This window comes from Cobetia crustatorum (assembly GCF_000591415.1).
Lineage (GTDB): Bacteria > Pseudomonadota > Gammaproteobacteria > Pseudomonadales > Halomonadaceae > Cobetia > Cobetia crustatorum.
In genome coordinates this window covers 1-53,994 of record NZ_JEMF01000028.1, presented here as the reverse complement: position 1 = coordinate 53,994, position 53,994 = coordinate 1, and the positions used below count along the sequence as shown (strand labels likewise).

Genomic DNA, 53,994 nt, shown 5'->3' with positions numbered 1-53,994 from the left:
AGATTCACTGTGCCACTACACCTGAGCTGAATCAGGTGCTGGACGTGGGTGATTTTGCAACGCCCGTGACCCGTATCGATCCGCAGCGCACCCGTGATGGTGTTCGTCTTGTGGTTGATGCCAGTGGCTACTACACCCAGATCGCGACGCAGGCGGGTAATGAACTGGTCCTTGAGGTCAAGCCACTGACGCGTGAAGAGCAGGCCGAGCGGATCAAGGACAAGTTCCCGTATACCGGCAAGAAGATCTCGCTCAACTTCCAGAACATTGAAGTGCGCTCTGTGCTGCAGATCATTGCTGACTTCACTGGGCTCAACCTCGTCGCCAGTGACAACGTGACGGGCAACGTGACCTTGAACCTCAAGGAAGTGCCGTGGGATCAGGCGCTGGACCTGGTGCTCAAGTCCAATGGCTTGGCCAGTCGTCGTATGGGTAATGTGCTGATGGTGGCGCCAGCAGAAGAACTGGCTGCGCTTGAGCGCAAAGAGCTTGAGGCGAATCAGCAGGTCAAGGAATTGGCGCCGATGACGACCGAATATGTTCAGGTACGTTATGCCAAGGCAGCTGATCTGGCGGCGCTGTTGCGCGGGGAGGGCGGCATTGGCCTGCTCTCGGAACGTGGTCGCGTGATGGTTGATGAGCGGACCAATACCATGCTGATCCAGGATACCCGCGACACGCTCGAAGAAATCCGCGGCACGCTTGAGTACCTGGATATCCCGGTACGTCAGGTACAGATCGAGGCGCGTATCGTGATTGCACGTAGCAGCGTTTCAAGCGAGATTGGGGTCAACTGGGGAATATCTGCCAACAATACTGGGAAGTTGGATCTTGGTGGTGCATCGTCCGGGACTTCTGATGGTGGCGGTTTAAGTGTTGACCTGGGGGATGACAGCAATCCGGGCAGTACTTTCAGCTTTGGATACTTATCCGGCGATATCCTGCTGGATCTTGAATTGTCGGCGCTGGAAAGTGAAGGTAAGAGCCAGACCATCTCTCAGCCCAAGATCATTACTGCCAATCAGAAGAAGGCAGTGATCAAGCAGGGCCAGGAAATTCCCTATGAGGAAGCGACGTCCAGCGGTGCGACCAATATCGAATTCAAGGAAGCAGTATTGGCACTCGAGGTGACTCCGCAGATCACGCCGGATAACCGCATCATCATGGATCTGTTGATCAACAATGATGATGTCTCGGATGATAGTTTCAATGGTGAACCGGCAATCGATACCAACGAGATTGAGACTCAGGTACTGGTCAATGATGGCGAAACGGTCGTGCTGGGGGGTATTCTGACCTCTGAGCAGATCCGTAGCGTGTTCAAGACTCCCTTCCTGGGCGACCTCCCAGTGATTGGAAACCTCTTCCGCTATACCGAAGAGTCCAATGAGAAGGTAGAATTGCTGGTATTCATTACTCCTAAGATCATCGAGGACGGCCTGACGGTGCGCTGATGCTTGTGATTCCCAATGTATTCCTTGTCGGCCCTATGGGGGCCGGCAAGAGCACTATCGGCCGCCTGCTGGCGGCCGACTTGCATCGTGAATTTTGCGATAGCGACCATGTGATTGAAGACCGCTGCGGTGCCAATATTCCGTGGATTTTTGATGTCGAGGGCGAGTCGGGCTTTCGCGAGCGTGAGCAGTCAGTGATTGACGAGCTGACGGCACTGAATGGCGTGGTCATGGCGACGGGGGGCGGTGCCATCATGGCGGAGGCTAACCGTCGGGTGTTACGCGAACGCGGAACCGTCGTGTATCTCTACGCGCCCGTCGAGCAGCAGCTCAAGCGTGCGGGGCGTGATCGCAATCGACCATTGCTGCAGCAAGATGACCCCGGCCGTGTGCTCAAAAGGCTGTTCGAGGTGCGAGATCCGCTCTATCGCGATACCGCCGATATTATCGTGCGTACTGATCGACGTAGCCCTCGGGCCGTCACCAATGAGATTCGGCGGCGTATCAAAGCGCTGGCCGACCCGCTGCACGTGCCGGGTTGACGCCGGCCGCAAGGAGAATTTTGATGTCCCAAGCTCCTGCTCATCGACTTGATGTCGCGCTCGGAGAGCGTAGTTACCCGATTCATATTGGCCCTGGTCTCACGGCGCGTGGCGACCTGATTCGCGAGCATCTTGCGGGGCGTCAGGTGATGATCGTCACCAATACTGTCGTTGCGCCGCTGTATCTGGAGGCGCTCAAGGCATCGCTGGGCGAGGGGCTTGATGTCCGAGAGGTGATTCTCGAGGATGGTGAACAGACCAAGCACATGGCCAGCATCGGGCTTATCTGGGATGCACTGCTGGAAGCTGGTTTCAATCGCCGCTGTACCCTGATTGCGTTGGGCGGTGGTGTGATTGGTGACATGACTGGCTTTGCGGCGGCCTGCTATCAGCGCGGGGCCGCCTTTATCCAAGTGCCGACGACGTTGTTATCACAGGTGGACTCCTCGGTGGGTGGTAAAACGGGTGTCAATCATCCGCGTGGCAAGAACATGCTGGGTGCCTTCTGGCAGCCGCGTCTGGTCCTGATTGATACCTCAAGCCTTAAGACGCTTCCTGTGCGTGAACTGTCGGCTGGCATGGCTGAGGTCATCAAGTACGGTCTGCTGTGGGATGAGAGCTTCCTGTGCTGGCTTGAAGACAACATGGACGCCTTGATGGGTCTCAATGAGACGCTATTGGGTGAAGCCATTCGCCGTAGCTGTGCCATCAAGGCTGAGGTGGTTGCCGAGGATGAAACCGAGCAAGGCGTAAGAGCCTTGCTTAACCTCGGTCACACCTTCGGGCATGCCATCGAGACTGATCAGGGCTATGGCGTCTGGTTGCATGGTGAGGCAGTAGGCACCGGCATGTTGATGGCGGCTGAGCTATCGGCGCACATGGGCTGGCTTTCCAGTACTGATGTCGAGCGTGTGACACGCATCATCGATCGGGCTGGCTTGCCAGTTGCCGTGCCAGAAAATATGGGGGGCGAGGATTTTCTGCGCCACATGCAGTTGGACAAGAAGAATGTCGACGGCCGCTTGCGCCTGATTTTGCTTGAGCATGTCGGTCGTGCGGTAATTACCGAGAAAGTGCCTGCGAGCATGCTCAACGAGATGCTGGAGCACTGGCCGCGAAGTGCTGCCACGCCTGCTTGAACATGCATGCTCTTGCTGCATCATGAGGAAGGCCGTCACCTAAGGGTGGCGGCCTTTTTGCTATCTAGGGGGGGGGCTGATAGAGGGAGGAGGGATCGCACAATATTCCTGTATTGGTATGCCGTATGCGTAATCGGTATGGGGTGAGGCGATAAAAAACGCTGTTTTTTATTATTCCGAGACTAAAGTTGCAAGGCGAAAGTCGTGCGGCATGACTACTAGCTAAGCACTTGAGCTTGCAGGGTTTTTTTGACGAGTACGCTTATAACTTGCGGTTTTGTCAGGTTTTTTCCGAGATGGACGACTTGTGGAGAATTGCGCAGGCGGGAAGCTGAGGGATATGCTCGAGGGAAATCTGGCGTCGCAGAGCGACACTGATGGCGCCAATATCGGCAGGTATAAAAATAAAGATAACCGATAAATATAACCTGGAAAATGCTTTCTGAAAAGCATCTGGACATACGATTTCTCCGTGAGGCACGCCCATGAACAAAGGTCTCCACCAACCGGGAGAGTTCCGCGATAACTGCGGCTTCGGTCTGATTGCCCATATGGAAGGGCAGCCCAGCCATGAACTCCTGCAGACCGCAATAGAATCCCTGACCTGCATGACACACCGTGGTGGCATTGCTGCGGATGGCAAGACCGGCGATGGCTGTGGTTTGTTGCTCAAGATGCCGGATGGTTTCATGCGCCAGATCGCCCAAGAGAGCCTTGGGCTTGAGCTGGGTGAGCGCTATGCCGTAGGTACGCTGTTCCTGCCGGATGATGATGCTCGTGAGCAGGCTGCTCGCCAGGCATTCGAAGCAGCACTGAGTGCGCGTAATCTTGAAGTGTTGGGTTGGCGTGACATGCCGGTGGATGACAGCGTCTGCGGCCCGATGGCGCGTGAATGTTTGCCGCGTATCCGCCAGGTCTTCGTGGGAGCTTCTGATGAGCGTTCCGATCAGGCGTTCAATGTTGATCTGTTCATGGCGCGTCGCCGTGCCGAGCAGGCCTTGAAGGGTGAAGAAGATTTCTACGTCTGTTCACTGTCTGGCAAGGTCATCTCGTTCAAGGGCTTGGTGATGCCGGTCGATCTGCCGCGCTTCTACAAGGATCTCGGTGACCCGCGCCTTGAGACGGCGATCTGTGTCTTCCACCAGCGCTTTTCGACCAATACTGCGCCCCGTTGGCCGTTGGCTCAGCCGTTCCGCTTCCTGGCGCATAACGGCGAGATCAATACCATCGAGGCGAACCGCGGTTGGGCCAATGCGCGCAAGGAGAACTTTGTCTCCCCGCAGCTACCCGAAATCGCTGAGCTGGATGAAATCGTCAACACGGTCGGTTCCGACTCCTCCAGCATGGACAACATGCTGGAAGTGCTGCTGACGGGTGGCATGGATATCTATCGTGCCATTCGCATGATGGTGCCGCCGGCGTGGCAGAACGTCGAGCAGATGGATTCCGATCTGCGTGCCTTTTATGAATACAACTCCATGCATATGGAAGCTTGGGACGGCCCGGCAGGTATCGTGCTGACTGATGGCCGTCACGCGGTGTGCATGCTGGACCGCAATGGCTTGCGGCCTGCGCGCTGGGTTATCACGCGCAATGGTTTCATCACTCTGGCCTCCGAGATCGGCACCTACGATTACAAGCCGGAAGATGTCGTGGCCAAGGGCCGTGTCGGGCCAGGGCAGGTGCTTGGGATTGATACCGAAACTGGCGAAGTACTGCATACCGATCAGGTCAGTGAGCGGCTGAAGGTCGCGCATCCTTACAAGCGCTGGCTGCGTGAGAACGCGAACTATCTCGAATCTGCACTGACCGAACTGGCGCGCTTTCAGCCCATGGAAGCCGATACCCTCGACGTCTATCAGAAGATGTTCCAGGTCAGTTTCGAGGAGCGCGATCAGTTGCTGCGCCCGCTGGCTGAAAGTGGTCAGGAAGCTGTCGGCTCAATGGGCGATGACACACCAATGGCTGTGCTGTCGCGCCAGAATCGTGTGCTGACCGATTTCTTCCGCCAGAAATTCGCACAGGTCACCAATCCACCGATTGATCCGCTACGCGAAGCGATAGTGATGTCGTTGGAAACCTGTTGTGGTGCCGAGCTCAATATCTTCGAGGCAACTCCAGAGCACGCACATCGCCTGATTCTGACCACGCCGGTGCTGTCACCGCGCAAGTTCAATGCGCTGGTCACTCAAGAAGACGCGGCCTTCGCGTCGCAGACGATCAAGCTGCACTACGACCCGCTCAAGGATTCTCTCAAGCAGGCGTTGATGGGTATCTGCCGGCAGGCAGAAGATGCTGCGCGTGCCGGCAAGGTCATTCTCGTGCTCAGCGATTGCGGACTGAAGCAAGGTCAGCTGCCAGTTCATGCAGCGCTGGCGACAGGGGCCATCCATCACCACCTTGGCGCCTTGGCGTTGCGCCCGCGTGTCAATCTAGTGATCGAAACAGGCTACGCCCGTGATGCTCATCAGATGGCAGTGCTATTCGGTGTGGGTGCTACCGCCGTCTATCCGTATCTTGCCTATCAGGTGATGGCAGATATGCATCGCACCGGCGAGCTGTCAGGCAACCCGGCGGATGCCCGCGAGAACTATCGCAAGGGTATGCAGAAGGGGCTGTACAAGATCCTGTCCAAGATGGGTATTTCGCACATTGGCTCTTATCGCGGCTCACAGCTGTTCGAGGCAGTTGGCCTCAATAGTGAAGTCATGGACATGTGCTTCGTCGGGATGGCCTCGCGTATTCAAGGTGCCGGCTTTGCCGAGCTGCAGTTCCAGCAGGAGCTATTGGCCCGTGAAGCCTGGTTGCCGCGCAAGCGCATCAAGCAAGGCGGGTTGATCAAGTATGTCCACGGCGGTGAGTACCACGCCTACAACCCTGACGTCGTCATGAAGCTGCAGGAAGCCGTGCAGCAAGGCGACTATGGCAAGTGGAAAGAATTCGCGCGACTGGTCAATGAGCGCCCTGTAACGACCATTCGTGACTTGTTACGCCTCAAGCCGGTCGCTGAGCCGCTACCGCTGAGTGATGTTGAGCCCGTCGAGTCACTATTGCTGCGCTTTGATAGCGCAGGCATGTCGCTGGGGGCATTGTCGCCAGAAGCCCATGAGGCGCTGGCACAGGCAATGAACGAAGCGGGTGGCCGCTCCAACTCCGGTGAGGGCGGTGAAGATCCGGCGCGCTACGGCACGATTCGTTCGTCCAAGATCAAGCAGATCGCCTCTGGTCGCTTTGGCGTGACGCCTGCATATCTGGTCAATGCCGAAGTGCTGCAGATCAAGGTTGCGCAGGGTGCCAAGCCTGGCGAGGGCGGTCAGCTGCCGGGCGGCAAGGTCAATGATCTGATTGCACGCTTGCGCTATGCGGTGCCGGGGGTGACGTTGATCTCGCCACCGCCGCACCACGATATCTATCTATCGAGGATTTAGCGCAGCTGATCTTTGATCTCAAGCAGGTCAATCCGACGGCGCAGGTGTCGGTCAAGCTGGTCTCCGAACCGGGTATCGGCACCATCGCGACAGGTGTGGCCAAGGCCTACGCGGATCTGATCACCGTCTCCGGCTACGACGGTGGCACCGCAGCCAGCCCGATCACCTCGATCAAGCATGCCGGTTCTCCGTGGGAGCTGGGCCTGCCCGAGGTGCATCAGGCGCTGCGCATCAATCAGCTGCGTCACAAGATTCGTCTGCAGACGGATGGCGGCCTCAAGACCGGGCTCGATGTCGTCAAGGCGGCAATTCTGGGTGCCGAGAGTTTCGGTTTCGGTACCGCGCCGATGGTTGCGCTGGGCTGCAAATACCTGCGTATCTGTCACCTGAACAACTGTGCGACCGGCGTCGCGACTCAGCACCAGGCGCTGCGTGATGAGCACTTCCGTGGCACCGTCGAGATGGTCAAGCACTACTTCCGCTTTATCGCCGAGGAAGTGCGCGAACTGATGGCGTTGCTGGGCGTACGCCAGATCACTGACCTGATCGGCCGTACCGATCTGCTCGAAGTGCTGGAAGGTGAGACCAACGCACAGCGTCGCCTTGACCTGACTCCGCTCTTGGGTAACGACTCGGTGCCGAGCGATGCGCCGCAGTTCTGTCAGGTCAGCCGCAATGAGCCGCATGATCCAGGTGCCAAGAACCTCGAAATGCTGGCGGCGATGGAATCGGCGATTGAGAGCCGTAGCGGAGGCGATTTCAGTTTCCGCGTCACAAACTGTGATCGTTCGGTCGGAGCGCGCATCTCTGGTGAAATCGCCAAGCGTTACGGTGAGGCGGGTCTGGCTGAGTCACCGTTGAAGGTGAGCCTGACTGGCGTGGCAGGGCAGAGCTTTGGTGTCTGGAATGCCCACGGCCTCGATATGTATCTGGAAGGCGATGCCAACGACTATGTCGGCAAGGGCATGAACGGCGGAAAGCTGACCATCGTTCCGCCGCGTGGTTCGCGCTTTGAAAGCCACAAGACTGCAATTATCGGTAATACCTGTCTGTATGGCGCTACCGGCGGCAAGCTATACGCCGCGGGCACCGCGGGTGAGCGCTTCGGTGTGCGTAACTCTGGCGCGCATGCGGTTATCGAAGGGGCGGGTGATCACTGCTGTGAGTACATGACGGGTGGGTTGGTCTGTGTGCTGGGCGAAACGGGTATTAACTTCGGTGCCGGCATGACGGGCGGCTTTGCCTACGTGCTGGATGAAGGTCGCGACTTCGTCGACAAGTACAACCACGAGCTGGTGGAAATCCACCGCATCAATACCGAAGCCATGGAGGCCTATCGTCGCCACCTGCGCGAAGTCATCGAGGAGTACGTGGCTGAAACCGGCTCCGAGCGCGGGCGTAACATCCTGCGCGACTTCCCTGACTTCGTGCGTCACTTCTGGCTGGTCAAGCCCAAGGCAGCAAGCCTCAATGGCCTGCTCGACCAGTCTCGGCGTCAGCGGAGTGATCGCGCCCCTCGCCTGTGCTCCTTGCAGGTGAGGGCCTGCACCGCGACGGTGCCCGGATTATGAAAGAGGATTCATCATGGCCAATCAGCTTGCCAACGACTTTCAGTTCATCGATGTGGGTCGTCAGGACCCGCAGAAGAAAGATGCCCGCGTGCGTGCACGCGAGTTCAATGAGATCTATACCGAATTCAAGCCGGTAGAGGCTGCCAGTCAGGCGCATCGCTGCCTCGAGTGTGGCAACCCTTACTGCGAGTGGAAATGCCCGGTTCATAACTACATTCCCAACTGGCTGAAATTGGTCTCTGAGGGCAACATCCTCGAGCTGCTGAGTTGTCACACCAGACCAACTCATTGCCGGAAGTCTGTGGTCGTGTCTGCCCGCAGGACCGTCTGTGCGAAGGCGACTGCACTCTGAATGACGGCTTCGGTGCTGTCACTATCGGCTCGGTCGAGAAGTACATCACCGACACCGCCTTTGCGATGGGTTGGCGTCCCGACATGTCCAAGGTCAGTTGGACTGACAAGCGTGTCGCCATCATTGGTGCGGGCCCAGCTGGACTCGGGGCGGCAGACATTCTGGTCCGCAATGGCGTGCGTCCAGTGATCTATGATCGTCACCCTGAAATTGGTGGTTTGCTGACCTTCGGTATTCCGGAGTTCAAGCTTGAGAAGGGCGTAATGACTCAGCGTCGCGCAATCTTCGAAGAAATGGGCATGGAATTCCGCCTCAATACCGAGATTGGACGTGATATCAGCTTTGATGCCCTGCTCGAAGAGTACGATGCCGTCTTCCTTGGCATGGGGACTTACAGTGCCATGAGTGGGGGATTTCCGGGCGAAGATTTGCCGGGTGTCCACAAGGCACTCGACTACCTGATTGCCAACGTCAATCACTGCCTGGGCTTCGAGAAAGACCCAGCGGATTATGTGTCGATGGCGGGCAAGAAAGTCGTGGTGCTCGGCGGTGGCGATACCGCCATGGACTGCAACCGTACCGCCATTCGGCAGGATGCTGCGTCGGTCACCTGTGCTTATCGTCGCGATGAAGCGAACATGCCTGGCTCGCGTCGTGAAGTGACCAATGCTCGTGAGGAAGGCGTCGACTTTCTGTTCAATCGCCAGCCAGTGGCAGTGGTCGGCGAGGGTAAGGTCGAAGGCGTCAAGGTCGTGCGTACCCGCATGGGTGAGCCGGACGCCAACGGGCGTCAACGCCCGGAGGTCGTGCCGGGCTCCGAGGAGATCCTGCCGGCTGATGCCGTCATCGTGGCCTTCGGTTTTCAGGCCAGCCCCGCGCCATGGTTCGCCGATTTCGACATCGGTGTCGATGAGCGCGGTCGTATCGCGACCAGTGCTGATCGTCTTGCGTTCCAGACCACCAATGCCAAGGTGTTCGCCGGTGGCGATATGGTGCGTGGCTCTGATCTTGTCGTCACTGCCATCGATGAAGGACGTCGTGCTGCGGAAGGGATTCTCGATTTCCTCGAAGTCTGAGTCGACCAGAGGCTGAAAGCGTTCAGGCCCGCCATGGCGGGCTGATGCGTCTTGATGGGGAGAGGGCGATGTCACGATGTGGCGGTCACAATGGGCAATCAAATTGAGCCGGCGGCACCTTTCCGCTAGACTGGCGACCCATCCTGATCCGTTCCCCCGGGTCTCTCCTACAGCTCACGTTTTCGGCAGGTTTCCATGACACGATTTATCTTCGTGACGGGCGGCGTTGTGTCCTCGCTTGGCAAGGGCATCGCATCCGCTTCGCTGGCGGCTATCCTCGAGGCCCGCGGCCTCAAAGTCACCATTCTCAAGCTGGATCCGTACATCAACGTCGATCCGGGCACCATGAGTCCGTTCCAGCACGGCGAAGTCTTTGTCACCGAAGATGGCGCGGAAACAGATCTGGATCTCGGTCACTATGAGCGTTTTATCCGCTCGCGGATGACCCAGAGTAACAACTTCACTGCGGGCCGTGTCTACGAGCACGTGCTGCGCAAGGAACGTCGTGGCGACTATCTCGGTGGAACCGTGCAGGTCATTCCGCACATCACCGATGAGATCAAGCGGCGTGTCATCGCCGGTGGCGAAGGCTACGACGTGGCGCTGGTCGAGATCGGTGGCACCGTCGGTGATATCGAATCCCTGCCGTTCCTGGAAGCCATTCGCCAGATGCGTGCTCAGTTGGGTGCTGAACGTGCCATCTTCATGCACCTGACGTTGGTGCCGTACATCAAGACGGCCGGTGAAACCAAGACCAAGCCGACCCAGCACAGCGTCAAGGAGCTGCGTTCCATCGGTATCCAGCCGGATATCCTGATCTGCCGCAGCGAAGTCGAGATCGAAGAGAGTGAGCGTCGCAAGATCTCGCTGTTCACCAACGTCGAAGAGCGCGCAGTGGTTTCGTTGCAGGATGCCGACACCATTTATCGTATTCCATTGATGCTGCACGAAGCGCGTCTCGACGAGATCGTGTGTGACAAGCTGCGTCTGGAAGCCGGTGAAGCCGACATGTCCGAGTGGGTCGCGGTGCTCGACGCCAAACTCAATCCGCTCAAAACCATCAATATCGCGATGGTCGGCAAGTACATGGAGCTACTCGACGCTTACAAGTCATTGAATGAGGCGCTGATTCATGCCGGCATTCAGGGGCGGGTGAAGGTCAACGTCGACTTCATCGATTCCGAGGAGATCGAGCGCAACGGTACCGATCGTCTGGTTGGTAAAGATGCCGTTCTGGTGCCGGGCGGCTTCGGTGAGCGTGGTGTGGAAGGCAAGATAGCCACTGCGCGTTTCGCACGTGAAAACAAGGTGCCGTATCTGGGTATCTGTCTGGGTATGCAGGTCGCGGTCATCGAATTTGCGCGTAACGTGGCAGGTTGGGCAGACGCCAACTCGACCGAATTCACGCACGATACCCAGCATCCGGTAGTGGGTCTGATTACTGAATGGCTGACACCGGAAGGCAAGATCGAGACTCGCGATGCGGCGTCCGATATGGGCGGCACCATGCGTCTGGGTGGTCAGGCCTGTCGTCTGCTCAATGGCTCTAAAGCACATCAGGCTTATGGCAGTGATGAGATCATCGAACGTCATCGTCATCGCTATGAAGTCAACGATCAGTTCGTGCCTGCACTGGAAGAAAAGGGGCTGATCTTCTCTGGTCGTAGCGTCGATAACTCGCTGGTCGAGATGGTCGAATTGCCGGATCACCCGTGGTTTGTGGCCTGTCAGTTCCACCCGGAGTTCACCTCCACGCCACGTGATGGTCACCCGTTGTTTACTGGTTTCGTGAACGCGGCTCTGAACCACAAGGCCGCGCGTACTCGCGGCGAGTAATCGATTCATCAGGATGCGCGGGCCACTGCCTGCGCGCCCTGGGGTAACTTCAGGAAGGAAGGTCGATGAGCAGTGAGTTGATGCACAACGAACAGCGCGTGATCGAATTTGCTGGCCTCAAGGTCGCCAATGATCGTCCGATGACGCTTTTTGGCGGCATGAATGTACTGGAGTCCCGCGAGTTGGCGCTTGAGGTGGCAGAGCAGTATGTCGAGGTGACGACTCGCCTTGGCATGCCGTATGTCTTCAAGGCGAGCTTCGACAAGGCCAATCGTAGCTCCATGCATTCCTATCGCGGTCCGGGGATGGAGAAGGGGCTCGAGATTCTGGCTGAGATCAAGTCGCGCTTTGGCGTGCCGATCATCACCGATGTGCATGAACCGGAGCAGGCAGCGGCCGTGGCAGAAGTCGCCGATGTCATTCAGCTGCCGGCCTTCCTGGCGCGCCAGACAGATCTGGTCGTCGCGATGGCACGCACCGGTGCAGTGATCAATATCAAGAAGCCGCAGTTTCTCGCACCGCATGAAATGCGCCATATCGTCGCCAAGTGCGGTGAAGCGGGCAATGATAAAATCCTGCTGTGTGAGCGTGGCTCCAGTTTCGGCTACAACAATCTGGTGGTCGACATGCTCGGCATGGCCGAGATGAAGGACACTGGGTTGCCGGTGCTGTTCGATGTCACCCACTCGTTGCAGCGCCCAGGTGGGCGCGCTGATTCTGCTGGCGGCCGTCGCGAACAGGTCTTTGATCTGGCACGCTCTGGTGTTGCACTGGGTCTGGCAGGCCTGTTCCTCGAGGCGCACCCTGATCCGGACAATGCCAAGTGTGACGGGCCCTGTGCTCTGCCGCTCGATCAGCTCGAGCCCTTCCTGCGCCAGCTGCAATCGTTGGATGCGCTGGTCAAGGGCTTTGCGCCGCTGGCTATTCGCTAAGGATGACTACGGGCCGTTCACACTGTGTGAACGGCCTTTTTGCACAATGGGCAAGATGCCCGTCGTGGTGTTTCAATCCCCCCGTGTAGAGGACGACACAAGATGGCCAATATCGTCGAAATCCGCGCCCTTGAGGTGCTCGATTCCCGTGGTAACCCGACCGTGCAGGCCGAGGTTGTGCTTGAAGGCGGCCAGCGTGCCAGCGCCTGCGCGCCCTCTGGTGCCTCCACTGGTTCGCGTGAAGCGCTGGAATTGCGTGATGGCGACAAAAGCCGTTATCTGGGCAAGGGCGTTCTGAAGGCAGTCGAGGCTGTCAATGGCGCGATTCGTGAGCGTCTGATCGGCATGGACGCACTGGACCAGCGTGCGCTGGACGATGCCATGCTGGCGCTGGATGGTACCGAGAACAAGGAGTCGCTGGGTGCCAATGCCATCCTCGCGGTCTCTCTGGCGGCTGCCAAGGCAGCGGCGCAGGCCAAGGGAATCGAGCTTTACGCCCACATCGCTGAGCTTTACGGCCAGCCGGGCAAATACTCCATGCCGGTACCGATGATGAATATCATCAATGGCGGTGAGCATGCCGACAACAATGTCGACATCCAGGAATTCATGGTTCAGCCGGTTGGCGCGCCGAACTTCCGTGAAGCACTGCGCACCGGTGCCGAGATATTCCACGCGCTTAAGAAAGTGCTGCAAACCCGTGGCCTGAGCACGGCGGTGGGTGATGAAGGTGGCTTTGCACCCAACCTGGCATCCAACGCTGAGGCGCTGGCGGTTATCAAGCAGGCCGTCAGCGATGCCGGCTATGCACTGGGCACTGACGTGACCTTGGCGTTGGACTGTGCGTCTTCCGAGTTCTACAAGGACGGTCAGTACAATCTGTCTGGCGAAGGCAAGTCCTTCGACGCGCAGGGCTTTGTCGACTATCTGGCAGGCTTGGCAGCAGAGTATCCGATCGTCTCCATTGAAGATGGCATGGACGAGTCCGACTGGGCTGGCTGGAAGGCGCTGACCGACAAGCTGGGCGACAAGGTTCAGCTGGTCGGCGACGATCTGTTCGTCACCAATACTCGCATCCTCAAGCGCGGCATCGATGAAGGTATCGGTAACTCCATCCTGATCAAGTTCAACCAGATTGGCTCGTTGTCCGAGACGCTGGATGCTATCAAGATGGCGCAGGACGCAGGCTTTACGGCCGTCATCTCTCACCGTAGTGGCGAGACCGAAGACACCACCATTGCCGATCTGGCAGTCGGTACCTGTGCAGGCCAGATCAAGACTGGCTCACTGTGCCGCTCTGATCGTGTTGCCAAGTACAACCGCTTGCTAGTAATCGAGCAGCAGTTGGGCGACGTGGCTTACAACGGCCTGAAAGAGATCAAGGGCCAGTAAGTCGACGCCGTAAGCCAGTGTGATTGCTGGCGAGGATAGTGCAGGTCTGGCTATCGCTCCATGACGGGGCCGTACCTTCGGGTACGGCCCCGTCATGCATCTCATGCACTGCCTATGCTGGCATGATCCCCAGTCGAGAAAGAAGTTCACTACTTCATTGGTCATGTCGTGTAAGCCTTTTCCTACAAGTGTCGAAGGATAATCAGTACAGTTGCTACCAGAAGCTTACGAATGCGAACGTATGTTTCTATTCAATCTATTGATTTTAAATGTATTTTTAGTAACTAATTTTTTTATTAGCATTAAGCGTTTTAGCTATTGGGAGTAGTTGCCACGCGGCCCATAGCTGACCAAAATAGCGTCATGGATTTGAGGGTGCGGCGGGACACCGCAGTCTCGGCAGGATGCAAACGGGATTAGTAGCACGTGCAGAGTCATCAGTCGGACAGGAAGTCTGGCGTCACTGAACAGGATGTTCAGTGTAAAAGGAACCGGCAAGGATGTCGGTGGCAGAATCTGTATGTCCGCCGTGTCTTGGGAGTTGACAGGGTAGGGTCAGGGATCATGGATGGTAGAGCAGGCGCCGGAGAAGGCGTCAGGACCAGGAAGGTCCATTACGACAGGGAAGGTCGAGAGCGAATCATTTGAACCGAATCGCTCGGACATGCAAGTAGGACGCTCGCCTTCACAGGAGTGACGGATGACGGGACATCATCCGCGTCAGGGTAGACGAGGCAGACAGCTACAGCATCTCACCGGCAGGATGCCGCGACAGGGGTTTGTTAGATCATGGAGCGTCATGAGGCTGTAAGCTGAAGCAAGACAGGGAGCAGTATTGGCAGGATGCCAGGCAATGCATGAGCACGACAGCAGGGCAGGCAAAATAGTGGAATCGGGTATTGCGGTGGGACAGCTGCGCAAGCAGTGCCGCAATACCCACCATGCGTGACAGTGCGCTCCGAGCGACAGGATGTTGTGAAGGGCAGGGACAGCACTCAGGAATACGATCCAGGAGGGATCGACAGGGACACGCTTGGAGCGGGCGACCTTACGGGGTCGCCCTTTTTTGTGTCTATGATCTCGAAGGCAGATATAAAAACGGCAGCCAAAGGGCTGCGTTTTTAGTGGAACCTCCTGCCAGCACCTGATCAGGACAGGTACTGGTCTTACTGCTCCAGATATTCCAGCTTACCGTCGACACCGTCCCACTTCTCGGCTTCAGGCATGGCATCCTTCTTCTCGCTGATATTCGGCCACACCTCAGCCAAGTCAGCATTCAGCTCGATGAATTCTTTCTGATTCTCCGGTACTTCGTCTTCAGAGAAGATGGCTTCAGCTGGGCATTCTGGCTCGCACAGTGCACAGTCGATGCACTCATCCGGGTTGATCACCAGAAAATTTGGGCCTTCGTAAAAGCAATCCACTGGGCAAACTTCCACACAATCAGTGTATTTGCAGCGAATGCAGTTCTCGGTGACGATGAATGCCATGCAGATCTCCTGACGCGGGTCGGCGTCTCTATCGTAGGTCGTGGTCCTGGCGCCGACCATGTGCCGTCTGAGCGGAATCATGGTTTCAGGTTATAAGCGGCGCGTATGTTATAAGGCGCCATTCTAGTAGCGCTCTGCCGCCCTCGCAATCTGCTCAGGCGGATCGTTTTGGAATGGTGCTATGCCCAGTGGGCACTGTCGAGTCTTTACACTGCCTGGCAAGGCTTATTTGGCTCGTCGCCATTCATAGATAAGCTCCAGTGCTCGCTTGGGGCTCAGGTCATCTGGGTCGAGGTTTTCCAGTGCTTCAACGACCGGATGCGGTGGGGCGGCAAACAGGTCGTTCTGTTGGGGTACCGGCTGGCCTTGTGCATCGGCCCGTGCGACTGGCGGACGATCGACCTCCTGCTGCTCCAGGCTCGTGAGCTTCTCGCGCGCTCGGTGGATCACGCTCTGCGGGACGCCCGCCAGCTGGGCAACCTGCAGACCGTAGCTCTGGCTGGCAGGGCCTTCCTCGACACGGTGCATAAAGACGATGCCATCACCGTGCTCGGCGGCGGTCAGGTGAACGTTGGCGACCCCATCAGCATGTTCGGGTAGTGCCGTCATCTCGAAGTAGTGTGTCGCGAACAGCGTGAAGGCGCGCGCGCGCGCAAGATGCTCAGCGCTGGCCCAAGCGAGTGACAGACCATCAAACGTCGAGGTACCACGACCGATCTCATCCATCAGTACCAGGCTCTCGTCGGTCGCGTTGTGCAGGATGCTGGCGGTCTCGGTCATCTCGACCATGAAGGTGGAGCGACCACCGGCTAGATCATCCGAGGAGCCGATGCGTGTAAAGATGCGATCCAGCGGGCCGATGGAGGCACGTGTGGCTGGCACGAAGCTTCCGGTATAGGCCAGCAGCGCGATCAATGCTGTTTGGCGCATGTAGGTCGACTTACCCCCCATGTTGGGGCCGGTGATCACCAGCATGCGGCGTGCCTCATCAAAGCGCACATCGTTGGGCACGAAGGGATGATCGCTGACATGCTCGACGACGGGATGGCGTCCGCTCTCGATATCGATACCTGGCGTGGCAGTAAGCTGTGGGCGCACGAAATCCAACGCCGTCGCGCGGTCGGCGAAGGCGTTGAGGACATCCAGTGAGGCAAGCGCTCGGGCGGTCTGTTGCAGGCCGTCCAGTTCGGTATTCAGGTCATCGAGCAGGTGCTCATAGAGCAGCTTTTCACGCGCCAATGACTTGGACTTGGCAGACAGGGCCTTATCCTCGAATTCCTTGAGCTCCGGGATGATGAAGCGCTCGGCATTCTTGAGTGTCTGGCGACGGATATAGTCGATTGGTGCCTGCGCTGACTGGGAGCGTGGCAGCTCGATGAAATAGCCATGCACGCGGTTGTAGCCGACCTTGAGGCTGCTGATACCAGTGCGTTCGCGCTCGCGGGTTTCCATGGCGATCAGGTATTGGCCAGCGTTCTCGGAGAGGCCACGGTATTCGTCCAGCTCGTCATCATAACCATCGGCGATCACACCGCCGTCGCGCAGGACGACTGGTGGATTCTCGACCAGCGCCTCGCTGAGCATGGCAGACAGCGCCGGGAACAGGCGAATCGCATCGCGTAGCTCATCGATGGCACTACCCTTGTCGATGCTGGCCAGCACGGCGCGCAGCTCTGGTAGCGCATTGAGGCCGTCGCGTAGACGCGCCATGTCACGTGGGCGGGCGCTGCGCAGAGCGACACGCGCGAGAATGCGCTCCACATCACCGATCCGCTTGAGCAAGCCGTGCAGCTCCTGTGGATAATCACCATCCATCAGTCGTTGCACGGCTGCCTGGCGCAAACCGACCTGCAGCTGATCGCGCAACGGGCGGTTCAGCCAGCGCTTGAGTAGTCGCGAACCCATTGCTGTCGATGTCACGTCCAGTACGCTGGCGAGCGTGTTTTCGCTACTGCCGCCGAGATTGGTGTCGATCTCGAGATTCCGACGGCTGGCGGCATCGATCACGACCGAGTCGTCACGACTTTCGACGCTCAGCGCAGTGACGTGAGGCAGGCCCGTACGCTGGGTATCGCGAGCGTAATCCAGCAGGGCGCCGGCAGCGGTGACGGCGCGTGTCAGATGGCTGCAGCCGAATCCATTGAGATCCTGAACGCCGAATTGATCACAGAGCAGGCGCAGCGCGGTCTCATGATCAAAATGCCAGTCACTCTGACGCGTTAGACCGGGACGTGAAGAGAGGCTCGCAGGGAGTGTGCGGTTCTCGCCGACCATGATCTCGGCAGGCGACATGCGCTGGATTTCTGTCAGCAACTCTTCATCGCCTTCGACTTCCAGTACGCTGAAGCGGCCAGAGGAGAGCTCCAGAGCGGCTACCCCCCAGGTCTCGCCATCACGATGCAGCGCGACCAGAAGATTATCGCGGCTGGCGTCCAGCAGCGCCTCGTCATGTAAAGTACCGGGCGTGACGATACGTACAACCTTGCGCTCGACCGGGCCTTTGCTGGTGGCGGGATCACCGATCTGTTCGCAGATGGCGACTGATTCACCCATTTTTACCAACCGTGCTAGGTAGCCTTCAGCGCTGTGATAGGGCACACCCGCCATCGGGATCGGTGCGCCGTTGGAACTGCCACGTGCGGTCAGCGTGATGTCCAACAATTGAGAGGCACGCTTGGCATCGTCATGAAACAGTTCATAAAAATCGCCCATGCGATAGAACAGCAGCACGCCGGGGTGCTCGCGCTTGATCTTCATGTACTGCGTCATCATCGGCGTCATTTGCGGGGCGCTGTTCTTGGCCATGACCATGGACTTCCTTGACTGCACTGCAATGGTGAAAAAGGCACACTGCTCAAAAGGGCATGTTGAAAATGACATGCGAGAGCGAGGCATACTGGATGCCGAGATATTCTACGGACTGGCGTGGCTGGCTCCAATGCCTGTGATGCGCCGTCCACTATTCTCTGTTTACTGACCAGTCAATACGGGAGCTTATCGTGCGCGAGCCATCTACCGTCATATCCGAGGCGTCCATCATCAGTGCTTCTATCAATGAGCTGGCTGAGCGGCTGCAGACGTTGGCGTTGTCTCAAGGCCTATATGTCACCACTGCCGAGTCCTGTACCGGCGGTGGAGTAAGTACCGCGATTACCGCTATTGCGGGTAGCTCCGGTTATTTTGAGAGCGGCTACGTGACGTACTCCAACGCCGCCAAGCAGCGCCTGTTGGGCGTTAGCAACGCTTCACTGCTGAGCCATGGGGCTGTCTCTGAGGTGGTCGTGTGCGAAATGGTTAGCGGTGCGTGTCGCGATAGTGGCGCAGGGCTTGGTGTCGCCATCAGCGGTGTGGCAGGGCCGGAGGGAGGTAGCGAGGAGAAGCCGGTAGGCACTGTATGGTTGGCATGGGGCAGTGAAACACAGCAACAAGCTGAGCATTATCGCTTCTCTGGCGATCGTGAGGCGGTACGAAAGGCGGCCGTACGCGTAGCTCTGCAAGGCTTGATTCGGCGGGTGCAGGCAATGCAAGGCTAAGTGTTGAGACTCTTGCCTGAAAAAGCGCATCACTGGACTGGCAGAGTGAGGCAACTTGCGGCATTATACTGTCCATGTATACAGGGTTTTGCCACAATGCTTGATCCACTAGGCTTGCAGCGGCGATAGAGCTCTTATGCTGCAGTGCTGTCATTTCAGCGCCGTAAGCTCAGTATTTTCAGCTTTCATATTTTCAGCTTCAGTATTTCCTCATTCCAGGTGGCTGCCCGTGTGGCACCGCCGTCCGACAGGAGGCCACATGGCACAGGACGACAATCGCACCAAGGCGCTGAACGCGGCGCTGTCCCAGATCGAGCGCCAGTTCGGCAAGGGCGCCGTCATGCGCATGGGCGATGCCCCACGTGTGGCCATGCCGTCGATCTCCACCGGCTCGCTCGGGTTGGATGTTGCACTCGGTATCGGTGGTCTGCCGCTTGGCCGTGTAGTGGAAATCTATGGTCCGGAATCTTCAGGCAAGACGACTCTGACACTGTCCGTCATCGCTCAGGCGCAGAAGCAGGGCAAGGTATGTGCCTTTATCGATGCTGAGCACGCACTGGATCCGTCCTATGCCGAGAAGCTGGGCGTCAATCTGGACGAGATGCTGGTCTCTCAGCCGGATACTGGTGAACAGGCGCTAGAAATTGTCGACATGCTGGTGCGCTCTGGCGGTGTTGACGTCATCATCGTCGATTCGGTCGCAGCTCTGACGCCGCGCGCCGAAATCGAAGGCGAGATGGGCGATTCTCACGTTGGTCTGCAGGCACGTTTGATGTCTCAGGCGCTGCGTAAGGTCACCGGCCACATCAAGAATGCCAACTGCATGGTGGTGTTCATCAATCAGATCCGCATGAAGATCGGTGTGATGTTCGGTAGCCCGGAAACCACGACTGGCGGTAATGCACTGAAGTTCTACGCCAGTGTGCGTCTGGATATCCGCCGCACGGGTTCCGTGAAGTCGGGCGACGAAGTGACGGGTAATGAGACCCGCGTCAAGGTCGTCAAGAACAAGGTTGCTCCTCCGTTCCGGCAGGCCGAGTTCCAGATTCTTTATGGCAAGGGTATCTATCATGCCGGTGAGGTGATTGACCTGGGCGTGCAGTGTGGCCTGGTCGGCAAGGCTGGTGCCTGGTATAGCTATCAGGGCAGCAAAATTGGCCAGGGCAAGGCCAACTCTGCGCAGTACCTGGAAGACAACCCCGCGATCATGGAAGAGATTGAAACCCAGATCCGCGCCCAGTTGCTTGCAGCGCCAGAGACCAAGGAAGACCCGAAAGAGGCTGCGGCTGCCGTCGCCGAGAGCGAAGACGACCTCGATCTCGACTAAGCACTTTTGGTGAGCGCTTGAAGTGCTCCAGCACGGAGGTACGGTACTCACGATGCCTTCTGTGCTATATCAGCGCCTGCCCCGATTTTCGGAGGCGGGCGCTGTGCGTTTGAATGCATCAGATTTCCCCCTCGCTCAGGACTGAATAGGTGCGATCATGCACGACGACAATGAAGACATGGCAGGGCCCGAGTACCAGTCGCTGGATTCGGGCGAGGCAAGCCCTTACCGGCGTGCACGCAGTGATGCCATCGCTCGGTTGGCGCGCCGGGAACACAGTCGTCGTGAGTTATACGACTACCTGAAAGGCCGTGACTATCTCAAGCCCGCCAGCGTAGCGACGGAGATTGCTGATGACGGCGAAGAAACGCCGGAGCTGGATGTAGAGCTTTTGATCGATGAAGTGCTCGAGCGCATGGCGGAAGAGGGATTGCAGTCAGATGCCCGCTTTGCGGCCAGTTTCCTACGTACGCGTGTGCTCAGAGGGCAAGGGCCGCGGCGTATCCAGCAGGAACTTCGTCAGCGTGGTGTCGATAATGACACCCTGAACGCCGTGATGCGTGAAGCCTGTGACCCTGCGCCGGATGTCTTTGGACATGTTGATGTGGTGGATTTCTTTGAACTGGCCAGCGAGACGCTCGCGCGTCGCTTCTCTTCTGCGGGCGAAGGACAGAAAGAACGCGCACGACGCGAGCGCTTTCTTCTCCAGCGTGGCTTCGATTATGAGCAGTTGCGTTATGCCATGTCTTCAGCCTGGAGCGACGAAGGAGAGGAGTAATGCTGCTTCTGCCAAGGGTTGTTCGCCAATGGCTATCTCCAGGAGAGTACCCATCAGTCGCTACCCAGAACGAGGAAAGCAGGCCTTCAAGCGATTTACCCCCCTTTAGCTTGCGCGAACAGGCGTTATACTAGGTCGTCTTGCGACGGCACGGGGCAGGCGCCTTCTTTCATGCTTTTCATTGCACCTCCATGCATACCCACATGGATGAACATGCTGAAACCATGCGGAAGTCATGCAGAAGACCCCCGAAGCGTCTTTACGCACATCGCTACGGAACCTCTATGAAAAGCGCAGAAATCAGAAACGCCTTCCTGACCTATTACGCGAACCATGGTCATACCATTGTGCCCTCCAGCTCGCTGGTGCCGCACAACGATGCGACTCTGCTGTTTACCAACGCAGGCATGGTGCCCTTCAAGGACGTCTTTCTTGGACGTGATCCGCGTGGTTATACGCGCGCCACCTCGGCGCAGCGCTGCGTGCGCGCCGGTGGCAAGCACAATGATCTGGATAATGTCGGTTATACCGCCCGTCACCACACCTTCTTCGAAATGTTAGGCAACTTCAGCTTCGGCGACTATTTCAAGCGTGAAGCCATTCAGTTTGCCTGGAAGTTCTTGACCGAAGAGCTCGGCCTGCCGAAAGAGAAGCTGTGGGTTACCGTGCATGTCAGTGATGACGAAGCACGTGATATCTGGTTCAACGAGATGGGTATTGATCAGGCGCGTTTCTCGCGTCTCGACGAAGATAACTTCTGGCAGATGGGCGATACCGGTCCGTGTGGCCCGTCTTCCGAGATCTTCTTTGATCACGGTGAAGACGTCGCAGGTGGCCCGCCGGGCAGCCCCGATGAAGACGGTGATCGCTACATCGAGATCTGGAATCTGGTCTTCATGCAGTTTGATCGTGATGCTGAGGGCAATCTCAATCCGTTGCCCAAACCGTCCATCGACACTGGCATGGGTCTGGAGCGCGTAGCGGCTGTAATGCAAGGCGTGCACTCCAATTACGAGATCGATCTGTTCCAGAACTTGCTGGCCGCCGCCGCTGAAATCATCGGGCACGACAATACTGCTACGCCGTCATTGCGCGTGGTCGCTGATCACATTCGCTCGTGCGCCTTCCTGGTTACTGATGGGGTGTTGCCGTCCAATGAAGGGCGTGGCTATGTGCTGCGTCGTATCATTCGCCGCGCCGTGCGCCACGGCCACAAGCTGGGTGCGCGTGGTAGCTTCTTCCATAAGCTGGTGGCTGCGCTGGATGCTGAGATGGGGGAAGCCTATCCGGAGTTGCGCGCCGCCCGTGCCCAGATCGAGCGTGTCTTGCTCAAGGAAGAAGAGCAGTTCGCACGCACGCTGGAACACGGTATGAAGCTGCTTGAAGAGGCTATCGCGAGTCTTGAGAGTAATACACTCGACGGCGATACCATCTTCAAGCTCTATGATACCTACGGCTTCCCGTACGATCTGACGGCAGACATCTGCCGTGAGCGAGAACTGGTGCTCGACGAGGCTGGCTTCCATGCTGCGCTCGACGCGCAACGTGTCCGTGCGCGGGCCGCGAGTAATTTCGGTGGTGACTACTCTGCCAAGCTGGAGCTGGACGGCGAGACTGCCTTCACTGGCTATGATCAGCTGGACGGTGAAGCCTCCGTCACGGCGCTGTTTGATGCGGAAGGCAATGCCGTTGAGCAGCTCGATGCCGACGCCAAGGGCATCGTGGTACTCGACACCACGCCGTTCTATGGCGAGTCGGGCGGCCAGGCTGGCGATACCGGCTATCTGCATCTGGACAGCGGCCGTTTCCAGGTCAGCGACACTCAGAAGCAGACGGGCCATCACCTGCATCATGGTGTGTTGGTCGAAGGCTCGCTCAAGGTTGGCGATCATGTGCGTCCGCAGGTGGACGCTGAATTGCGTGCCGCTTCCGTGCGTAACCACTCTGCGACTCACCTGCTGCACGAAGCCCTGCGTCAGGTGTTGGGCGAGCATGTTCAGCAAAAGGGTTCGCTTGTGACGGCAGAGCGTCTGCGCTTCGATTTCAGTCACTCCGAAGCGGTGACGACTAAGCAGCTGGCCGAGATTGAGCGTATCGTCAATGCACAGATTCTGGTCAATGCCGCGACGCAGATCGAGTTCATGACACTGGATGAGGCCAAGGCGCGTGGCGCTGCGGCGTTGTTCGATGCCAAGTATGGTGAAGAAGTTCGTGTGCTGACTATCGGTGCGGATGCCTTCTCGATTGAGCTGTGCGGTGGTACTCACGTTCAGCGCACGGGTGATATCGGTCAGATGCATATCGTCGCTGAAACTGGTATCGCTGCTGGCGTACGTCGTATCGAAGCCATCACTGGCCGCGCTGCGCGCAATTTCCTCCTTGAGCAGGAAGCGACGCTGACGCGTCTTGGCGAGCGCCTCAAAGCCAAGCCGGAGCAGGTCGAAGAGCGCGTTACTAGCCTGCTGGAGCGCAATCGCGGTCTCGAGAAAGAGCTTGAGCGCCTCAAGGCCAAGCTAGCCTCTGCCTCTGCCAGCGATATGCTTGGCGATATCGCTGAAGTTCAGGGGCTCAAGGTGTTGGCCAAGCAGGTCGAAGGCGTCTCCGGTAAGGAGCTGCGCGGCTTGATGGATGATCTGAAGTCAAAGCTGGGCTCCGGCATTCTCGTGCTCGGTGTGGCTGATGGCGATAAGGTCAGCCTGATCGCAGGTGTTACCGATGATCTGACATCACGCGTCAAAGCCGGTGATCTGGTACGCCACGTTGCCGAGCAAGTGGGTGGCAAAGGTGGCGGTCGTGCTGACATGGCGCAGGCCGGTGGTAGTGATGCAGTCTCATTGCCCGGTGCACTGGCAGGTGTGCCAGCCTGGGTAGACGCTCAGCTGGGCTAACGTAACAAGATGAAGGCCGGGCTTCTTGCGAGGAGACCCGGCCTCTTTTTGGGCTCGCATGCAGGTCATGCGAGGCAACGCAAACGGACACGGAAAACGGAAACGCACATGGCGCTATACGTTCAAAAGTTCGGAGGCACCTCGGTCGGCTCAGTCGAGCGGATCAAGGCCGTCGCCGAGAAGGTCAAGCGGTTCCGCGATGAAGGACATCAGATAGTCGTGGTTGTCTCTGCCATGAGCGGCGAGACCAATCGACTGATCGGTCTCGCCAGCGAGATCAATGATGATCCGACGCCGCGCGAAATGGATATGTTGGTCTCTACCGGCGAGCAGGTGACAATTTCCCTGTTGGCCATGGCGCTGCAGAAAATCGGGGTCGCCGCGACCTCCTATACTGGTGCCCAGGTTGGCATTCGCACGGACAGTGCCCATACAAAGGCGCGTATCCAGCACATCGATACCGATGATCTGCGTGCCGACCTCGACGGTGGCAAGGTTGTCGTGGTGGCAGGCTTCCAAGGTGTTGATGATGACGGCAATATCACGACACTCGGTCGTGGCGGCTCTGATACCACGGGTGTTGCGCTGGCCGCCGCACTCAAGGCTGATGAGTGCCAGATCTACACTGATGTGGACGGTGTCTACACGACCGACCCACGTGTGTGCTCCAAGGCGCGTCGTCTGGAAACGGTGACGGTCGAGGAAATGCTGGAAATGGCGAGCCTGGGCTCAAAGATTCTGCAGATCCGTGCGGTAGAGTTCGCTGGCAAGTACAACGTCCCCCTGCGTGTCCTGTCCTCCTTCGAGGATGGCCCGGGTACCCTGATCGTCGCTGAGGAAGAAGACAACATGGAAGAACCGCTGATCTCCGGCATCGCCTTCAACGTCAATGAAGCCAAGCTGACCCTACTCAACACACCGGATATTCCGGGGGTGGCCTCCAAGATTCTGGGCCCGATCGCTGATTCCAACATCGAAATCGATATGATCGTCCAGAACGTTTCTCCGGATGGCAATACGACTGATTTCTCCTTCACCGTCGCCAAAAGCGACTTCAAGACGACCCAGCGTATTCTGACCGAGACGGTCATCCCATCGGTTGGCGGTGGAGAGCTACGCGCTGATGACAACATTGCCAAGGTCTCACTGGTCGGTGTTGGCATGCGCTCTCATGCGGGTGTAGCTTCCAAGATGTTCCGAGTATTGGCAGAAGAGGGCATCAATATCCGCATGGTGTCTACTTCCGAAATCAAGATTTCTGTTTTGATTGATGAGAAGTTCATGGAGCTGGCAGTACGCTCTCTGCACACTGCCTTTGGTTTGGATGCAGAGTCTGTCAGCGACGAAACGGCCTAGCCGTTTCGTCCGGTATCTCGTGTGGCGCCCCGGTGGGTTTAGATAAAAGCTATTGTTATCAACATTTTAATTATTATCTGTTGAGATAGTGGTTGCTCGATACTCGGGAAGCTATCGGAGCACTAGGAATCGAATGAATGCCGCCCGATTCATCATTCTTCCCTTCCAAGGGAGATGAGTGGTGGGTCGGGCGCTTTCATTCAACGAGCTTATCGGTTGTGATGAGAGGGTGGCATTGGCCGTCGGAGCACGCATAACGCATAATCCGGACCTCATGCTTAGCGGTGCTCGGCTCGTCCCGTCGTTCGCCGTCCATATCCCGTTGCAGTCCAAGCCGTATGAATTACTGACAAGGAGATCAGTCATGCTCATCCTGACCCGTAGAGTGGGTGAAACGCTGATGATCGGTGATGACATCACCGTTACCGTTCTAGGTGTGAAAGGTAATCAGGTGCGTATCGGTGTGAACGCTCCCAAGGAAGTTGCCGTTCATCGCGAAGAAATCTATCAGCGTATTCAGCGCGAGAAAGAAGATAATGGTGACACCATCGCCTGAAGGCGTGATGCACCTGATAGCTGCACAGGCCAGATGTAGTGCAAACACGAACGCCAGCCATTTTGTCCCCATGGCTGCGTTCGTGTTCTTGTCTTTGAAGGTGCGGATGTGTCGAGTACGATGCCATGCGTGTCTTTTGGATGACGCCTGATCTCAAGTCAGTGTTCCGTAAGGGAAAAAGATGGAATTTTTCGTGTCAGAGGGGGAGACAGTCGGCTTCTGGTCGGGTAATATGCTCGCTCCCTCGAACGAGACACGACGACAGGCATGCCATCGTCTTGATTTGGTTCATGCGGGGAGATTGCTCAGGCTAGCGCAGCCCTGAGCCTGTGGTTGATTAGGTATGAGATGCTTGGCATCGAAGCTAAAAAATTGACGCAGAGGCTAGACAAAGCCTAATCAAATGAGTAAGATATGCGCCGTACCTGATGAGGAGAGGTGGCCGAGTGGCTGAAGGCGCTCCCCTGCTAAGGGAGTATAGGGTTTATAGCCCTATCGAGGGTTCGAATCCCTCTCTCTCCACCATTAGGTACAAATGCAGTAAGATGCGCCCTTAGCTCAGCTGGATAGAGTACCTGACTACGAATCAGGCGGTCGGAGGTTCGAATCCTCCAGGGCGCACCATTGCACTAGGCAAGAGAAAGTCCTGTTGAATCTCATTGAGAGACTCAGGCCACAAGTTTAAAGGTTTAAGCGCCCTTAGCTCAGCTGGATAGAGTACCTGACTACGAATCAGGCGGTCGGAGGTTCGAATCCTCCAGGGCGCACCAATTGAAAAACCCGTCTCATCGAGACGGGTTTTTCTTTGTCTGCCAGAAAAGTCTATTCACTTCTACATCCTGCCTATTCATCGGTGGGTGATTGCTATGGGCGCCCTTTTCACAAGGGCGCCTTTTTTGTGATTGCACCAACCAGTGCTGAATATCTTCAGTAAAAGAGAGGGTAGAGCGTCGTATCCATCACGCGAATGTGATTTCGGATTCTGGCTCAGGCATCCGCGTGACAGATGTCAGTAAACTAGGTGCTAGTGTCAGCGCTGTACCAGCGACAAGGCCTGAGAAGAATTCTGCGCGTCCTTTATGGCGCTTGATGGCCTGGAAGCGGGCTTCTGCCTCAGAGTTGCCACTCTGGCGCATCATGTTCATCCACTGTTTGAGCAATGGCACCATGACCTTGTCCGGCAGATGCGCGCAGCGTTCGGCGTGTGCCAGCAGCACCTGGGCTCGTTGTGTCCAGTTCGTCTCAGGTAGCCGTTCGCCTGTGGCCTGCCAGTGTTTGATACGCGCGGCGAGAAAGGGGTCTGCCAATGCAGCACGGCCTAGCATCACATCACGACAACCAGACAGGGAGCGTGCGCGCCAATAACAGTGCATGTCCCAGATATCCCCATTGGCGACGACTGGAATCGATAGCTCTGAGGTGATCTTCCCGATCCACTCCCAGTGTGCTGGAGGACGATAACCTTCCTGTTTGGTACGGCCATGCACGACCAGTTGTGTTGCCCCCCCGGCCTGGGCGGCCTGGGCACAGGCGAGAGCGAGGCGGCGATCATTGAAGCCAAGGCGAATCTTGGCTGTGACCGGTACGCCGGTGTCCTTGAGGGCATCACGAACCCCTTCTACTGCGCGGAATACACGCTCAGGTGAGCGCAACAATGCCGCGCCGCCATCATGGCGGTTGACGGTCTTGGCGGGGCAGCCGAAATTGATATCGACGCTCGGGGCACCCAATCGCGCGGCAACACTGGCATTGATTCCCAGTGCAACCGGATCGGCGCCTAGCAGTTGCAAAGCAACAGGCGTCTCGTGAAGCGTGCGAGCGGTATGCGTTTGCGACGCCTCAAGCAGCTCTGGGCAGATACGCTTGAATACCCGTGGCGGTAACTTGACGTGAGTCACGCGAACGAACTCCGTCACGCACCAGTCATAGCCGCCAATGCCAGTCAGGCATTCGCGCGTGATGTCATCAATTACGCCTTCCATTGGCGCGATACCGATGCGGCCGGCCCGCGCGAAGGCTTGTGAGGTCAACGATGGTGTCATTGCAATTGCCGTGGAATCAGGCACTTTAGAGCGACCAACAAGCGTTTAATGCTACTGCATGAGCGCACCGACAGGGGCTGCCGGCGGATAGCTGTGTCCGTCTTGTATCGCCTATCGATGGCACGTACGACCAGTCAGGTATGTACGGCAAGGCTGTTCAATAACTAGACAGCTCGACAATAAGACAGTATCGAGGGCACTGGCATGCAAGAGAATGATCTGCTCGGTGAAGGCTTGAACCTGATGGTGTTCGGGATGGGGTTCGTATTCGTGTTTCTGAGTCTGCTGGTCGTCGCCATGATGGCGATGTCCAGGCTGGTAGGCCGTTTCGCGCCTGAACCAGCCCCTGCCGCGCCGCGCGCGAGCAAGGCACCTGCAGCAACGATGGAAGCGGATGATGGTGAACTGACCGCTGTCATGACTGCCGCTATCCATCGCTTCCGCCAAGATCGCGCTAGACACTAGCGACCTGGGTGGATTCAGGCAGGTAGGCCCGACGATTCTATCATGGGCTGATCGACGGGGCAGGTGTTCTCCCTTGCCCACCTATTGAGCAGCATGTCCGCCAAGGCTGGCATGCTGCTGTGGTCGAATTTGATATCTACAGTAAAAGAACAAGGGATCACTCATGGATAAGCAACCGCTGGGCATTACGGATGTTGTACTGCGCGACGCGCATCAGTCATTGCTGGCCACACGCATGCGGCTCGATGACATGCTGCCGATTGCCGCCAAACTGGATGACGTCGGTTTCTGGTCTCTTGAAAGCTGGGGAGGCGCCACCTTTGATGCCTGTATTCGCTATCTGGGAGAAGACCCTTGGGCGCGTATTCGCGCGCTGAAAGAGGCAATGCCGAAGACTCAGCAACAAATGCTGCTACGTGCACAGAACCTGCTTGGCTATCGTCACTATGCCGATGATGTGGTGGATACCTTCGTCGCGCGTGCGGCGACCAGTGGTGTTGATGTATTCCGTGTCTTTGATGCGATGAATGATCCGCGTAACCTGGAACGCCCTCTGAAGGCAGTGCTTGATCAAGGCAAGCATGCCCAAGGCACTATTTCTTATACCGTCAGCCCGGTGCATACGTTGGAGATGTGGGTCGAGTTGGCACAGAAGATTGAGTCGATGGGTGCCCAATCGCTGGCGATCAAGGATATGGCTGGCCTGTTGACGCCTTACACCGCTTTTGAGTTGGTCTCGCGCCTCAAGGCGAGTCTGTCGATTCCGATTCATATGCAGTGTCACGCCACGACCGGCCTGTCGACGGCTACCGCGCTCAAGGCGATTGAGGCTGGCATTGATAACGTCGATACCTCGATTTCTTCCATGTCGATGACCTACGGCCACAGTCCGACGGAATCCGTGGTCGCGATGCTGGCAGGTACCGAGCGTGATACCGGACTTGACCTTGAGAAGCTTGAGGACATCGCGGGTTACTTCCGCGAGGTGCGCAAGAAGTACGCCGCCTTTGAAGGCAGTCTCAAGGGCATCGACTCGCGCATTCTGATCGCGCAGGTACCGGGTGGCATGCTCACCAACATGGAAAGCCAGCTTAAGGAGCAGGGCGCTGGTGACAAGATGGATGCCGTTCTCGCCGAAATTCCACGTGTACGCAAGGATCTGGGCTATATCCCATTGGTCACGCCGACTTCACAGATCGTTGGCACCCAGTCGGTGATGAACGTGATGATGGGCGAGCGCTACAAGTCAATCTCCAAGGAGGTTCAGGCGTTGCTCAAGGGGGAGTATGGTGCGGCGCCGGCGGCCTATGACAGTGAGTTGCAGCAACGAGTACTCGACGGCGCTGAGCCGATCACCTGTCGTCCCGCTGATAATCTGACGCCCGAGATGGAGCGCCTGCGTACAGAGCTCAAGGCCAAGGCCACCGAAGAGGGCATTACGCTGGAAGGCGGTGAGCGCGAGACCGATGATGTGTTGACCTATGCACTGTTTCCGCAGATTGGTCTCAAGTTCTTGCGTAATCGTGGTAATCCGGATGCTTTTGAACCCGCTCCGCAGGCACCGGGTGAGGTCGCGGTTCCGGCAGTGGCATCTGCCCCGACTCCTGGCGCAGCGGTCAGTGGTCCGCAGACCTACACCTTGAACGTCAACGGCAAGCAGTACGTGGTCGAAGTTGCTGAGGGAGGGGATATCACTCAGGTACAGGCGAGTGGCGCGGCAACGACTCCTGCGACAGCACCGACTATACCGACATCCTCGGGTGAGCCGGTCAATGCACCGTTGGCGGGTAATATCTTCAAGGTCAATGTCAGTGTCGGAGACAGCGTAGCCGAGGGTGATGTGGTCATCATTCTTGAGGCAATGAAGATGGAAACCGAAATTCGCGCTCACCAGGCCGGCACCGTCTCCAAGGTGCAGGTCAAGGAAGGCGACAGTGTCAGTGTCGGCGACGCCCTGATCACCCTGTAAGCCGGTGTGTCCGGCCCGCAGGTAATATGCGGGCCGGATCGTGATGTTCATCTGCAAGGCGACACGACATGGACAAGATACTTAACCTCTGGCATGGATCGGGGCTCTATAACATGAGCTTCGGCCAGCTGGCGATGATCGTCATTGGGCTGCTATTGCTGTTCCTGGCGATTCGCAAGAACTTCGAGCCATTGCTGTTGGTACCGATCGGTTTCGGCGGCATCCTGGCCAATATTCCTGAGGCAGGGCTGGCGCTATCGGCTGCTGAGCAGGCGGCGCATCTGGGCAAGCCTGAACTGCTCAGCGCGATGGCTCAGGCGCTTAATGTCAATATCTCAAGCCTACCGATGGATGAGGCGCGTCACGTAGTTGAGAAGGCACTGCATGGCGAAGTGCCGATGGTACTCAAGCAGCTGGCCAGTAACATGGCGCTGGATGCCGGTTTCAATAATGGCATGCTCTATAGTTTCTATAACGTCTCGATCGCTTCCGGCATCGCACCGCTGGTGATCTTCATGGGGGTTGGCGCGATGACGGACTTCGGCCCGTTGCTCGCCAATCCCAAAACGCTGTTTCTCGGTGCGGCAGCGCAGTTCGGCATTTTTGCGACGCTGTTAGGTGCTGTCGCGCTGACGTCGGTGGGCGTGATGGATTTCAGCCTGCAGCAATCGGCTGCCATTGGCATCATCGGTGGGGCAGACGGCCCGACATCCATCTATGTGGCGAGCCTGTTGGCGCCCGAGCTGCTGGGAGCGATTGCCGTCGCGTCCTACTCCTACATGGCACTGGTGCCGATGATTCAGCCACCGATCATGCGTGCGCTGACCACGGCCAAGGAACGCAGCCTGGTCATGACGCAGCTGCGGCCGGTCTCAAAGGTCGAGAAGATCCTGTTCCCGCTGGTGCTGCTGATTCTGGTTGCGATGCTATTGCCGGATGCCGCGCCGCTGCTGGGCATGTTCTGCTTCGGCAACCTGATGCGTGAGTGTGGAGTGGTGGAGCGTCTGTCGGATACCGCACAGAATGCCTTGATCAACATCACCACTATCTTCCTCGGGCTATCGGTCGGCTCCAAGTTGCAGGCTGACAAGTTTCTCGCGGTCGAGACGCTGGGGATCCTGGCACTGGGCGTCGTCGCCTTCGGGATCGGCACTGCCTGTGGTGTCTTGATGGCCAAGCTGATGAACAAGGTCTCGAAGACCCCGATCAATCCATTGATCGGCTCGGCAGGTGTCTCGGCAGTGCCGATGGCGGCGCGAGTCTCGAACAAGGTGGGTCTTGAGTACAATCCGCATAACTTCCTGCTGATGCATGCGATGGGGCCGAATGTGGCGGGTGTCATCGGCTCAGCGGTCGCGGCAGGGGTGATGATCAAGTATCTAGGCTGATCGGCACGCCTTGCTTCATCTCGCGGTAGCAATAGAAACGCCCGTCATGGGGAACCATGGCGGGCGTTTTGCTTTGTTGCGTTCGGGCAAACACTACAACAGAAGTCAGCCAGCGTCGTGACGCGGCGTTGCAGGATGTGCTGCCTGATGCTGGCGGGTATCAGGGTCGCGAATGGCTTGCCATAGGGCAAGAAATGCCGCGCGATCGACGCGTGGGCTAGGTAAGCGTTGGCTGGCGTCTAGCGACACCCATTCTCCGGCTGACGTCTCACGCGCCAATGCGAAGCTGAACGGGTGGTAGCCAGGTGAGCCGAGTCGGGTATCAGTAACGGCTAGCATCACGCCTCCAGTGTCAGTTGTCTCACGCGACGCACGCAGGAATGGAGCCGCAAACCAGCGCAGGCGTTGGCCATCATCTATGCCTGCAACAGCGGCATCCAGCGCTGGCTGGCGTGGGAAGTCACGGCGTGCCAAGCGATTCAGCCGAGCGTCGGAGTCAAATACACTGACTAACCATTCGTGGTCTGCTTGCGGAGTGACAATACTGACACGCCATAGCAGGCTATTGAACGGTGTCGGTTGGATCATGCGTGGCGCATCACTGAAACCTTGCCGCGCAAGCACCGGTGTCATGCGAATATCTACCAGTTCTTGGCGGTCAGTCCCCAGCCCAGATAGAGGCTCGACAGCACCAGACCCACGCTCAACAGGTGCCCTGCTCGACCACGGATGGCAACCCACACACCGGTAATCAGCAGCGGCAGGGTATAGAGCGGATCGATGATGAATACGCTAGCGAGACTGATCGGTCGACTGGGCCATGGCCACAGCAACTGGGTGCCATAGGTCGTGAAGGCATCCAGTAGCGGATGCGTGATGAGGCACAGGACGCAATAGACGATAAGTCGACTACGCCCCAATACCAACAATCGTGGTCGTCGCGAAAGCCCCCAGCCGAGGACCAGTCCTACTAGGCTCAAGATGAGCAATGAGTGGCTGAAACCACGATGATGAGTGTAGTTGGCCACGGCGTCGCCGTAGTTGATAAATACATCGAGGTCGGGAACGGTGCCGAGTACTGCGCCGCCGAGTAGGGCGTAACGCAGCGCAGTCCCACAGCGCTCCTTGGGCAGGCGGCGAATGGCGGGTGCCATGACGGCGCCGCCGACGACAGCTCCGAGGCAGACCTGAGTAAGGGAGTCCATGCTCGTCTACCTATGCAGCGTGAGAGAGAGGTGTGAGGTACTGCGTAATGGATGGTTCAACAGCGTCAGGCATCGCCGTGGATGATCTCAAGAGCGCCGGTATCGGCCCAGCGTGGTTTCGCGGCCAGCACACGCGACTGCACCGGACAGTCATCGCGGTGACAGCCGGGCAGGTAGCCACAACTCATCAAGAGTTCATTGACGATCTCGGGGCCTGTGAAGCGGAAGGTGCGCTTGAACAGCTTGACCCAGGCAGGCAATGGCTGCGGGTGATGAGCATCCAGCCATTTTATGAAACTGCCATGTGTTTCCTTGAGGCCCATCACAACACCGGCGTTATGAATGACGGCGTTGACCTTGAGGCGATTACGGATAATGCCGGCATTGGCTAGCAGGCGTGCGCGATTTTCATCGTCATAGGCTGCGATACGCGCGATGTCGTAATCCTCAAACGCTTTGCGGAAGGCCTCGCGCTTCTTGAGTACTGTCAGCCATGACAGCCCCGCCTGATTGATTTCCAGCACGAAGCGCTCGAACAGTACCTGGTCATCACTGACCGGAAAGCCGTACTCGTGATCGTGGTACGGCCCGTGAAACGGATGTTCCGGAGCGTTCTCACAATAAGTGCTGGCGGTAACGGGCGCTGCCATCAGTCCTCCTGTACCGCAAAGCGGCCGCTGCCAAGGAAGACGACGGCCAGGCCTGTCGCGAGATAGAAGCCCTGCAACTCCAGTGCCCATCCGCCGGATGACGACAGACTGATCAGCTGGCTCATGTGTGCAATGGCAAAGGCGAACAGCATGTTGCCTACCACGATGAGTCCTGCCACGCGTGATTGATAGCCGAGTATCAGCATGATGGGCGCGATTATCTCACCAATATAGACGCCATACGCCACCACGCCGGGGATGCCCATGCCTTCCAGCTGCTGAGCAATCCAGCTCAAGGTGCCCCCATCGCCCAATAGCTTCGATAGGCCATGAAACAGCAGTAGTACGCCTAGTGTCAGGCGCAGGATCAGCTTGCCAAGATCATCGTTTTCAAGAAATTGCACGTCAGAGCTCCTTGCTCGGTAATTATCAGAAAAGAAAGCCTGCCTCAGGCATTGGGGTCATCTACCAGCAGGCGCGAAAAGCGTACGATTTCCGCATTACGATTGGACCAGCCCAGCCGCTCCCAAAAGCGGTGTGCCTGATGATTATCGTGCAGGGTATCGAGATGTACCTTATCGATTCCTTCGCGAGACAGTGCCTCAAGGCAGCGGTCCACCAGCGTTCGTGCGATGCCCTGACCTTGCGCCTGTGGCGCTGTCATGACGTGTTGCAGATACCCACGCTTACCATCATGACCTGACATTGCGCAGCCGACCAGTTGATCGCCGTCAAAGGCCAGGTGGCTCATGCCGGGATTACGGTTCAAATAGCGCGCGACGGCGGCGTACTCGTCTGCCTTGCGGATCACCACCCCCGTGGTGGCCTTCATCATGTTCATGAAAGCCGGATGATCGGCGGGTGTCATGGCGCGAAAGGTGACGGAGAGCATCGGTAGACCTGTTGAGAAGGGTGAGCTTTAAAGGGTAAGTGTTCGTTGGTCAGCAAGGGAGGTGACTTCAGTCGCGGGGAATATCGAAATGCTTCGGCTGAGCCGCCACACGTCCGAGCCACGCGCGTACGGCAGGATAGTCTTCAAGCGCGAAGCCTCCCTCGTCCGCCACATGGGTATAAGCATAAAGTGAAATATCAGCGATCGTGAACTGGTCGGCTGCCAGCCAGTCATGGTCTTTCAGGTGATGTTCCATCACGCGAAGGGCACGATTGCCGCCTTCCTGCTTGGCTTCATATTCTGTGCGACGTTCTTCCGGCAAGCCAAGATAGCGGTTGATGAAGCGTGCGGTGGCGATGAAGGGTTCGTGGCTGTACTGCTCGAAGAACTGCCACTGCAGCACCTTGGCACGCAAGAAGGGGTCTTCAGGGAGATAGTCGCTGCCATCAGCAAGGTAATGAAGGATGGCATTGGATTCGGAAAGCGTTTCACCACGATGCAGTTCCAGCAGCGGAATCTTGCCGTTGACGTTACGGGTCAAGAATTCCGGCGTGCGCGTATCGCCGGCGAGGATGTCGACTTCGATGTAGTGGTGGTGGCGTTCGAGGAGATGCAGCAGTAGCTCGACCTTGTAGCAGTTTCCGGAGCGGCGATCGCCGTAGAGGGTCAGCATGAGGGAAGGCGTCCTGTGCGAGCGTGGAATAGGCGTCTCGACAGTCTAGCGAACATCGCACGTGAAACCAGTGGTAATGCGAACAGTGTTCGACACGTACGATGTATGGATTAGCCTGAGTGTTATCTCATGCCTGCTCGAAAGTGCGCTTGCACATGGCCACTAACGGAGAATGAAAACGACGCAGGAAGCAGTCAGCACGCCCATCATGCGATTGAATATCTTCCAGGAACGCTCGGTACGCAGTAGGCGGCCAATGGCAGTACCAAAGCCAGCCCATAGCGAGATGCATGGCAGGGCGACCAGCTCGGCGAAACCCGCCAACAGCACGGCATTGAGCAATACCGGGCCATCTTCCGGCAGGATCCCGCCATCAGTGCGATACCCATCACCCAGGCTTTGGGATTGGCGAACTGAAACAGTGCTGCCGCCATGAAGGTCATCGGTCGCGCATCCTGCTGGCTGTTGAAGTCAGGTGGTGGTGCGGTGGCAATCTTCCAGGCCAGATATAACAGGTAAAGGCTACCGAGCACCTTGAGCAGTGTCTGGACAATCGGGTAGCGCTCGAAGATCAGTCCCAGCCCCAGCGCGATGCCAACGAATAACACCAGGCAGCCAATCATGATGCCGAAAATATGTGGCAGGGTACGCCAGTAGCCGTAATTGGCCCCCGATGCCGTCAACATCACGTTATTTGGGCCTGGCGTCAGTGTCATCGACAACATGTACAGCGTAGCGGGTGCCAAAAAGGCGAGGGATTCCATGAGTGTCCTTGGTAGCAAGAGCTGGGTGAGGGAGGGTTGGGCGATATTATTTCTAGGTGGCGTCTTTGAATATTATTTGTATGGGTTCAATTTATGGTCTTGATCAACGCCTCACGTAGATTCACGCTTGATGCTGCCACTTTTTGAGCATAATCTGATGACAATTATCGTCAACAGGTTTTTTGTCACCATGACAATCTGGGTGCCCACGCTTGATCCCACCATGCCGCGTTATCGCGCGCTGGCGGATGCCATTCGTCTGGATATCGTGTCTGGCCAGTTGCAGGCAGGCACACGATTGCCACCTCAACGACGACTGGCTGATGCACTGGGTGTGACAGTCGGTACGGTGACACGTGGCTATGCTGAGGCTGAGCGTCATGGGTTGGTGACAGCGCGTATCGGTAGTGGCACCTACATCAACGGAGGCATCAGTGCACAACGTGTCTCTACCGAAAGCTTTGGCCATGTCTTCTGCGCAGGTGCTGCCACTGGCATGTCTGCAGATGTGAAGGGTGCTATCGAGGCGTCGCTCGACACGATTGACCTCACCATGAGTCTGCCGCCACCGCATCCCGCGCGACAGCAAGGCATGGCAGATGCACTGACATCGATCAGCCAGTCACAGGAAGCACTCCTGCATTGCGTCGACTATCAGAATGCCTTTGGGCGCGACAGTCAGCGGCGTCTGCTGGCGAATTGGATGGGGGAGCTGGGCATGCCGGTTGCCGCCGAGGAGTTGATGCTGACGCAAGGCGGCCAGAATGGCATTACCTTGGCGCTGTCTGCATTGCTGGCCCCGGGTGAAGCTTTGGTCGCAGGTGCGCTGACCTACCCCGGACTGATTTCCGCCAGCACCGAGCGTGGCCTGAAGCTATTGCGAGTACCGCTGGATGAAGAGGGTATGGACATCGAGGCATTGGCACGTCTATGCCGTCAGCAGGTGCCGAGAATGGTCTATGTGATGGCCGAGCAGAACAATCCGGGCGGTGCGCAGTTGTCGCACGCGCGGCGTGAGGCGCTGGTGGCGCTCGCACGACAGTACGATTTCTGGATTCTGGAAGATGGTGTGCAGTATCTACCCCCCGAGGAATGTGGCACGCAGCTCTATCAGCTAGCACCAGAACGGACGCTATATGTCTTCAGTACTTCGAAGATTCTGGCAGGCGGTTTGCGGTTGGGGGTTCTACGTATTCCGCCGGCATTGCTTCCACGTCTTGGAGCAACTCTTCGCAGCCATAGCTGGATGGTGGCACCGTTATTGGTTGAGACGGTTTGCGCTTGGCTGACCAGCGGCAACGCTGCGCCTTTGATTACTTGGCAGGTGGAAGAGGTGCGGGCGCGGCAGCGGCTGGCGCGCTCCGTGCTGGATGAGTGGTCGTTGTCGTCACGTCCTTCTTCGTTCGATCTGTGGCTAGCACTGCCAGAAGGGCAGCGCAGTCAGGCAATGGTCGAGTCGTTGGCTGCGCGTGGTGTGCACGTCACTAGTGCTGAACCTTTCTGTGTCGGCAATGAGCCGCCACCACAGGCACTTCGCCTATGCCTGAGTGCCGCCGCGAGCCGCGAGGCACTCGCCAATGCGCTAGAGATCGTACGGGAGGTACTGCTGGCGCCACCGGCACTGCGTTGCATGACGCTATGAGAAGAGAGGGTTTAGCGCTCAGGCTTCAGCTCTGGTTCAGGTAATAGAGTGGTTTCAGCTTCCTGTGCCAGGCGAGCCTGCTTGAGCTCAACGCCCCAACGATAACCGCCCAACCCGCCATCGCCGCGTACTACACGGTGGCAAGGTGTCAGTAGCGCTAGTGGGTTGGCGCCACAGGCATTCGCCACTGCGCGGCTGGCAGTCGGGCGTCCGAGCGCTTCGGCCAGCTGACGATAGGTCAGTGTATTGCCGCTCAAGGTGGCATTCAGTTGCTGCCAGACCGTGAGTTGAAAGGTTGTTCCGCGAATATCCAGTGGAAGCTCAAGGAACAAGGCGTGACTGATCTCCGGTTGCTCACACAGCGCCAGCAGGCGCGCACCGAGTACCGCATGCAGTGATTGTCCATTCTCATCCTGAGGATCGATATGCTGCCAACGGGCTTTTGGCAGACGGGCTTCCAATGCCTGCTGTCCGGCCTCGCGGCTGTCTGTCAGCTGGATGACCACGACGCCGCGTTCACTGATCCCTGCACTCAGCCAGCAGTGCTGCTCGGGAACGCCGAAGCTGCAGGGCCAGTGGAGTCCCAGTAGCGTTTCACCTTTGCCCCCTTGCTGACGCACGCTTGGCGATATGCCATCCGCGCGGGCATAGGCGCGGCTGGTCGAGCGATATCCCGCCGCGAGTATGGCGTCAGTGACACTGCTACCCTGTTCAAGCAGATCGTGGAAGCGCAGCTGTCGTAGCCCGCTGGCGTACTCGGCCGGTGACAGGCCCAGCAGTGTCTTGAAGCGACGCTGGAGATGGCTGGTGCTGAGCCCGGCACGTGTCGCAAGCGTGGCCAATGATGGCGCGGTCTCACCAGCAGCGATGGCGGCTTCCAGTTGACGACAGGTAGCAAGCAGCCAGTGATTGGATTCGATAGCACCGACCTCGCGTTCTGACTCCGGATGACAGCGTCGGCAGGCACGCAAGCCAGCGGCACGCGCAGTCTGGTTATCCGGATAGATACGCACGTTGTCACGCAGAGGAGAGGGCGACGGGCAGCCAACACGACAGAAGATGCCAGTAGTGATGACTCCGTAGCGTATGGTCTCGCCGGGATTCCCCTGGCGCGATAGCACGCGTTGCCATAGTGCCTCATCAGCGGCTGTCTTGTTCGCCTGTACGCTGTCGGTCTCGGAATATGCTGCCGTCATCGCTCATCTCGCTATGCCAAGTTCGTGGTCATGTAGGTTTCTGGCAAGTATCGCCGTGCCGCTGACCATCTGCACTCCGCATCTTGCGCTGACTATTGAGATAGTTTCTCAGAACTCCATCGATTCCTGACGCTTCTCTTCTTCTTCGGCCTGCTTGCGCAGCTTCTTGCGGATTCCTGCCTTGTGGAAGCGCAGTTTCTGCTCCTGGGTTTCCAGGTTCAGTGGCGGTACCGGTACGGGGTGGCCATCCGGGTCCACTGCGACCATGGTCAGATAGCAGCTATTGGTGTGGCGAATCAGGCGGCCCTGAATGGATTCGGCAACCACCTTGATGCCGATCTCCATGGAAGAGCGGCCGACATGATTGACGGAGGCGAGAAACGTCACCAGTTCGCCGACGTGGATGGGCTGCTTGAAACGAACCTGGTCTACCGACAGGGTGACCACATAGTTGCCGCTGTAGCGACTCGCACAGGCGAATGCCACTTCATCCAGCTTCTTGAGAATCGCGCCACCATGAACCTTGCCACTGAAGTTGGCCATGTCAGGAGTCATCAGCTCCGTCATGATCAGCTGGTGTTGGCCTGGCAGTGCGTCATGCTGGTCGGGGTGCTGGTCGGGGTGCTGGTCGCTCATCGATAAGTCCTTGGGTGGGGCAGGAGTCAGGAGGCATCAAGTCGCCGTCGGGGAACGGCCTCGAGTGTCGTTGTATGCCCTAGTTTGAGGGAATCAGAGCGGCTTGGCACCTCGTTTGCGGCATATAAGCAGCCCATGAACGACGTTGCCCCGCAAATAGGGCGGGGGCAACGTGCGGGCTTGCGTGGTGTGTGAAGCGCGCTGCTGGACTACAGCAGAGTCAGGCCCAGTGAAATGATGACGCCGGTGACCAGCAGCTGGACGAGGCAGAAGCCCATGATGTCCTTGGCTTTCAGGCCAGCGATTGCCAGAACCGGCAGTGCCCAGAATGGCTGTAGCATGTTGGTCCAGGCATCACCCCAGGCGACCGCCATGGCGACGCGCGGTAGGTCTGCGCCCAATGCCTGTGCGGCGGGGATCATGACCGGCGCTTGCACTGCCCATTGACCACCACCGGACGGCACGAACAGATTGACGATACCGGCGCTGATGAAGGACCAGAACGGTAGGCTGTCAGCGGTAGCTATCGAGACGAAGCCTTCGGACAGCGTTGCCGCCAGGCCGGACTGGACCATGATGGCCATGATGCCGGCGTAGAAGGGGAATTGGATGACGATACCTGCACCGCCCTTGATGGCCTCATTCAGGCTGTCCAGCAGTTTGCGCGGTGTGCCGTGCAGTACGATGGCAAGGAACAGGAAGCTGAAGTTGATCACGTTCAGGTTGAGGCCGCCGCCACGGAATACAAAATGGTCCACCAGCCAGGCAATCCCGAATAGCCCGATAACCCAAGCCAGGATGGGCGAGTTTTCAAGGCGCTCTGCCGGACGCGGTTGATCACTGATCTTGGTCGGCTTCTCTTCCAGCAGAGCAGGGTCGACGTACACGCTTTCATTCTCGAACGGCATCATGGCGCGATTGACCAGCGGCATGATGATAAGCAACGCGATCACGATGGCCACGTTGAAGAAGGCAAAGATGGTTTCGGATGTCGGCACGATGCCGATGGTGTCTTCGGTGAAGTGTCCAGCAGTCGCGATGGTCAGTGGGATGGAGCCAGAGAGGCCGGCATGCCAGATCACGAAGCCTGAATAGGCGCTGGCAATCAGCAGGCGATAATCAACTCTGACTACCTTGGCCAATTGCTTGGCGAACAATGCCCCGATGACGAGCCCGAAGCCCCAGTTGATCCAGCTGGCGGCCAATGAGACGAGAGTGACGAGAATGATGGCGCTGCCTGGTGATTTTGCCAGCGCGGCCAGCCTTGAAAGCCCTTTCTTGACTGGTGGAGTGTTGGCCAGCATGAAGCCAGAGACCAGTACCAGCAGCATCTGCATGGAGAAGGTCAGCAGGCTCCAGAAGCCATCGCCCCAATAGCGCATCACTTCGACGGGCGAGCGCTGCTCGATCAGCATGGCGGCGACGGCTGCGATGAAGGTCAGGAGCAATACAAAAATGTAAGGGTCTGGCAGATAGCGCTCGACCAGCTTGACGGCTGGACGGGATAGAAATTGCAGCATGTCATACTCCCTGAGTCTTTTTTAATAGGTATGGGAGAGGGTTGGCATGGCTACATTAATCTATCCAGCAAGAGACGAGTATCGCGCGATAGTCGAGTAGCCCACGGGTCTTTCAAGGTGTTGAAGCGGAGTCTGCGTTGTATCAACCCTTCATCAGCACCAGCGATGACGGCGATGATGAAAATAATAGCCGGCGAGTACTGCCGAACGGACGCCAGTGAATAGCAGGAAGGCCAGCCATAAGCCGTGGTTGCCGTAGTGTTCAAGCCATGGCCACAGGCCCACAAAGGCGATTAGTGAGATGACCAATGTATTACGCATCTCGCGCGTGGCGGTGGCACCAATGAAGATGCCATCCAGCAGGTAGCTCCACACCGCGACCAATGGCATGGCGACCATCCAGGGCAGGTAGGTGATCGCAAGGGCGCGGACCTCCGGAAGGTCAGTCAGCAGTCCGATCAGGAGTGGGCCGCATAGCCAGAGTAGTACACTGGCGCCCGTCGCAGTCATCAGTGAAAAACGGGTTGCTGCACCGACGCTACGAGCGAAGCGCTGCCAGTCATTCTGGCCCACCGCGCGACCAACCTCTGACTCCGCGGCTTGGGCGAAGCCATCAAGGCCATACGAGGTGATCATCACGAACTGCAGCAGCACAGCGTTGGCCGCCAGTATATTGTCACCGAAGCTCGCGCCTTGTGAGGTGAAGTAAGCAGTAGCGCCAAGCAGGCACAGGGTACGTACGAAAAGGTGTTGATTGACGCGGATCAACTCCCCCCATGCAGCAAGCGAGAGAAGTGCGGCACGCTCGCTGTGACCCGGCATGCGGGCAAGTTGGCGGACGACTAGCCATAAGCCGGCACCTGATGCGCAGTAGTCGGCGATAACGCTGGCCAGTGCCACGCCATCGCTTGTCATGCCCAGCCCCGGCACAAAGGCCAGATCCAGCAGGATGTTGATGGCGTTGGTCAGTACAAGAATGCCGAGCGTGACACGAGAATTCCCCAGCCCCAGAAACCAGCCCAATATCACATAGTTCATCAGCACCGCTGGAGCAGACCACAAGCGAATGCTCGCGTAGCCATGTGCGAGTTCACGTGTTGCCTCGTTAGCCTCCATCAGGCTCAAGCCTAGTGATATCAGCGGTGACCCTAGTAACAGCAACAAGCCGCCGATCACCAGTGCGAGCATGATGCCTTGCCCGAGCAAGGTGCGCAGCGTGTCGTAGTCTCCACGGCCATGGGCCTGAGCCGTCATGCCAGTCGTGCCCATGCGCAGAAATCCAAAGCCCCAATAGAGGAAGCTGAACAGCACAGCACCCAATGTGACGGCACCCAGATAGACAGCATCTTCCAGATGACCTACTACTGCGGTGTCCACCAGCCCGAGCAGCGGTACCGAGATATTGGACAGGATAATCGGCCATGCCAGTTGCCATAGATGACGATCAGCAGGGCGGAATAATCGCGATGTCAAAGTGGTACGTGGTAATGAGTCAGTCATTGGGCGTCCGAAAGATCGATGGCTCGCGCATGGCAAGGGCATCAAGGCTTGAGCGTTAAAACAGCTCGCGAGACAGGTGTTGATAGAAGCGTGGTCTGCAAGAGCTGGGCGTATTGTCGCTAGAGCGCTAATCTAGTTTCAATGCCCCTGGTTGCACGGCTCGCTATGTGTTGGTTGGCGAGGTAGTTATCTGTCGTTATTCATGGCAGATATTGCACTTGGAGTGATGATCCATAACAGGGACGCATGGAGCGTCCGGACGCAAGGGACCTGAGTATGAAACACATGATTCTTCAGCGAAGCGCGCGCCTGCGCAAGGGAATTGCAGCTGCTGGTATGACTCTGGTGCTGGCAACACCGGCATACGCCATCGAGCTACCCAGCGAGCAGGGCGATGATACGCCTAGTGCTGGCATGATGGTGGCGGATGCCTTGATCGGACGGCCATTGTTGTTGGCGACAACCGTGGTGGGGGCTGCACTGTTTGTTGTCTCGGCACCCTTTGCGGCGATGGGGCAGAACATTGATGAAACTGCGCGTGTGCTGGTCGCTACTCCGGCTCAGGCAACTTTTGCGCGCTGTCTAGGCTGCAAGACCACGCGTGTGGATTGGGACTGACAAGTACTCGATGGACTCCACGTTGCGGCAGGATAGAGGGGAGGTCGCAACCCATGAGAGGGCCAGAGTAAAAAACGACTACGTCGGCCATGATGGCCGGCGTAGTCGTTGCAAGCGCTAGAATAAATGGGTCAGCTGTCCGCAGATGCCAGACTATCCTGTGATGGTGGCAGGCTGCTGTAGCAAATGACGCGCTTTCGCCCGGCGCGCTTGGCTTGATAAAGCGCCTTGTCGGCCATCTTGAATAACGTATCGGTTGTCTGGCTATCATGAGGTGCATTGGCCACACCGGCAGAGAAGCCCAATCCTGTCAGTGGTGGTTGAGTCTCGCTCTCAAAGACTTCTTCCCCGAAGGCTGCGAGAATGGCTTCGACTCTGGCGCGTGAGACGGCGGCACTGGCACCGGGAATCAGAATAACGAATTCCTCACCTCCATAACGACAAGCTTCATCTGAACTGCGCAGAGATTCACGAATCAGCGTGGCCAGCCTTGTCAGCACCTGATCGCCCATCTCGTGTCCGTAGGTGTCGTTGACCTGTTTGAAGTGGTCCAGATCCAGCACTACCAGCGACAGTGGATTGCCGATACTCGCTTCGGCAAGCTTCTGTGGCAGGATTTCATCGAGATAGCGGCGGTTATACAGACGAGTGAGCGTATCCTTGCGTGCCTCGTGCGATAGCCCCTGCTTCAGCTGTAAATCTGCCAGTGCCAGCATGATTAGATGGCAGACATCTTCCGCTAGTGGGCGTAAACGCTCCTGGCTTTCTGCATCGATAGGAATCTGCAGAGTGAACTTGCCGGCTTCGGTGTCGCCTACGCTCAATGAATGGCTGACCAGGCACGCCTCGGTGGGTGGCGTGCCCCAGTTAATGTGCATTGTCTGGTATGCATCATCAGGAACAGACAACGTCACGCTACCCTCACTGCCTGCGAATAGACTTGGGAGTCGTACGTTAAGCTGTGTGATGATGTCATCGAGCTGAGAGCATGTCAGCAGGCATTCTGCCAGATGGTGAATCTGGTTACGGCTCTCCGACAGGCGTGACAGCTTGAGGTTGGCAGTCTGCAGGTCGCGTTGAGCTCGCTTGCGATCGGTAATGTCGTGCACGATGGAAAATAGTAGAGTGCGGCCGTTCAAATCCACTGGGCCGGTGAATATCTCGACATCACGCAACTCGCCATTAGCCAGCTGATGGCTGGCTTCAAAGTGGTTGTCGGTACGGTTGACCACTGCACGGATGCGCTTGGATATTGCTTGGCTCGCCAGCACATTGATGCGGCTCAGCGGCATGCCGCACATTTCGCCAATACTGTAACCATAGAATTCCGCGGCAACGGGGTTGGCATCAATGATTTCCGCAAGTTCCGGATCGATCAGTAGCTTGATGGCGTTGCCGGTGCTGAAGACTTCCTGATAGAGGGTGGCGTTTTCTTCCAGCAGCTCGATGGCGCGGCGACGGTCTTCGATATTGTTGATCAGTACCAGGGTGCGGTCTTCGCCTTCGAGTGGGGTGAGGGTCACTTCAGCCCAGAACATATGTCCGCGCTCGACCTGCATATGGTATTCATCCTGGAAGCTGCCGCCTTCACGCTGTAGCTGACCCCATGCCCGCTTCATGCGACTTACTTCTTCGAGCGAGAACAACCCCCATAGCGACTGCTGGAATAGCTCAGTACCATCCTTTCCGAGCATGTTGTGCATGGCGGAGTTGGCATCTGCGATGATGCCATTGCAATCTGCAACGATGATGCCGATCGGGGCTGAATGATAAATGGAGCGCAGTCGGGCGCGACTGGTAATCAGTCGCTGTTGCTGCTCTTTGATCCAGTCGATATCGCTATGAGTGCCGATCATGCGAAGCGGACGGCCATCTTCAGTGCGCTCTACGACGCGTCCCTGGTCAAGAATCCACTTCCATTCGCCACTGCGAGTCAGCATACGATGCTCGTTGCGATACTCTGCGCTATGTCCTGCGAAGTGCTGCTTCAAATCATCAAGCGTTCGCGGCATATCGTCGGGATGAATGCGCGATTTCCACTCATCGAAACTGCTGCCAATTTCATCTTCCTTGAAGCCTAGCGTCGCTTTCCACTGTGTGGAATAGAAAACATGATCGCTGTCCTGCTTCCAATCCCAGACCCCTGCGCCAGAGCCTTCCAATGCAAATTGCCAGCGTTGCTCAGCTTCTGACAACGCGGTGCTCATTTCCTTCAGCTGCTGATAGGGGTAGGTCATGCGTGATGAATAGATGGCGTGATAGATCATGGCGTAAGCCGCCATCTTATAAAGATGACCTAGCAGATTGAAAACATCATACGCGCTGGCATACAGGGTAAAGCATAACTCTGAGAGGCCGGTGGCCATTGCCGCGGCGGCCAGCCAGCCCGCATTGGTGCCTTCGGGTAAGCTATTTGCGCCAAGTAGCAGAGCTGCAGCGGCAAGTGCGGTGAGCGCCAAGGCCCACTCATAGCCTATTTTCCAGTCACTCAAGCCGCTACCGGCGACAAAGGTTGCCGGTAGATACTCGAGGTGATAAAGGCCGGCCCAACTGATTAGCAGCCCCACGATGAATGTCGCTAATAGTGGCAATGGCAAGTAGCGGCGTGTCACGGGGCGCGAGGTGATGATGCAGGGTGCCAGAAGCGCAAAGACAAAGGCCGTGCGCCCAGCCAACCAGAAGTGAATCGCTTTCTGGACTGAGGCGTCGCTGATGAAGTTCGGCATGCCTGCGTAGCTGAAGATATGCACCAGATCACAGAAGGCAGAGAGCACGAAAGCACACCCCATCACCATGAAACTGGTCGGCAGTGTGCTGCGGTGACCTTGGAAGATAGAGGCGGCAGCATGAGTGCTACCAGTACCGAGCCAATCTCCAGTAACGAGTGCGGCACCAGATAGCTATCGACTGAGGTAAAGATCTCGGGGCGTGGTAAAAATATCAGTGCCAGCATGATGGCCAGCATGCCAGCCAGCCCCATTAGCCCTTTGGAAGGTAGCTGTGAATGAGCACGCAAGAGAGGAGCTTTGAGGACTGATGACAGGTGGCGTGATGACATTGGCTATCCGTGCGCACCCAGAGTGCGATCCGTGACTGATGACTACAGGATAGAATATATTGGTTACATTTTACTAACAGAAAATTACCTTTTAAGGTAATGATATCAAGAGGCCATGTCTCGACTCGGCCGTTTTTCGGGAAGTCATGGCAGACTGCCGCCGCACTCCAGAAGAGACAGGAGTGCGGCGGCAGCGTTTTCGTATATAGCGGAGTCACCGAGAGTCATGGTCTCGGTAAGGAATCAGTTACCCAGCGCCTCGGTAATGATGTGGTACTTGTCCATCAACTCGTCTTGGCTTTCCTTGTGCGCGGGATCGAGCGGAATGCAGTCGACAGGGCAAACCTGCTGGCATTGCGGCTCGTCAAAATGGCCGACACATTCGGTACACAGGTCCGGGTCGATGATATAGATTTCTTCACCTGGCGAGATGGCGCCGTTAGGACATTCCGGCTCGCAGACGTCGCAGTTGATGCATTCATCAGTGATGATCAGGGCCATGATGATGTCCTCAGCTTGTGGCTGTGTCGTCGCTTGGATTGAAGTGGCGGGCAAGTGCTTCGGCCACCATCGGATGCACCAGGCGTGACACATCACCGCCATGTCGTGAGATTTCGCGCACGATAGTCGATGAAATATAGGAGTTCTCTAATTCCGGGGTCAGGAACAGGCTCTCGACATGCGGCGCCTGGACCCGGTTCATGTTGGCTAGCTGCAGCTCGTACTCAAAATCGGAGACGGCACGCAGCCCGCGCAGAATAATACGCGCATTTTGCTGCTCAAGCAGCTCTGTCAGCAGGCAGCTGAAGCCGATGACTTCGACATTGTCGAGATGTGCAAGAATCTGGCGCGTCAGCTCGATACGCATGTCCAGCGGCAAAGCTGGCTGTTTGCCGGGGCTGCACGCCACTGCCACCACTACCTTGTCGAAGAGACGTGCGCCACGTTCGATCAGGTCGGTATGACCGTTGGTGATCGGGTCGAAGGTGCCTGGGTAGACGGCAATATTCTTGGGCATGACGAACTCGTGTTCTGTCAGCAGCTGGGCAGTCAAACCCCATGCTGCAGTGGACGACAAAGGGTGAGGAGTCGGAGAGGATAGGCACGGTGAACTTACGATCGTGCCTATTACTGCCGAGTGTAGATCCCCTCAGGCGGCTGTGGCCAGCAGCGCGAGGGGAGATAGGCATCGATTGCCCATTGCTACAGTGAGCCGAAGGGATTGTCAGCCTTGAGTGAGACCGCGCGAGCATAGCCCGGAATACGGATCTCGCTGTCACTGATTTCAAGCTCGGGCCCTTCCAGCACCCCTTCACCGAAGCGATAGGTGGGTTTGAACTCACCGCGCTGGGCTTTGGAAAGATAGTCAGCACGCCGCGCTTCACAGGTCTCGCTGCGCGCGCGCCAGGCCGTCAGTGCCGGCTTGCCGTGACGTGCTTCCAACAGACGGAGGGTCACGTCAGCGGACAGCACGACACCACTGGCATTATTGCCACCGAAGCCCTTGGCATTGATGAATGCGACGTCGGCGGTGAATTCACGCTGCTCGCGACGCAGGTCGAGGCGTTCGTGATGCACATCATCGGCGATGGCATCCAGCGTCGGAATGCCCGGTAGGACACCATTGGCGAAGCTACCAAGGGCTGAAGCGGTCTGATCACCGGCTGCGCTGCCTTGGCTATGCCCGACGAAAGCTTTGACGGCCACCACCGGCCACGCCTCGATACCATGTGCGCGCGCCACTTCATCCAGCACATGAGACTCGGTGGTACGGTTTTTCGGCGTAGAGGTCGCGTGGGCATGCACGAAGCTACGCAGGCGCACCCCTTCATCACCGACAATACTGCGAGCCAAGGAAACTGCCTTGCTCAGAGTGATGTAGTTACCCACGCCGGGGGCGGAGATGGAACGCTTCCAGCCATCGGCATTGATGAAGACATCTGGCACGCTGCCGAGAATGCGCGCGCCCATCTCAAGCGCTAGATCATCCGCCATCAGGATCACGAACTGGGTCGCTTCAGCGATGGTGAATCCACAGTTGCGCGCGAAGGGACGGCACGCTTTCTGATAATCGCTGTCGGTCAGTACTTCCAGCGCATCGAGTGCCTTGAGGCTCTCATCATCCGCCAGTGCGCCCATGCTGCGAAAGCCTTCAATGACTTCAGGCGTGATCGGCGCATCTGCAGTGCCGACCATCACCACGCGACGTCGGCCGCTGCGGATGTCGTTGAGGCCCAGCTTCAAGTTATAGAGGAAGCTGGCACAGGCACCGAGTGCTGCACCCGCGCCACCGACGTTGCCCAATACATAGGCATTGAGGAAGTCGGCGGGCATCTGGGCGTAACCCAGCGGCATCTGCTTGGAAGTCGCACGCTCACCGGAGATGAATGACTTCATCAATCCACCCCAGCCTTCAGCATCCATCTGGCCGATTGAGTTACCGGCGTAGACGGCAATCTCATCTGGATCGAGGCTATCGCGCAGGGCATCCCAGTCCAGGCCGCTATCACCCAGGCAGTCGCTAGCCCCAAAGATAGTCATCGATAGACCGCGAGGGTGGTGCACGCTGCGATAAAGCTGTTCAGGTGCAAAGCCACTGGGTAGCTGGCCAGCAGCTCGCACCAATGCTCGACGGCGATCAGGCAGCAGTACATCGAATTCGCCGGCCGGTACCGTGACTTCGACGTGACGGCTATCCAGCTCGCGAACCTTCCAGTCAGCTGGCGGCTGCTCAGGTAACTGGCGGCTACGCAGAGTGAAGGTAAGGTCTTGCTCGAGTGTTAGACGCGACTGGCGGCTGGCAGGAATGCCGGCCTCGTTGAAGCGTTCATCTTCAATACGGCGGATCAGCGTGTGCGCCAGAACCTGGTCTGTCAGACGCGAGGCAAGCGCCTCGGCATTTGCAGGCTGTCCCTCAGCATCGAACCACTGACCCTGATCGTCACAACGGGCAAGGTTCATGAGCGATGCGAGGCCCAACAGAGTCTCCTGACGATCTGTCTCCGGCAGGGAGTCGAGCACCGTGCGCCGAAAGGCTTGATGACCCGAAGTTCTGCCGGCGGCATTGATGCCGCCCATGCCGACGATCACCGGTAAGTGTGACAAGCCGCTTTCCTCATGAAAAATACTGTGAGTCGTTGGTCTGGGCGATACCTCTACGGGTATTCGTCCAAATGATGGCGAGATGATAACACCCCCTTAATACAGGCGTCATGCACGCCCTGTGTCTGTGCTGTGACGGTAGCAAGAGCCTGTTGCGAACACTGTGCGATATCCCCGTGATCTTGCATGTTTTTTCATGATGGAATGAGTGGCCAAATAAAAAATGATTAAACGTATGTTTGATTTATTCAAAGGCGACTGCCATGCTGTATTTGCTGTTTGAGTCGCTAGAGTTGGTGTCGGCGCATGCCTTTTGGCATGCGCCTTTTTTACATCTCGACAACGGCATCTAATGGCGCGCATGAGGCTCACGAGATAGCGGAGCGGATGACGTCGCAAGGCATCTGGTAGAATCCTTTCGCGACCTTCCCGCCCGTTTGCCACCGGAATTCCTGATGTACGCCAACTCCCGCCAGATCGACTCTCCACAGACCGGACCTCACGACGACCTCGAGAGGCGAGTGCAGCGCGCCATGTCGCATCCACTGCGCAAGCCCGTTGCGGAGCACACTCGGGAGGCCTTCATGCAGGCTGACCAATGGCTGTCGGATCAACACAAGCCTTTATGGCTGGATAGCGGCTGTGGTGTTGGGCGTTCCACGCGCCAGCTGGCGCTGGCTTATCCGGATCATGCCGTGATTGGCGTGGATCGCAGTGAGGACCGTCTGAGCCGCAAGCACGGCGAACTCCCCGACAATGCGCTGTTGGTACGGGCTGATCTCGTGGATTTCTGGCGATTGGCATTAGCAGCTGGCTGGGCGCCAGCGCATCACACGCTGCTGTATCCCAACCCGTATCCCAAGGCGCGGCACGTAAAGATGCGTTGGCAGGGGCATCCCGTGTTCCCGATCATCATGGCGCTTGGGGGCAGACTTGAGCTGCGCACCAACTGGGATATCTATGCACAGGAATTCGCGTTGGCCATTGGCCATGCGACTGCCATCAAGGTCACCGCGGCGCCTTTTGTACCTGAAGGCGATTACCTGACGCATTTTGAGCGCAAGTACCATGAGTCCGGCCAGACGCTGTGGCGGCTCGAGTGTCAGCTTGAGCACACGCCTGAGCGTTATCCGTTGCAGGTTTGATCTGTGTCACTCCTTCATCGTCATTACCTTCATCTTTTTTGCCTCACTTTCGTGCTGACGGCCTATTCCGTCGGCGCGTTCTGTTTGGCGATGGCCGCATGGCTATCTCTGAAGGCGCTGCGTAGTGACTGGCGGAGCCAGCTGGCGGCAGGGCCACGTGGGCTATCGCGGCGCGAGATCAACTCGATATCGATATCGGCAATGGCACCGAGATGACTCGCGTCCAGCATCGTCAAGCGCTGCCGGAATGGCGGGTAATGGGCAATGTGATGTGGCACCTGCGCCCAGCCCAGCCCTCGGGTGGTGAGCTCTGCCATCGCATAGAAGCTGTTGAGTTGCCAGAAACGCTGCGACTGAGGGCACGTATTGCCCAGCTCGCCCCCCAGCAGCTGGCGCTGCGCGATCATCAATTGCCGATAGCTGGCCAGATCACTGTGGGTTGGGGTACCAATCTGAGCCAATGGGTGGTCCTTCGACACGATCAGCACCTGCTCCAGCCGACCGAGTGGCTCGCGTTCCAGCAACATGGAGTTCAATGGCTGGCGGAACAGAATGCCGAGGTTGGCGCGATGCTGCTCGACCCAGAGTGCAACCTCATCCTGAGCACCGTTGAGTAATGTCAGCGTCAGGGTCGGGTAGTGCACCGCCATCTGCTCGAGTACTGCCATTACCGGTGGCATTTCCACCAGCGCTTCATCTATTGCGAGCGTCAGGCTAGCTTCCTGGCCCTGACTCAGGGTGCGTGCGCGTGCTTCCAGGCGTTGGCATTGTGCCAGCACACTATCCGCTTCATGCAGCAGTGCCTCGCCAGCAGGCGTCAGGCAGGGTGTGCGTGGGCCACGATCAAACAGCTCACACCCCAGATCCAGTTCCAGATTGGCGATGGCAGTACTGACGGCAGATTGGGCGCGCCCTAGCCGCCGTGCCGCGGCTGAGAAAGACCCTGTTTCGACGACGCAGCGAAACGTCATCAGCTGTTCCAGTGTCCAGTGCATTGAGTCGTTCTCCCCTAGTATCATCTGATAATCAGATGGATACTAACTTTTATCTATCTTTTTACGCTTTAGAATACCTCCCATATCAGCGCGACGTTGCCATCAAGTAGCGTGGGGCGCGAGTCGTCGAGAGGAGTACTGATAATGCGTTCCAAGAAAGAGCGTTTGATACAGGCAGGTCTACTGGAGTTGGGGGGCATTCTGATTGTGGCGCCGCTATCCAGTCTGGTCACCGGGCATGACCTTGCCAGCATGGGATCACTGGTGGTGGTCATGTCCACTCTGGCAGTGTTCTGGAGCACACTGTGGAACTGGATGTTTGATCGTTGGGTGCCGACGCGCAAGCGGAGCATCGCTCAACGGATAGCGCAGGCATTGGGCTTTGAGTTCGGATTGGTGCTGGCGACGGTCTTCATCGTGGCAGCGTGGCTCGACATGGGTCTGTGGCAGGCATTATTGCTGGACCTGGGCTTCGTCGCCTTCTTCCTGGTCTGGGCGATGATCTTCAATCCGATATTCGATGCCGTCATGGAGCGCCTGTTGGCGCGCAATGCCGCACGCGAAGCGCATCAACATGGCGATGCTGAACATGAGGCTAATCAATGAGCTACGTATTTCTGGCATTGGCGATTCTTGCCGAGGTCATTGCGACCAGCGCGCTAAAGGCCTCCGAATCTTTTTCGCGACTCGGGCCCAGCGTGATCGTGATCGTGGGCTACGGGATCGCGTTCTATCTGTTGACGCTGGTGCTGCGTGATTTACCGCTGGGCGTCACCTATGCGGTGTGGTCTGGCTTGGGCATCGTGCTAGTGACACTCTTCGGTGCAGTGGTCTATCGAGAGATGCCGGACCTGCCTGCCATCCTGGGTTTGGCGATGATTGTGGGCGGTGTCGCTGTCCTGCATCTGTTTTCTAGCGCCACTCCTCATTAAGCTAGGGGCATCACGGCGCCATCACGGCTGTGACATGGATGCTCACCGACGACGTCACTGGATGCCTCATGCCCTTACTCCCCTCTGTACTTTCCTCTGCGCTGCCTCGTGCAATGCTGCCGGTATTTGTCGCACCGGCACGCACTCTGTCCCGCCGTCTCGCGCGCCCGTTGCGCTGGCTAACTCTGACGTTGGGCACGGGGGCCGCGTTGTTTGCGGCAGGCCAGACGTACGCGGCAGGCTTTGATAACTTGGCTCGCCTCGCTGACAAGGGCTTCATCGTGAGTGCTCAAGCGCGCATGCTGGATACCGGTGAGACATTGGCATCGATCAGCCCTGCACTGCAGCTCACACCGGCATCACTCTCCAAACTCTATATTGCCGGCGCAGCCCTTGATCGCTTCGGGCCGCAGTATCGTTTTTCCACGCGCCTACGCAGCACCGGCACCATCAGTGACGGCGTGCTGAACGGCGACCTGGTGTTGGAAGGTAGTGGTGATCCCGCGCTGACCAGTGAGGAATTATGGCGTCTGACAGAAGAGCTGCGCTTCCGCGGCATCCGTCGTGTCAATGGCCGCCTGCTGGTCAGCCAGTGGCGCTTTGGTCCGGTGCCTTGCATCAGTACGGACCGTTGCAACGCGTCGCGTCGCTCCAGCAATGCCTATGATGCGTTGTTGTCATCTGCCGCCAGCAACTATGCCAGCTGGTGTGTGAAGGTGTTGCCCGGTGTGGGTAGTCAGGCACCTGCACGCTTGGCCAGCTGCGATATGACGCAGCCGTCCGAGACGTTCGACAATCAGGTCACTACCGTGGCGGCTGGCGGCAAGAACGCCATCAATGCGCGTCGCACGACCACTAACGGCCGCGATACCCTGGTCGTCAGCGGTACGATTGCTGCCGATAGCCAGCCGCGCAGCATCTATCGTGCGGTCTCGAATCCTGCGCTTTATACCGGGTACCTGATGCGCGACATGCTGACGCGTGCCGGCATCAGCGTGACGGGCGGAGTCGATCTGACCTCTACCGCACCGCCGTCCAGTGCTGTACAGCTGGGCAGTGTCGAAGGCAAGCCGATGCAGGAGCTGCTGACGCGCATGCTCAACTACTCCAACAACTTCATGGCGGACCAGCTGACGCTGGCGCTGGTCGGCGGTAGTCAGGCGACCCTGCGCCAGGGTGGCGCCAAGCTGGAGACTTTCGCCAGTGCGATCCCGAATCATGGTCCGCTGACCATGTACTCCGGCAGCGGACTGACATCCCAGAACCGCACCAGCGTGAATGGCCTCATTGCACTGCTCGACAGCATGTATCACCGTCCGGCGCTATTCCCCACGTTCGTGGCGGGTATGCAGGCGCCGACCAACGGCCCGATGCGCTTTATTCGTCGTGGCAGCGAGACTTTCCGTAATCATGTGATGGTCAAGACAGGGACTTTGAACCAGCCGGTGCCAGTGCGTGCGATCTCGGGGTATTTCCGGACCCAGAATGGTCGTTGGGGTGCCTTTGCGGTGATGGTCAATGGCCGCGCTGCCGTGCCGTATCTCTCCTGGCCGCAGGTGCTGGATCCGGTCGCTGAGGACCTGACTGCGATGATCGAGCGCAACTGATCAGCACATCACGCCCATTCAGGTAAGCGATAGACACAGAAACCCCGCCAATTGGCGGGGTTTCTGTGTCTATCAGGCTCGCAAGTCTGAGGCCTCTGAATCGCGCTGATGTCTTCTGACACTCTCTGATGCGACAGGTCATGTGGAAGCAGACGCACGTGACAGACAGGCACAAAAAACCCCGCCCAAAGGCGGGGTGGTCCTCCACACGCCCGGCATGGCTGAGGGGAGGGCACTCGGGACGCTCGACAGGGCGCAACGAGATGTCTAGAGCATAGCGTTGTGTGACCGCGATGGCTAACGGCAAAACCCGTATTGCACCGCAACAATCAATGACTTGGATCA

Annotated in this window: 40 protein-coding genes, 3 tRNA genes and 3 pseudogenes; 26 read left to right on the top strand and 20 right to left on the bottom strand. The window is 57.6% G+C overall.

Translation table 11 applies throughout. The features are described from left to right. From BF12_RS0107875 to eno, 8 genes and pseudogenes are all read left to right on the top strand, one after another. Positions 1-1,454, top strand: a 1,454-nt coding sequence (locus BF12_RS0107875; RefSeq protein ID WP_024951804.1) for a type IV pilus secretin PilQ, incomplete at its 5' end; no start/stop codon positions are given. Continuing rightward, positions 1,454-1,996, top strand: a complete 543-nt coding sequence (gene aroK, locus BF12_RS0107870) for a shikimate kinase AroK (protein ID WP_024951803.1) — start codon at positions 1,454-1,456, stop codon at positions 1,994-1,996. The genes BF12_RS0107875 and aroK, both read left to right, overlap by 1 nt. A 23-nt stretch (positions 1,997-2,019) precedes the next feature. Further along, positions 2,020-3,135, top strand: a complete 1,116-nt coding sequence (aroB, locus tag BF12_RS0107865; RefSeq protein WP_024951802.1) for a 3-dehydroquinate synthase — start codon at positions 2,020-2,022, stop codon at positions 3,133-3,135. A 485-nt stretch (positions 3,136-3,620) separates the two neighbouring features. Continuing rightward, positions 3,621-8,062, top strand: a pseudogene (gltB, locus tag BF12_RS19210) (glutamate synthase large subunit); the annotation flags it as partial. 85 nt (positions 8,063-8,147) lie between these two features. Continuing rightward, a pseudogene (locus BF12_RS19205) lies at positions 8,148-9,562 on the top strand (FAD-dependent oxidoreductase). Positions 9,563-9,757: 195 nt separating this feature from the next. Continuing rightward, the gene (gene pyrG, locus BF12_RS19200) at positions 9,758-11,398 is read left to right on the top strand and encodes a CTP synthase (RefSeq protein ID WP_035159518.1); all 1,641 of its coding nucleotides are present in this window, start codon (positions 9,758-9,760) and stop codon (positions 11,396-11,398) included. Positions 11,399-11,463: 65 nt separating this feature from the next. Then, a complete protein-coding gene (kdsA, locus tag BF12_RS0107840) occupies positions 11,464-12,330 on the top strand; it encodes a 3-deoxy-8-phosphooctulonate synthase (RefSeq protein WP_024951800.1) in 867 nt (288 codons plus the stop codon). Between the two features lie 102 nt (positions 12,331-12,432). Next, positions 12,433-13,722 (top strand): phosphopyruvate hydratase, encoded by a 1,290-nt coding sequence (eno, locus tag BF12_RS0107835; protein WP_024951799.1) that lies wholly within the window; start codon positions 12,433-12,435, stop codon positions 13,720-13,722. Between the two features lie 1,166 nt (positions 13,723-14,888). On the opposite strand, the gene fdxA is transcribed toward eno, so the two are convergent. Further along, complete coding sequence (fdxA, locus tag BF12_RS0107825; protein ID WP_024951798.1) at positions 14,889-15,212, bottom strand: ferredoxin FdxA; 324 nt, start codon at positions 15,210-15,212, stop codon at positions 14,889-14,891. 225 nt (positions 15,213-15,437) lie between these two features. After that, positions 15,438-18,017 carry a DNA mismatch repair protein MutS gene (gene mutS, locus BF12_RS0107820; RefSeq protein ID WP_024951797.1) on the bottom strand — a complete coding sequence of 860 codons (2,580 nt, stop codon included), beginning with the start codon at positions 18,015-18,017 and terminating at the stop codon, positions 15,438-15,440. A 194-nt stretch (positions 18,018-18,211) separates the two neighbouring features. On the opposite strand from mutS, the gene BF12_RS0107815 reads away from it, so the two are divergent. The 9 genes from BF12_RS0107815 (at position 18,212) to BF12_RS0107775 (ending at position 26,420) form a co-directional block, all read left to right on the top strand. Then, entirely contained in the window at positions 18,212-18,745 is a 534-nt protein-coding gene (locus BF12_RS0107815; protein ID WP_246116598.1) for a CinA family protein, read from the top strand. A gap of 259 nt (positions 18,746-19,004) precedes the next feature. After that, positions 19,005-20,072, top strand: coding sequence for a recombinase RecA (gene recA, locus BF12_RS0107810; protein ID WP_024951795.1), 1,068 nt, complete (start codon positions 19,005-19,007; stop codon positions 20,070-20,072). A 157-nt stretch (positions 20,073-20,229) separates the two neighbouring features. Further along, complete coding sequence (locus BF12_RS0107805) at positions 20,230-20,850, top strand: regulatory protein RecX (protein ID WP_246116599.1); 621 nt, start codon at positions 20,230-20,232, stop codon at positions 20,848-20,850. Between the two features lie 284 nt (positions 20,851-21,134). Then, a complete protein-coding gene (gene alaS / locus BF12_RS0107800; RefSeq protein ID WP_024951793.1) occupies positions 21,135-23,738 on the top strand; it encodes an alanine--tRNA ligase in 2,604 nt (867 codons plus the stop codon). Between the two features lie 108 nt (positions 23,739-23,846). After that, entirely contained in the window at positions 23,847-25,094 is a 1,248-nt protein-coding gene (locus BF12_RS0107795) for an aspartate kinase (protein WP_024951792.1), read from the top strand. A gap of 364 nt (positions 25,095-25,458) precedes the next feature. Continuing rightward, on the top strand, positions 25,459-25,650 hold the full coding sequence (csrA, locus tag BF12_RS0107790; RefSeq protein ID WP_024951791.1) for a carbon storage regulator CsrA: 192 nt from the start codon (positions 25,459-25,461) through the stop codon (positions 25,648-25,650). 432 nt (positions 25,651-26,082) lie between these two features. Further along, a tRNA-Ser gene (locus BF12_RS0107785) sits at positions 26,083-26,175 on the top strand. 22 nt (positions 26,176-26,197) lie between these two features. Next, positions 26,198-26,274, top strand: a tRNA-Arg gene (locus BF12_RS0107780). A gap of 69 nt (positions 26,275-26,343) precedes the next feature. Continuing rightward, positions 26,344-26,420 (top strand) — tRNA-Arg (locus tag BF12_RS0107775). A gap of 189 nt (positions 26,421-26,609) precedes the next feature. Here the strand turns inward: BF12_RS0107775 and BF12_RS0107770 are convergent. After that, positions 26,610-27,692: a tRNA dihydrouridine synthase gene (locus BF12_RS0107770; protein ID WP_246116600.1), complete on the bottom strand. Its 1,083-nt coding sequence runs from the start codon at positions 27,690-27,692 to the stop codon at positions 26,610-26,612. A 204-nt stretch (positions 27,693-27,896) separates the two neighbouring features. Here BF12_RS0107770 and BF12_RS0107765 point away from each other — a divergent pair, with 204 nt between their 5' ends. From BF12_RS0107765 to BF12_RS0107755, 3 genes are all read left to right on the top strand, one after another. After that, positions 27,897-28,157 carry an OadG family protein gene (locus tag BF12_RS0107765; protein ID WP_024951789.1) on the top strand — a complete coding sequence of 87 codons (261 nt, stop codon included), beginning with the start codon at positions 27,897-27,899 and terminating at the stop codon, positions 28,155-28,157. Between the two features lie 163 nt (positions 28,158-28,320). Further along, positions 28,321-30,126: a sodium-extruding oxaloacetate decarboxylase subunit alpha gene (gene oadA, locus BF12_RS0107760; protein WP_024951788.1), complete on the top strand. Its 1,806-nt coding sequence runs from the start codon at positions 28,321-28,323 to the stop codon at positions 30,124-30,126. 68 nt (positions 30,127-30,194) lie between these two features. Then, entirely contained in the window at positions 30,195-31,514 is a 1,320-nt protein-coding gene (locus BF12_RS0107755) for a sodium ion-translocating decarboxylase subunit beta (protein WP_024951787.1), read from the top strand. A 105-nt stretch (positions 31,515-31,619) separates the two neighbouring features. On the opposite strand, the gene BF12_RS21120 is transcribed toward BF12_RS0107755, so the two are convergent. From BF12_RS21120 to BF12_RS19190, 7 genes and pseudogenes are all read right to left on the bottom strand, one after another. Then, positions 31,620-32,147, bottom strand: a complete 528-nt coding sequence (locus tag BF12_RS21120) for a hypothetical protein (protein WP_051510826.1) — start codon at positions 32,145-32,147, stop codon at positions 31,620-31,622. Positions 32,148-32,155: 8 nt separating this feature from the next. Further along, positions 32,156-32,719, bottom strand: coding sequence for a metal-dependent hydrolase (locus tag BF12_RS21115; protein ID WP_051510824.1), 564 nt, complete (start codon positions 32,717-32,719; stop codon positions 32,156-32,158). Positions 32,720-32,784: 65 nt separating this feature from the next. After that, entirely contained in the window at positions 32,785-33,369 is a 585-nt protein-coding gene (locus BF12_RS0107745) for a DNA-3-methyladenine glycosylase I (RefSeq protein ID WP_024951786.1), read from the bottom strand. Then, a complete protein-coding gene (locus BF12_RS0107740) occupies positions 33,369-33,773 on the bottom strand; it encodes a DoxX family protein (protein WP_024951785.1) in 405 nt (134 codons plus the stop codon). The genes BF12_RS0107745 and BF12_RS0107740 overlap by 1 nt, the downstream gene beginning before the upstream one ends. A 44-nt stretch (positions 33,774-33,817) precedes the next feature. After that, positions 33,818-34,261 carry a GNAT family N-acetyltransferase gene (locus tag BF12_RS0107735; RefSeq protein ID WP_024951784.1) on the bottom strand — a complete coding sequence of 148 codons (444 nt, stop codon included), beginning with the start codon at positions 34,259-34,261 and terminating at the stop codon, positions 33,818-33,820. Between the two features lie 67 nt (positions 34,262-34,328). Continuing rightward, the gene (locus BF12_RS0107730) at positions 34,329-34,934 is read right to left on the bottom strand and encodes a glutathione S-transferase family protein (RefSeq protein ID WP_024951783.1); all 606 of its coding nucleotides are present in this window, start codon (positions 34,932-34,934) and stop codon (positions 34,329-34,331) included. A 162-nt stretch (positions 34,935-35,096) separates the two neighbouring features. Then, a pseudogene (locus tag BF12_RS19190) lies at positions 35,097-35,698 on the bottom strand (LysE family translocator). 190 nt (positions 35,699-35,888) lie between these two features. Here BF12_RS19190 and BF12_RS0107720 point away from each other — a divergent pair. Continuing rightward, entirely contained in the window at positions 35,889-37,340 is a 1,452-nt protein-coding gene (locus BF12_RS0107720) for an aminotransferase-like domain-containing protein (RefSeq protein ID WP_024951782.1), read from the top strand. An 11-nt stretch (positions 37,341-37,351) separates the two neighbouring features. On the opposite strand, the gene BF12_RS0107715 is transcribed toward BF12_RS0107720, so the two are convergent. From BF12_RS0107715 to BF12_RS0107700, 4 genes are all read right to left on the bottom strand, one after another. Further along, complete coding sequence (locus BF12_RS0107715) at positions 37,352-38,536, bottom strand: bifunctional transcriptional activator/DNA repair enzyme AdaA (protein ID WP_024951781.1); 1,185 nt, start codon at positions 38,534-38,536, stop codon at positions 37,352-37,354. Positions 38,537-38,644: 108 nt separating this feature from the next. Beyond that, a complete protein-coding gene (locus tag BF12_RS0107710; RefSeq protein WP_024951780.1) occupies positions 38,645-39,172 on the bottom strand; it encodes an acyl-CoA thioesterase in 528 nt (175 codons plus the stop codon). Between the two features lie 209 nt (positions 39,173-39,381). Then, positions 39,382-40,692 carry a short-chain fatty acid transporter gene (locus BF12_RS0107705; protein ID WP_024951779.1) on the bottom strand — a complete coding sequence of 437 codons (1,311 nt, stop codon included), beginning with the start codon at positions 40,690-40,692 and terminating at the stop codon, positions 39,382-39,384. Between the two features lie 153 nt (positions 40,693-40,845). Next, complete coding sequence (locus BF12_RS0107700; protein WP_051510822.1) at positions 40,846-42,192, bottom strand: MATE family efflux transporter; 1,347 nt, start codon at positions 42,190-42,192, stop codon at positions 40,846-40,848. Between the two features lie 276 nt (positions 42,193-42,468). On the opposite strand from BF12_RS0107700, the gene BF12_RS0107695 reads away from it, so the two are divergent. After that, positions 42,469-42,810, top strand: coding sequence for a hypothetical protein (locus BF12_RS0107695; RefSeq protein WP_211242407.1), 342 nt, complete (start codon positions 42,469-42,471; stop codon positions 42,808-42,810). Positions 42,811-42,941: 131 nt separating this feature from the next. On the opposite strand, the gene BF12_RS0107690 is transcribed toward BF12_RS0107695, so the two are convergent. The 5 genes from BF12_RS0107690 to BF12_RS19185 all read right to left on the bottom strand — a co-directional run bounded on the left by BF12_RS0107690 (position 42,942) and on the right by BF12_RS19185 (position 48,946). After that, positions 42,942-45,584, bottom strand: a complete 2,643-nt coding sequence (locus BF12_RS0107690; protein ID WP_248623641.1) for a sensor domain-containing diguanylate cyclase — start codon at positions 45,582-45,584, stop codon at positions 42,942-42,944. Between the two features lie 14 nt (positions 45,585-45,598). Then, positions 45,599-45,868 carry a hypothetical protein gene (locus BF12_RS0107685; RefSeq protein WP_024951775.1) on the bottom strand — a complete coding sequence of 90 codons (270 nt, stop codon included), beginning with the start codon at positions 45,866-45,868 and terminating at the stop codon, positions 45,599-45,601. Between the two features lie 243 nt (positions 45,869-46,111). Then, a complete protein-coding gene (locus BF12_RS0107680) occupies positions 46,112-46,369 on the bottom strand; it encodes a YfhL family 4Fe-4S dicluster ferredoxin (RefSeq protein WP_024951774.1) in 258 nt (85 codons plus the stop codon). 10 nt (positions 46,370-46,379) lie between these two features. Further along, the gene (gene coaD, locus BF12_RS0107675) at positions 46,380-46,886 is read right to left on the bottom strand and encodes a pantetheine-phosphate adenylyltransferase (protein ID WP_024951773.1); all 507 of its coding nucleotides are present in this window, start codon (positions 46,884-46,886) and stop codon (positions 46,380-46,382) included. Between the two features lie 185 nt (positions 46,887-47,071). Beyond that, the gene (locus tag BF12_RS19185; RefSeq protein ID WP_035159528.1) at positions 47,072-48,946 is read right to left on the bottom strand and encodes a beta-ketoacyl synthase; all 1,875 of its coding nucleotides are present in this window, start codon (positions 48,944-48,946) and stop codon (positions 47,072-47,074) included. A 479-nt stretch (positions 48,947-49,425) separates the two neighbouring features. On the opposite strand from BF12_RS19185, the gene trmB reads away from it, so the two are divergent. Beyond that, the gene (gene trmB, locus BF12_RS0107660) at positions 49,426-50,115 is read left to right on the top strand and encodes a tRNA (guanine(46)-N(7))-methyltransferase TrmB (protein ID WP_024951772.1); all 690 of its coding nucleotides are present in this window, start codon (positions 49,426-49,428) and stop codon (positions 50,113-50,115) included. A 62-nt stretch (positions 50,116-50,177) separates the two neighbouring features. Here trmB and BF12_RS0107655 read toward each other — a convergent pair whose 3' ends face one another. Continuing rightward, positions 50,178-51,110 (bottom strand): LysR family transcriptional regulator, encoded by a 933-nt coding sequence (locus BF12_RS0107655; protein WP_024951771.1) that lies wholly within the window; start codon positions 51,108-51,110, stop codon positions 50,178-50,180. A gap of 144 nt (positions 51,111-51,254) precedes the next feature. Between BF12_RS0107655 and BF12_RS0107650 the strand changes: the two genes are divergently transcribed. The 3 genes from BF12_RS0107650 to dacB all read left to right on the top strand — a co-directional run bounded on the left by BF12_RS0107650 (position 51,255) and on the right by dacB (position 53,649). Beyond that, a complete protein-coding gene (locus tag BF12_RS0107650) occupies positions 51,255-51,716 on the top strand; it encodes a PACE efflux transporter (protein WP_024951770.1) in 462 nt (153 codons plus the stop codon). Beyond that, on the top strand, positions 51,713-52,042 hold the full coding sequence (locus tag BF12_RS0107645; protein ID WP_024951769.1) for a DMT family transporter: 330 nt from the start codon (positions 51,713-51,715) through the stop codon (positions 52,040-52,042). Before BF12_RS0107650 ends, BF12_RS0107645 begins: the two co-directional genes overlap by 4 nt. A gap of 68 nt (positions 52,043-52,110) precedes the next feature. Next, on the top strand, positions 52,111-53,649 hold the full coding sequence (dacB, locus tag BF12_RS0107640) for a D-alanyl-D-alanine carboxypeptidase/D-alanyl-D-alanine endopeptidase (RefSeq protein WP_024951768.1): 1,539 nt from the start codon (positions 52,111-52,113) through the stop codon (positions 53,647-53,649). Positions 53,650-53,994: the final 345 nt, after the last annotated feature.

Bases quoted from the DNA above. Each gene is read 5' to 3' on its own strand.
- aroK (WP_024951803.1), top strand. From the start codon at position 1,454: ATGCTTGTGATTCCCAATGTATTCCTTGTCGGCCCTATGGGGGCCGGC.
- aroB (WP_024951802.1), top strand. From the start codon at position 2,020: ATGTCCCAAGCTCCTGCTCATCGACTTGATGTCGCGCTCGGAGAGCGT.
- pyrG (WP_035159518.1), top strand. From the start codon at position 9,758: ATGACACGATTTATCTTCGTGACGGGCGGCGTTGTGTCCTCGCTTGGC.
- kdsA (WP_024951800.1), top strand. From the start codon at position 11,464: ATGAGCAGTGAGTTGATGCACAACGAACAGCGCGTGATCGAATTTGCT.
- eno (WP_024951799.1), top strand. From the start codon at position 12,433: ATGGCCAATATCGTCGAAATCCGCGCCCTTGAGGTGCTCGATTCCCGT.
- fdxA (WP_024951798.1), bottom strand. From the start codon at position 15,212: ATGGCATTCATCGTCACCGAGAACTGCATTCGCTGCAAATACACTGAT.
- mutS (WP_024951797.1), bottom strand. From the start codon at position 18,017: ATGGCCAAGAACAGCGCCCCGCAAATGACGCCGATGATGACGCAGTAC.
- recA (WP_024951795.1), top strand. From the start codon at position 19,005: ATGGCACAGGACGACAATCGCACCAAGGCGCTGAACGCGGCGCTGTCC.
- BF12_RS0107805 (WP_246116599.1), top strand. From the start codon at position 20,230: ATGCACGACGACAATGAAGACATGGCAGGGCCCGAGTACCAGTCGCTG.
- alaS (WP_024951793.1), top strand. From the start codon at position 21,135: ATGAAAAGCGCAGAAATCAGAAACGCCTTCCTGACCTATTACGCGAAC.
- BF12_RS0107795 (WP_024951792.1), top strand. From the start codon at position 23,847: ATGGCGCTATACGTTCAAAAGTTCGGAGGCACCTCGGTCGGCTCAGTC.
- csrA (WP_024951791.1), top strand. From the start codon at position 25,459: ATGCTCATCCTGACCCGTAGAGTGGGTGAAACGCTGATGATCGGTGAT.
- BF12_RS0107770 (WP_246116600.1), bottom strand. From the start codon at position 27,692: ATGACACCATCGTTGACCTCACAAGCCTTCGCGCGGGCCGGCCGCATC.
- BF12_RS0107765 (WP_024951789.1), top strand. From the start codon at position 27,897: ATGCAAGAGAATGATCTGCTCGGTGAAGGCTTGAACCTGATGGTGTTC.
- oadA (WP_024951788.1), top strand. From the start codon at position 28,321: ATGGATAAGCAACCGCTGGGCATTACGGATGTTGTACTGCGCGACGCG.
- BF12_RS0107755 (WP_024951787.1), top strand. From the start codon at position 30,195: ATGGACAAGATACTTAACCTCTGGCATGGATCGGGGCTCTATAACATG.
- BF12_RS21120 (WP_051510826.1), bottom strand. From the start codon at position 32,147: ATGACACCGGTGCTTGCGCGGCAAGGTTTCAGTGATGCGCCACGCATG.
- BF12_RS21115 (WP_051510824.1), bottom strand. From the start codon at position 32,719: ATGGACTCCCTTACTCAGGTCTGCCTCGGAGCTGTCGTCGGCGGCGCC.
- BF12_RS0107745 (WP_024951786.1), bottom strand. From the start codon at position 33,369: ATGGCAGCGCCCGTTACCGCCAGCACTTATTGTGAGAACGCTCCGGAA.
- BF12_RS0107735 (WP_024951784.1), bottom strand. From the start codon at position 34,261: ATGCTCTCCGTCACCTTTCGCGCCATGACACCCGCCGATCATCCGGCT.
- BF12_RS0107730 (WP_024951783.1), bottom strand. From the start codon at position 34,934: ATGCTGACCCTCTACGGCGATCGCCGCTCCGGAAACTGCTACAAGGTC.
- BF12_RS0107720 (WP_024951782.1), top strand. From the start codon at position 35,889: ATGACAATCTGGGTGCCCACGCTTGATCCCACCATGCCGCGTTATCGC.
- BF12_RS0107715 (WP_024951781.1), bottom strand. From the start codon at position 38,536: ATGACGGCAGCATATTCCGAGACCGACAGCGTACAGGCGAACAAGACA.
- BF12_RS0107710 (WP_024951780.1), bottom strand. From the start codon at position 39,172: ATGAGCGACCAGCACCCCGACCAGCACCCCGACCAGCATGACGCACTG.
- BF12_RS0107705 (WP_024951779.1), bottom strand. From the start codon at position 40,692: ATGCTGCAATTTCTATCCCGTCCAGCCGTCAAGCTGGTCGAGCGCTAT.
- BF12_RS0107700 (WP_051510822.1), bottom strand. From the start codon at position 42,192: ATGACTGACTCATTACCACGTACCACTTTGACATCGCGATTATTCCGC.
- BF12_RS0107695 (WP_211242407.1), top strand. From the start codon at position 42,469: ATGAAACACATGATTCTTCAGCGAAGCGCGCGCCTGCGCAAGGGAATT.
- BF12_RS0107685 (WP_024951775.1), bottom strand. From the start codon at position 45,868: ATGTCATCACGCCACCTGTCATCAGTCCTCAAAGCTCCTCTCTTGCGT.
- BF12_RS0107680 (WP_024951774.1), bottom strand. From the start codon at position 46,369: ATGGCCCTGATCATCACTGATGAATGCATCAACTGCGACGTCTGCGAG.
- coaD (WP_024951773.1), bottom strand. From the start codon at position 46,886: ATGCCCAAGAATATTGCCGTCTACCCAGGCACCTTCGACCCGATCACC.
- BF12_RS19185 (WP_035159528.1), bottom strand. From the start codon at position 48,946: ATGGGCGGCATCAATGCCGCCGGCAGAACTTCGGGTCATCAAGCCTTT.
- trmB (WP_024951772.1), top strand. From the start codon at position 49,426: ATGTACGCCAACTCCCGCCAGATCGACTCTCCACAGACCGGACCTCAC.
- BF12_RS0107655 (WP_024951771.1), bottom strand. From the start codon at position 51,110: ATGCACTGGACACTGGAACAGCTGATGACGTTTCGCTGCGTCGTCGAA.
- BF12_RS0107650 (WP_024951770.1), top strand. From the start codon at position 51,255: ATGCGTTCCAAGAAAGAGCGTTTGATACAGGCAGGTCTACTGGAGTTG.
- BF12_RS0107645 (WP_024951769.1), top strand. From the start codon at position 51,713: ATGAGCTACGTATTTCTGGCATTGGCGATTCTTGCCGAGGTCATTGCG.
- dacB (WP_024951768.1), top strand. From the start codon at position 52,111: ATGCCCTTACTCCCCTCTGTACTTTCCTCTGCGCTGCCTCGTGCAATG.